Origin of the sequence: Streptomyces sp. SID5464, from assembly GCF_009862985.1 — a bacterium.
Classification (GTDB): domain Bacteria; phylum Actinomycetota; class Actinomycetes; order Streptomycetales; family Streptomycetaceae; genus Streptomyces; species Streptomyces chartreusis_D.
Genome location: NZ_WWIQ01000066.1, coordinates 74595 through 129666, shown reverse-complemented (window position 1 = coordinate 129666; position 55072 = coordinate 74595). Strand labels below are relative to the sequence as shown.

Annotated in this window: 60 protein-coding genes (1 of these 60 running past the window's edge); 25 read left to right on the top strand and 35 right to left on the bottom strand. The window is 68.4% G+C overall.

Annotated features, from left to right (window positions below; translation table 11 throughout):
• The 6 genes from GTY47_RS31930 to GTY47_RS31905 form a co-directional block, all read right to left on the bottom strand.
• On the bottom strand, positions 1–375 hold the start of the coding sequence (locus tag GTY47_RS31930; RefSeq protein WP_010045846.1) for a class I SAM-dependent methyltransferase. It extends 411 nt beyond the left edge of the window; 375 of the gene's 786 nt are visible here — the first part of the coding sequence; its start codon is at positions 373–375; its stop codon lies off the left edge, out of view.
• Positions 376–378: 3 nt separating this feature from the next.
• Complete coding sequence (locus GTY47_RS31925; protein ID WP_040904044.1) at positions 379–834, bottom strand: GNAT family N-acetyltransferase; 456 nt, start codon at positions 832–834, stop codon at positions 379–381.
• Positions 835–959: 125 nt separating this feature from the next.
• Positions 960–1718, bottom strand: coding sequence for a putative T7SS-secreted protein (locus GTY47_RS31920; RefSeq protein ID WP_010045844.1), 759 nt, complete (start codon positions 1716–1718; stop codon positions 960–962).
• Positions 1715–1993: a hypothetical protein gene (locus GTY47_RS31915; protein ID WP_010045843.1), complete on the bottom strand. Its 279-nt coding sequence runs from the start codon at positions 1991–1993 to the stop codon at positions 1715–1717. Before GTY47_RS31915 ends, GTY47_RS31920 begins: the two co-directional genes overlap by 4 nt.
• Positions 1994–2033: 40 nt before the next feature.
• Complete coding sequence (locus GTY47_RS31910; RefSeq protein WP_010045841.1) at positions 2034–2987, bottom strand: hypothetical protein; 954 nt, start codon at positions 2985–2987, stop codon at positions 2034–2036.
• A 71-nt stretch (positions 2988–3058) separates the two neighbouring features.
• Complete coding sequence (locus GTY47_RS31905) at positions 3059–3718, bottom strand: hypothetical protein (protein WP_010045840.1); 660 nt, start codon at positions 3716–3718, stop codon at positions 3059–3061.
• Positions 3719–4046: 328 nt separating this feature from the next.
• On the opposite strand from GTY47_RS31905, the gene GTY47_RS31900 reads away from it, so the two are divergent.
• The gene (locus GTY47_RS31900) at positions 4047–4415 is read left to right on the top strand and encodes a DUF192 domain-containing protein (RefSeq protein ID WP_010045839.1); all 369 of its coding nucleotides are present in this window, start codon (positions 4047–4049) and stop codon (positions 4413–4415) included.
• 284 nt (positions 4416–4699) lie between these two features.
• Here GTY47_RS31900 and GTY47_RS31895 read toward each other — a convergent pair whose 3' ends face one another.
• The 10 genes from GTY47_RS31895 to GTY47_RS31850 form a co-directional block, all read right to left on the bottom strand.
• The gene (locus tag GTY47_RS31895; protein WP_010045837.1) at positions 4700–5422 is read right to left on the bottom strand and encodes a hypothetical protein; all 723 of its coding nucleotides are present in this window, start codon (positions 5420–5422) and stop codon (positions 4700–4702) included.
• A gap of 12 nt (positions 5423–5434) precedes the next feature.
• On the bottom strand, positions 5435–5977 hold the full coding sequence (locus tag GTY47_RS31890; RefSeq protein ID WP_010045836.1) for a hypothetical protein: 543 nt from the start codon (positions 5975–5977) through the stop codon (positions 5435–5437).
• Positions 5978–6430: 453 nt separating this feature from the next.
• A complete protein-coding gene (locus GTY47_RS31885; RefSeq protein WP_010045831.1) occupies positions 6431–6874 on the bottom strand; it encodes a hypothetical protein in 444 nt (147 codons plus the stop codon).
• A gap of 111 nt (positions 6875–6985) precedes the next feature.
• Complete coding sequence (locus tag GTY47_RS31880) at positions 6986–7714, bottom strand: hypothetical protein (RefSeq protein ID WP_231911122.1); 729 nt, start codon at positions 7712–7714, stop codon at positions 6986–6988.
• An 18-nt stretch (positions 7715–7732) separates the two neighbouring features.
• On the bottom strand, positions 7733–10084 hold the full coding sequence (locus GTY47_RS31875; protein WP_010045829.1) for a Tox-REase-5 domain-containing protein: 2352 nt from the start codon (positions 10082–10084) through the stop codon (positions 7733–7735).
• A gap of 566 nt (positions 10085–10650) precedes the next feature.
• Positions 10651–11970 (bottom strand): hypothetical protein, encoded by a 1320-nt coding sequence (locus GTY47_RS31870; RefSeq protein ID WP_010045828.1) that lies wholly within the window; start codon positions 11968–11970, stop codon positions 10651–10653.
• Positions 11971–12401: 431 nt separating this feature from the next.
• Positions 12402–13232, bottom strand: a complete 831-nt coding sequence (locus GTY47_RS31865) for a hypothetical protein (RefSeq protein ID WP_010045826.1) — start codon at positions 13230–13232, stop codon at positions 12402–12404.
• On the bottom strand, positions 13229–13663 hold the full coding sequence (locus GTY47_RS31860; protein ID WP_158688456.1) for a hypothetical protein: 435 nt from the start codon (positions 13661–13663) through the stop codon (positions 13229–13231). Before GTY47_RS31860 ends, GTY47_RS31865 begins: the two co-directional genes overlap by 4 nt.
• A gap of 640 nt (positions 13664–14303) precedes the next feature.
• Positions 14304–15317, bottom strand: a complete 1014-nt coding sequence (locus GTY47_RS31855) for a hypothetical protein (protein ID WP_010045823.1) — start codon at positions 15315–15317, stop codon at positions 14304–14306.
• Entirely contained in the window at positions 15314–15880 is a 567-nt protein-coding gene (locus GTY47_RS31850) for a hypothetical protein (protein WP_010045821.1), read from the bottom strand. The genes GTY47_RS31855 and GTY47_RS31850 overlap by 4 nt, the downstream gene beginning before the upstream one ends.
• Before the next feature lie 135 nt (positions 15881–16015).
• Here GTY47_RS31850 and GTY47_RS31845 point away from each other — a divergent pair, with 135 nt between their 5' ends.
• From GTY47_RS31845 to GTY47_RS31760, 19 genes are all read left to right on the top strand, one after another.
• A complete protein-coding gene (locus GTY47_RS31845; protein WP_173937215.1) occupies positions 16016–16162 on the top strand; it encodes a hypothetical protein in 147 nt (48 codons plus the stop codon).
• Entirely contained in the window at positions 16162–18189 is a 2028-nt protein-coding gene (locus GTY47_RS31840) for a Mu transposase C-terminal domain-containing protein (RefSeq protein ID WP_010045817.1), read from the top strand. The genes GTY47_RS31845 and GTY47_RS31840 overlap by 1 nt, the downstream gene beginning before the upstream one ends.
• Positions 18186–19073 (top strand): AAA family ATPase, encoded by an 888-nt coding sequence (locus GTY47_RS31835; protein ID WP_231911123.1) that lies wholly within the window; start codon positions 18186–18188, stop codon positions 19071–19073. The genes GTY47_RS31840 and GTY47_RS31835 overlap by 4 nt, the downstream gene beginning before the upstream one ends.
• Entirely contained in the window at positions 19028–19279 is a 252-nt protein-coding gene (locus GTY47_RS41385) for a hypothetical protein (RefSeq protein WP_231911124.1), read from the top strand. Before GTY47_RS31835 ends, GTY47_RS41385 begins: the two co-directional genes overlap by 46 nt.
• A gap of 309 nt (positions 19280–19588) precedes the next feature.
• A complete protein-coding gene (locus tag GTY47_RS31830) occupies positions 19589–20416 on the top strand; it encodes a hypothetical protein (RefSeq protein ID WP_158688455.1) in 828 nt (275 codons plus the stop codon).
• A gap of 538 nt (positions 20417–20954) precedes the next feature.
• On the top strand, positions 20955–21920 hold the full coding sequence (gene tunA, locus GTY47_RS31825) for a UDP-N-acetyl-alpha-D-glucosamine 5,6-dehydratase TunA (protein ID WP_102514799.1): 966 nt from the start codon (positions 20955–20957) through the stop codon (positions 21918–21920).
• On the top strand, positions 21920–22936 hold the full coding sequence (locus tag GTY47_RS31820; RefSeq protein ID WP_010045812.1) for a radical SAM protein: 1017 nt from the start codon (positions 21920–21922) through the stop codon (positions 22934–22936). The genes tunA and GTY47_RS31820 overlap by 1 nt, the downstream gene beginning before the upstream one ends.
• Positions 22937–22939: 3 nt before the next feature.
• Positions 22940–23896, top strand: a complete 957-nt coding sequence (tunC, locus tag GTY47_RS31815) for an N-acetyl-D-glucosaminyl-tunicaminyl-uracil acyltransferase TunC (RefSeq protein WP_010045810.1) — start codon at positions 22940–22942, stop codon at positions 23894–23896.
• Complete coding sequence (locus GTY47_RS31810; RefSeq protein ID WP_010045809.1) at positions 23896–25314, top strand: glycosyltransferase family 4 protein; 1419 nt, start codon at positions 23896–23898, stop codon at positions 25312–25314. The genes tunC and GTY47_RS31810 overlap by 1 nt, the downstream gene beginning before the upstream one ends.
• Positions 25311–26015 (top strand): PIG-L deacetylase family protein, encoded by a 705-nt coding sequence (locus GTY47_RS31805; protein ID WP_010045808.1) that lies wholly within the window; start codon positions 25311–25313, stop codon positions 26013–26015. Before GTY47_RS31810 ends, GTY47_RS31805 begins: the two co-directional genes overlap by 4 nt.
• Positions 26012–26995: a UDP-glucose 4-epimerase GalE gene (gene galE / locus GTY47_RS31800; protein WP_010045806.1), complete on the top strand. Its 984-nt coding sequence runs from the start codon at positions 26012–26014 to the stop codon at positions 26993–26995. The genes GTY47_RS31805 and galE overlap by 4 nt, the downstream gene beginning before the upstream one ends.
• Before the next feature lies 1 nt (position 26996).
• A complete protein-coding gene (locus GTY47_RS31795) occupies positions 26997–27608 on the top strand; it encodes a histidine phosphatase family protein (RefSeq protein ID WP_078602943.1) in 612 nt (203 codons plus the stop codon).
• Entirely contained in the window at positions 27605–29152 is a 1548-nt protein-coding gene (locus GTY47_RS31790; protein ID WP_029181580.1) for an alkaline phosphatase family protein, read from the top strand. The genes GTY47_RS31795 and GTY47_RS31790 overlap by 4 nt, the downstream gene beginning before the upstream one ends.
• 2 nt (positions 29153–29154) lie before the next feature.
• Positions 29155–30069, top strand: a complete 915-nt coding sequence (locus GTY47_RS31785) for an ABC transporter ATP-binding protein (RefSeq protein ID WP_010045795.1) — start codon at positions 29155–29157, stop codon at positions 30067–30069.
• Positions 30053–30841 carry an ABC transporter permease gene (locus tag GTY47_RS31780; protein ID WP_010045793.1) on the top strand — a complete coding sequence of 263 codons (789 nt, stop codon included), beginning with the start codon at positions 30053–30055 and terminating at the stop codon, positions 30839–30841. The genes GTY47_RS31785 and GTY47_RS31780 overlap by 17 nt, the downstream gene beginning before the upstream one ends.
• Before the next feature lie 39 nt (positions 30842–30880).
• Positions 30881–31126, top strand: a complete 246-nt coding sequence (locus tag GTY47_RS31775; protein WP_010045791.1) for a phosphopantetheine-binding protein — start codon at positions 30881–30883, stop codon at positions 31124–31126.
• Positions 31123–31812, top strand: coding sequence for a phosphatase PAP2 family protein (locus GTY47_RS31770; RefSeq protein WP_010045787.1), 690 nt, complete (start codon positions 31123–31125; stop codon positions 31810–31812). Before GTY47_RS31775 ends, GTY47_RS31770 begins: the two co-directional genes overlap by 4 nt.
• Positions 31813–31819: 7 nt before the next feature.
• Positions 31820–32470 (top strand): UDP-N-acetyl-tunicamine-uracil synthase TunM, encoded by a 651-nt coding sequence (gene tunM, locus GTY47_RS31765; protein ID WP_010045784.1) that lies wholly within the window; start codon positions 31820–31822, stop codon positions 32468–32470.
• A 13-nt stretch (positions 32471–32483) separates the two neighbouring features.
• On the top strand, positions 32484–32942 hold the full coding sequence (locus GTY47_RS31760; RefSeq protein WP_029181579.1) for an NUDIX domain-containing protein: 459 nt from the start codon (positions 32484–32486) through the stop codon (positions 32940–32942).
• A 358-nt stretch (positions 32943–33300) separates the two neighbouring features.
• On the opposite strand, the gene GTY47_RS31755 is transcribed toward GTY47_RS31760, so the two are convergent.
• The 14 genes from GTY47_RS31755 to GTY47_RS31690 form a co-directional block, all read right to left on the bottom strand.
• Positions 33301–33942 (bottom strand): OmpA family protein, encoded by a 642-nt coding sequence (locus tag GTY47_RS31755; RefSeq protein ID WP_029181578.1) that lies wholly within the window; start codon positions 33940–33942, stop codon positions 33301–33303.
• Between the two features lie 11 nt (positions 33943–33953).
• Positions 33954–34529: a hypothetical protein gene (locus GTY47_RS31750; RefSeq protein WP_010045779.1), complete on the bottom strand. Its 576-nt coding sequence runs from the start codon at positions 34527–34529 to the stop codon at positions 33954–33956.
• Positions 34530–34560: 31 nt separating this feature from the next.
• Complete coding sequence (locus GTY47_RS31745) at positions 34561–35169, bottom strand: pilus assembly protein TadG-related protein (protein WP_010045778.1); 609 nt, start codon at positions 35167–35169, stop codon at positions 34561–34563.
• Positions 35169–35366, bottom strand: a complete 198-nt coding sequence (locus GTY47_RS31740) for a membrane protein (RefSeq protein WP_010045776.1) — start codon at positions 35364–35366, stop codon at positions 35169–35171. Before GTY47_RS31740 ends, GTY47_RS31745 begins: the two co-directional genes overlap by 1 nt.
• 214 nt (positions 35367–35580) lie before the next feature.
• Positions 35581–36558 carry a response regulator transcription factor gene (locus GTY47_RS31735; protein ID WP_010045774.1) on the bottom strand — a complete coding sequence of 326 codons (978 nt, stop codon included), beginning with the start codon at positions 36556–36558 and terminating at the stop codon, positions 35581–35583.
• Positions 36559–36610: 52 nt separating this feature from the next.
• Entirely contained in the window at positions 36611–38224 is a 1614-nt protein-coding gene (locus GTY47_RS31730; RefSeq protein ID WP_010045773.1) for an ATP-binding protein, read from the bottom strand.
• 11 nt (positions 38225–38235) lie between these two features.
• Positions 38236–39123 carry a DUF5936 domain-containing protein gene (locus tag GTY47_RS31725; RefSeq protein WP_010045770.1) on the bottom strand — a complete coding sequence of 296 codons (888 nt, stop codon included), beginning with the start codon at positions 39121–39123 and terminating at the stop codon, positions 38236–38238.
• 18 nt (positions 39124–39141) lie between these two features.
• On the bottom strand, positions 39142–40086 hold the full coding sequence (locus GTY47_RS31720) for a type II secretion system F family protein (RefSeq protein WP_010045768.1): 945 nt from the start codon (positions 40084–40086) through the stop codon (positions 39142–39144).
• Positions 40087–40095: 9 nt separating this feature from the next.
• Positions 40096–41433, bottom strand: coding sequence for a CpaF family protein (locus GTY47_RS31715; protein WP_010045766.1), 1338 nt, complete (start codon positions 41431–41433; stop codon positions 40096–40098).
• 25 nt (positions 41434–41458) lie between these two features.
• Positions 41459–41809, bottom strand: coding sequence for a TadE/TadG family type IV pilus assembly protein (locus tag GTY47_RS31710; protein ID WP_010045765.1), 351 nt, complete (start codon positions 41807–41809; stop codon positions 41459–41461).
• A 1-nt stretch (position 41810) separates the two neighbouring features.
• Positions 41811–42209: a pilus assembly protein gene (locus GTY47_RS31705; protein WP_010045764.1), complete on the bottom strand. Its 399-nt coding sequence runs from the start codon at positions 42207–42209 to the stop codon at positions 41811–41813.
• A complete protein-coding gene (locus tag GTY47_RS31700) occupies positions 42206–43456 on the bottom strand; it encodes an AAA family ATPase (protein WP_010045763.1) in 1251 nt (416 codons plus the stop codon). The genes GTY47_RS31705 and GTY47_RS31700 overlap by 4 nt, the downstream gene beginning before the upstream one ends.
• Positions 43457–43465: 9 nt before the next feature.
• Positions 43466–44173, bottom strand: coding sequence for a Flp pilus assembly protein CpaB (gene cpaB / locus GTY47_RS31695; protein ID WP_010045761.1), 708 nt, complete (start codon positions 44171–44173; stop codon positions 43466–43468).
• A 70-nt stretch (positions 44174–44243) separates the two neighbouring features.
• Complete coding sequence (locus tag GTY47_RS31690; protein WP_050810318.1) at positions 44244–45077, bottom strand: hypothetical protein; 834 nt, start codon at positions 45075–45077, stop codon at positions 44244–44246.
• 385 nt (positions 45078–45462) lie between these two features.
• On the opposite strand from GTY47_RS31690, the gene GTY47_RS31685 reads away from it, so the two are divergent.
• From GTY47_RS31685 to GTY47_RS31665, 5 genes are read left to right on the top strand one after another with little or no spacing between them, the layout of a single operon-like run.
• Positions 45463–47022, top strand: coding sequence for a hypothetical protein (locus tag GTY47_RS31685; RefSeq protein ID WP_010045756.1), 1560 nt, complete (start codon positions 45463–45465; stop codon positions 47020–47022).
• Positions 47023–47041: 19 nt separating this feature from the next.
• Positions 47042–47596 carry a hypothetical protein gene (locus tag GTY47_RS31680; protein ID WP_010045755.1) on the top strand — a complete coding sequence of 185 codons (555 nt, stop codon included), beginning with the start codon at positions 47042–47044 and terminating at the stop codon, positions 47594–47596.
• A gap of 2 nt (positions 47597–47598) precedes the next feature.
• The gene (locus GTY47_RS31675) at positions 47599–48030 is read left to right on the top strand and encodes a DUF3592 domain-containing protein (RefSeq protein WP_010045754.1); all 432 of its coding nucleotides are present in this window, start codon (positions 47599–47601) and stop codon (positions 48028–48030) included.
• Positions 48030–48419: a hypothetical protein gene (locus GTY47_RS31670; protein ID WP_010045752.1), complete on the top strand. Its 390-nt coding sequence runs from the start codon at positions 48030–48032 to the stop codon at positions 48417–48419. The genes GTY47_RS31675 and GTY47_RS31670 overlap by 1 nt, the downstream gene beginning before the upstream one ends.
• A gap of 31 nt (positions 48420–48450) precedes the next feature.
• A complete protein-coding gene (locus GTY47_RS31665) occupies positions 48451–50139 on the top strand; it encodes a glycoside hydrolase family 18 protein (RefSeq protein ID WP_010045751.1) in 1689 nt (562 codons plus the stop codon).
• Positions 50140–50186: 47 nt separating this feature from the next.
• On the opposite strand, the gene GTY47_RS31660 is transcribed toward GTY47_RS31665, so the two are convergent.
• The 5 genes from GTY47_RS31660 to GTY47_RS31640 all read right to left on the bottom strand — a co-directional run.
• On the bottom strand, positions 50187–50597 hold the full coding sequence (locus GTY47_RS31660; protein WP_010045748.1) for a hypothetical protein: 411 nt from the start codon (positions 50595–50597) through the stop codon (positions 50187–50189).
• 17 nt (positions 50598–50614) lie between these two features.
• The gene (locus GTY47_RS31655; protein WP_010045746.1) at positions 50615–51931 is read right to left on the bottom strand and encodes an Nramp family divalent metal transporter; all 1317 of its coding nucleotides are present in this window, start codon (positions 51929–51931) and stop codon (positions 50615–50617) included.
• A 157-nt stretch (positions 51932–52088) separates the two neighbouring features.
• Positions 52089–52544 (bottom strand): ATP-binding protein, encoded by a 456-nt coding sequence (locus tag GTY47_RS31650; protein WP_010045744.1) that lies wholly within the window; start codon positions 52542–52544, stop codon positions 52089–52091.
• A gap of 80 nt (positions 52545–52624) precedes the next feature.
• Positions 52625–53536, bottom strand: coding sequence for an MEDS domain-containing protein (locus tag GTY47_RS31645; RefSeq protein WP_010045741.1), 912 nt, complete (start codon positions 53534–53536; stop codon positions 52625–52627).
• Positions 53533–55072: LuxR C-terminal-related transcriptional regulator (locus GTY47_RS31640; RefSeq protein ID WP_010045739.1), on the bottom strand; the 1540-nt coding region annotated here is incomplete at its 5' end. The genes GTY47_RS31645 and GTY47_RS31640, both read right to left, overlap by 4 nt.

The following is a 55072-nucleotide window of genomic DNA, read 5'->3' as shown; positions in this document are numbered from 1 at the left end:
GGGATGCCGGCTCACGACCAGGTCGAAGGCGGCGTCGGCGAAGGGCAGCGGGGCGTCCTCGGGTGCGGCGACGACCGCGACCCCGCGCGGACGGAGCAGGGCGGTCGCCTTGGCGACGTTCGGTGGCCAGCCCTCGGTGGCGACGGTGAGCAGGGGCCGCTTCGGGGCACTGGCGAGAGCGAAGTCCAGCACTTCCCCGCCGCCGGTCTGGATGTCGAGCACGGCACTCGCCCGTCCCAGCCGCGTGGCCGTCGACGTCGCGTACCCCCAGGAGGGCCGCGCCTCGGTGGCCCTCCCCTCGAACCAGGAGAAGTCCCAGCCTTCGGTGGGGACGGAGGCGCCTTCGGCGACGAGGTCCTCGAAAGAGCGGTGCACCTGTTACGCCAGAACGAGCAGGACATGCTCGTTCTCTCCGTACTGGACGGTGCCGGCGGGACGGAAGCCGTGCTTCTCGAGGAGACGTACGGAACCGGTGTTACCGCTGAAGGGGTCGGCGTGCAGGGGCCGGTTCTTCTCCCGCTCCAGGAAGAGTTCCAGAGCCCGGCTGCCGATGCCGCGCCCCCAGTACGCGCGGCCGAGCCAGTACCCCAGGAAGCGGCGGTCCCCGTCCCACCAGGCGACGACGTTGCCGGCGACGGCACCGTCCACGGTCACGGTCTGCACGAAGTTGGTGTCGTCCCCGAGGACCCGCTCCTTCCAGTGCGTCATGAAGGCCTCCCGCGGCCGGGGCGTGAACCTCGATCGCCGGGCTGCCTCGGGATCCTGCTCGTAGGCACAGAACGCTTCGAGATCGTCTTCCACGACATCACGCAGCCGTACGTCTTCGACAGTCATGCCGATGAGTGTGGCACCGGGCACTGACAACGGCTCCGCGGAAGCCGTCGCGCCCGGGGGCCCCACGGAACGAGCGGCCGTACGTCCTCGGCGGCGAACCGCACGAGATCCTCGGGGTCGGGTCGTCACACACGCGTGATCTGTACGGATGGTCCCTTGGGCCAGTCAGGTGGAGACACGGGCTCCGGCACGGCGGGCCCGCTCCAGTGCTTCGGGAGAAACGCTGTGGCGTCGCCGATCTTGCCGGTGCGGTACCGGGCCTTCTGCTCGTGCTCCTCGGTAAGACTCTTCGCCTTGCCGAGGATCTTGTCGAGTTCGGCCTGGGCCTCTTCCACCGCGGTGTTCGCGTGGGTGAGCGCCTTCTGGGCGTTGTCGTGGCGAGCGCCCTTCTTCTCCAGGCCCGGGGCGTTCTCGGCCTTGCTCGCACGGCCCTTCGCGGCGTCCAGGACTGCTCGGGCGTCCTTCGCGTCCTTTTCCAGGCGCTGGGCGCGGCGCTGGAAGTCGTCGAGTTCGCCCTCCCAGCGATCCAACTGTCTGGCGGCCTTGCGGATGGAGTGGGCGGCGTTCTTGAGGTTGAGGGGCAGCGTCCCGCCGTCCAGTTCCTCCCGGAAGGCGACGGCCGCGTCTCCCTTCCAGTAGCTGCCGTCCATCAACTTGGTGACCGGGCCGTGGCTTTCCTCCAGGACCTTGGTGCAGTTCGCGAGCTTCTTGTGCAGCTCGCGAACCGTGTCCGTGCTGCCCGGCCCGGGATAGAAACCCAGGTGCGGGTAGTCGGGGTTCGGGATGCGCCTGCCCGACTGGAGGCCTTGCGGCTTGTCGAGGTCCGCGTTGTACCGGGGATCGGCAGCAGTGCCGGGGCGCTCGGAACCAGCGGTGTACGTCATTTCGAACCCGCCGACCCGCCCTTGCCGTTCCGGGCCTTCTTCAGCGCCTCCTCCAGCGCCTTGTCCACCTCGTTGTAGCTGTCCTTGCTCTGACCGATGATCTTGGCGAGGTCCTCGGTCTGCTCGCCGATCTGCTCGGTTCCGTACTTCCAGTCCTCCTGGAAGCTCTGGCACGCGGCGTCCAGGTCGTCCGTGCCCAGTCCGGTCACCGAGGCGTCACTCAACGCCTTGTGCAGTCCCTTCAGGGAACTGCCCGATTTCCGCAGCAACTTCATGAAGTGCGCGAGCTCATCGTCGTCAACGGCCAGCCGCTCGTCAGCGGTTGACGGCCTGGACCTCCTGCACGGCCACGTTCTGCGTGGCGCCGAAGGAGCCGTCGGGGAGGTCACCGCCCGCGCCGCCGGTGCCGGTCCACTGGATCTCCCAGGTGACGGTGGCCTGGAGCGGGAACGTGCCGTCGCCCGAGGAGCGCAGGTACTTCACTCCGCAGGGCGGGGTCTGGTCCGCCTTGCCCTTGGCGTACGGCTCGCCGATGCGGCCGTTGTTGATTTCGCAGACGCCGGAGGCCGGGTAGGTCACGGCGTCCTTGGTGCCCGGTTCGATCCTGAGCGACACCGGTTCGGCCGTCGCGGTCGCCTGGATGCCGAGCACCGGTACGGACGCGGTGACGGAGACCGGCTTGAACTCGGCGGCGTCCAGCCAGGCCCAGGTCGGCAGGTTGACCTTGGTCGCCTCGGCGGGGGCCAGGGTCACCTCGGTGCTGGGGACGCGGATCTCGGCGTAGGCGAGTTCGGCGAGGATCTCCGGGGTGACGGCGTTCTCGATGCCGGCGGGCGGCGGGTCACCGAGGTCCACCCAGAAAGGGGGCTCCTTGCAGGAATCCCACCCAGGGGGAAAGTCCTCGTCGACGTACGAGTCCCAGAAGTAGCCCTTGCCGGTCTTGTCCTTGTTGAAGTCCTTGTACGGGTGTCCCTTGACGTAGCGGTTGCGCTGCTCGGCGTCCCACTCGTAGCCGGTCGAACCGGCATCCCAGATCGGCTCCAGGGTTTTCTGCAGCTGCTCGGGGGTGTACTTGGGGGCGTACCAGCAGGGCGGAGGCGTCCAGGACGTGGCCGACGTCAGCGCGCCTGCGGAGTTGCCGCTGCCATTCTTGGAACGGTCGAAGACGACGCCGCCTGCGGTGACGGAAAGGGTGCCGTCCTTACCGGCGTTGGCCCCCTGCTCGGTGCCCTGCGTGCCGTCACCCAGCGTGTCGTCAGCGTGGGCCACGCCGGGGAAAACAAGGAGGGACCAGCACGCGCCGGCTATGACCAGCGTCGAGAGCGTCGGCGACGGACGCGTCAGGGCTGGCACTTGGGACTCCCGCTCTGCGAAACGATCTTCTGGATCGTCCAGACACCCTTGTCGTTCTTCTTGAGCGACGTGTGGTAGATGACATAGCTCTTGGCCGTGACCTTCGTCTTCTTGACCTTGTCGGTCTTGATGTACTTCACATACGCCTTGCCCTGGTCCTCGCAGTAGCTGAGGGACGCCGTTCCGTCCTTGTCGACTGCTACTTGGGGGGCGTAGAAGCGGTAGGCGCCGGTGATGGCGGCCTCGTGATCGACGTAGTTCTGAATGAACTTCTGCGTGGTGGCGGCGGCTTCGCCCTCGTAGTAGTAGAGGTACGGCTTGTCGAGCGCGTTCTGGTTGACGATCGCCAAGTCCACAGCCTTGATGGACTGCTCGCTGTCCGACAGGATCGCGTCCTTCTCCTTGTCCCCGGTCTTGGGCCAGTCGAAGGTGTAGGAAAGGTCGGACGGCGGGTCGATCTTCGGACGTTCGGCGGAGGCCGGGCCGGATGCAGTGGGAGAGGCCGAACTCTCGCTTCCCGTGTCGGCTCCCGCGATCTTGTCGCTGTCCTTGCTCTTGGAGCTGTCATCGCTCCCGCACGCGGACAGCGTCAGGGCCGCGGCGGCGGTCAGCGTGAGCGCTGCGAGGAGGGTGGGGCGGCGGTTCACGGTCGGCTCCCGGTAAGAGGCGAGGCTTCTCTTGAGCGAACCAAAGCTATACAGCGGTGTAGAGCCGCACCAGGGTGAAGGTTGTCAACGGGCGGGGTGTATGGGGAGGAATCGGCGATTCGTCGATCAGTTTCAGCCGTAACGGTTGCATAACGCGCCATTCCATCCGTCAGGGGCGCTGTCGGTGCCGGGCGTTTCAGTCATGAACCAGCAAAGGAGGCCGGGGGCATGGGCCCGTGGGCCCATGTGGGACCTACGCCTCTGCGGCTAGGTTCGGTGTTCGGACAGCCGGTGGTCAGGTGGCACGCACGGTCGGAGGTGGGCGGGCATGGGGCGGCGCTGGCGGGACGGACGCGGGGAGTTGGTCGTGCACGGGGGTGGTGAAGGGCCGTCTGCCACTGTTCCTTTGGAGATCGCCACCTCCTATCGCGCCCGGACGAAGGGTCTGTTGGGGCGGGACTCCGTCGACGGGGCGATCCTGCTCTCCCCCGCCAACAGCGTGCACACCTTCCGGATGCGGATGCCGATCGATGTCGCCTATCTCGATCGTGACCTTCGCGTCATCGCCGTACGGACCATGCGGCCGGGGCGGTTGGGTATGCCGCGACTGCGTGCCCGGCATGTGGTGGAGGCCGAGGCAGGGGCGATGGCGGGGTGGGGGGTACGGGACGGTGCGCTGGTCGAGGTCATCACGTAGCGAAGGCCCGTTCCCTTCCACGCCGGCCCGAGTCGGCTTCGCCCTCGGCGCGACGGGCCGGGCACTACCTGGTTCGTCGTCCGACGCACACAGCCGGGCGCGGACGCACGCTGCTGACGAGGTCGCCAGCCAGTAGAACGGGAACGCCCCAACGCCATGGCCAGGCGCCGAGCGAGTTCCGGCTCAGCCGGTGCCTCGTTGACCAGGGCTTCCACGGCCTCCGCCAGGGCCTCGCCCGAGCGACGTGGGCGGAACCGGCGGCCCGGCCGACAGCAGGTCGTAGCTCATCGGTAGGTCCCGTCGCTCCACCGGTCGAAGAGCATGCCCTGTGCCGCTTCCGCGTTCTCCCAACTCGCCGGACCGTCCGGCTTCCCCGACAGGCGCTCCAGTGCCGCCCTGGCCTCTGGGCCGCCCATCGCCCCCAGCAGGTCGATGGCCGAGTCGGCACCGATGTCCGCGCTCACGCAACGCTCCGCCAGTCCCACCGCCCAGTCGGCCAAGCGGCCCGGGTCAGGATCGAGAGCCAGCCAGCGGAAGACCGAGTCGGCGATGTCGTCCCGCAGTGACGGGATCATGGCCAGCATCGCCGCTTCGACATGCCGTACGACGTGCGACTGCAGCGCACAAGGCTGCGGTCGGCTCTGCCACGCGCGCACCAGCTCGTCCACACCGGACCATGTCACGTCGCTCGTGCGGGGCATGCTCTTCCCGACAGCTTGGTGGAACTCCTCCCACACGTGCCACAACAGGCCGGGCGACGGTGGCTGAGGAACGTTGGGAGCCAGTTCCGGGTCGTCCAGGACTACGGTCATCACCCGCCGGGCTTCGTCCAGTCGCTCGTCGGTGCGGGGCAGTTCCGCGATCCGGCTCCAGTCACACTCGTCCCACGGCTGGGGGAGGGACCGCAGCGCGTGGGGCAGGACGTGGTCACCCTCCGGATCGCGCCACCGCTCCACCTGCGGGTCCCACATTTCCTCGGCATTCGGTTCCCTGTCCGACTCGCTCATCCCTGTCGGTCCTCAGTCCGACACGAGCTGGAGGACAGCCGTACCGTCCTCCCCTGCCGCCGCCTGGATCACCACCGCGTCCGGCTGGGGACTCGGCCGCGCGGCGTCTCCGAGGCCACCGCACGAGTTTCCGCTGCCGTTGCTGCGGAGGACGGTGATGCAGCCCTGCCCCGGGCCGCTCACGCTGCCCTTGGACTGGCCGTTGCCCGACTTCACCGTGTACGCGACGGTGTTCGGGCCGACCTCGGTGACGGACAGGGTGGCCGGGCCGCGCGGACCCTTGAAGGGGATCTTCACCGGCTCGGAGACCGCGATCTCGCAGTTGCCGTCCGCGCAGGCGGTGATGTCATGGCCGTCCGCAACCGATACCGAGGGCTTGGGCGTGGGCTCGGGTCGTCTCGGGGGATCGGCCTTTGACGGCCGCTCACCGGGTGCGGACGACGCCTTCGCGGGCTCGTCCGAGCCGCTTCCGCAGCCGGCCGCCGCCGTCAGGACGATCAGTGCGGCGAGTACGACTCCGGTTCTGCCCAGTACGCGTGCTTCCGTCCCGGCCATGGTGTTCCCCCGTGTGCTGTGCTCCGACGTGCCTTCCTGGTCACTCCACACCGTGGAGTCTGGTCAGCCTTGCCCTATTGCGTGCCGTTCACCGATTCGGGCCATCCGCGTTGGACCCCGAGGCCTCCGAGCGCGCTCCGCTTCACTTCGGGCAACGATACGCGTGGTCTGCCAGACCCCGTCGCTGTTCTTCCCCAGCCGCGTGCGTCCACGCGGCAAGCCGTGTCCTCATCGCTACCGACCGCTCCAGACGGCATCTGACGGAGCGTCCGTCAGGCACAGCGACCCAGTAGGCGCTCGACAGGCCGGGTTCCGGCGAGTGGAGGACGGAGCTTCTCTGGTCTCCGTCCGCGTCGGCCAGGTAGCCGCCCCGGTCCGGCAGTGCCAGCACGTCCGCCAGGGCTCCTCGCAGACTCTCCGGGTCCAGCTCCGCGACGGTGAAGAGGTTCCCGATCACTGGGCGTCTTCGGGGAACCCGTCCGCGGAACCGGTTACCCCGGCGAACAGCACTACCGGCTCCTCTTTGTCCTCATGGCCGACGCTCGCAGCGACCAGCCGGTCGCCGACCCGCCAGTACAGGAGGTCGCCGAAGTATCCGCAATCGCACAGTTCCCGGAAGAAGGGCGGGAGTTCGTCGTCGTCCGGGTCCAGGAAGGCGTAGGCGTATTCCTCCATGGACATGGACGCGTGCGGACCCCACCGGGCGTCCAACGCCGCTGCCAGGTCTTTCAGCTCTCCCTCGAACTCCTCGCTGATCCGCACGAGTTCGTCCCAGTCGTCGTTCGGCGGAGCGAAGTCGCGGCTCTCGCGCAGGGTCACGAGGTGGTAGGTGTCGCCGCCGGTCAGGGGGCGGGCCAGGAGTTCGTCGATTCGGGCGATGTACTGCTGCACGCTCACTGAAGGGCACTCGATCTTTCGTCGTTCACCGCTGCCTCCTGCTCGGCGATCGGGCCGTCACTGACGACAGTCGCGATGATCATGGACACATCGCCGTCGCGCTGGTTCTCATCACAGCTTGGCGACCGTCGCCGGTACGGGCATGGGTTCCAGGGCGCCGCTCTCGGCGAGGGTCCTGTGGGCTGCGAGGACTGTTTCGGTGGCCGGAGTCTCGCCGGGGTTCGCCGCAAGGTCCAGGACGATGCCGCCGTGCTCGGTGGGCAGCCGCCGGGCCACGAAGTCGCCGGGGACGCGCGCGGCGCGGTTCTCGGAGAGGTGGACCGACCAGCCACAGCGGGGCGCGGAGGCCGGCAGGCCGTAGGTCGCCTTTACGATCTTGAACAGCTCACGATTGTAGGCAAGGCCGGTGTCCGGGTCCCAGGCCCCCGCGAGCGCGGCGAGCGTCTCGGCGACACGGCCCGCGAGCGGAGGTTCCGGTGCCCCGGGCCCAGGGAAGAGTTTCACGATCGCGAAGAACGGACTGTGCTCGTTCGTGCCGCCCGCCGAGATCCACACCTGGACGTAGCCACCGTCCTGGCGGCGTCCGACCACGTGGGCTGTCCAACCGATGATGTCGGCGTCGTCATGCGTGTTTGCCGCCTGGAGCGCCGTCGCGAACTCCCCCGAGCTCCGGGGCACCAGCGGGCCGGGGGCGTCATCGTCCACGTCCCAACGCCACTCCGTCAGCTCGCCGTCGGAGAGTTCCGTCAGTCGAGCGAGGAGATCCAGCCAGCGTTCCGCCTGCTGCTGCGGTGTCTCGGGCCTGACCCACCAGTGCACAGCAACCGTCACTGCACTCACGATCCGCACTCCTGCCTCTCACTTCTCCCACGGCGTGTGCTTGACGACCACCTCGATACCAGCTTCGTCGAAGGCTTCCTCCGCCGCCTCGGCCACCGCCTCGTTGGAGAAGTTCCACTCGACCGGCTTCCCGTTCGCCGCACTCAGTTGCCGCCGCGCCTGCTCGACGAACTTGTTCGCCTGAGCGGGTTCGAGCGTGCCGTCCGCCCGCACCTTGTCGCCGTAGCCGAACTTCGCCTCGACGTAAGTCTGCCGTGACGAGTCCCAGCCGTCGAAGTCGACATCCCTGCCGGTCTTCGGGTCCTTGACGGCGTACTCCTTGCCGCGCTTCACCTTGGAGACCTGCTCCTGGTAGCGCATCCACACCTCTGTCTTCGGCCAGTACGCCACCGCCTTCTTGGCCTTCCACTGGCCGTCGCCGCCGTCCTTGGAGCCCTTCCGCGGGTTCTTCAGGTCGTTGTACCAGGACGGCTTCTTCCACTTGGCGACCTTCTTGCGGCTTTCTTCCTTCTTGGCCTCCTTCTCGGCCTTCTGGGCCGCCTCGGCCTGCTTGCGGGCTTCCTCCGCCTGTTTCCTGGCCTCTTCGTCGCAGCCGCCTTCGGCCAGCACGACATAGGGGGAGCGGGACCCGCCGGCGGCGAGGACCGTGGTGCCGCCGCCGGCGGACCCGGTCAGACCCGGGACGTCGCCGTACGGGACACGGCGGCCGGGAGCGGAAGCAATGGTGCAGCCGGATTTCCTCGCCCTCTCCTCGGCTGCGTCCGCCGCCTCGTCGGCCTCCTTCGCCGCCTTCGCGGCGGCGTCGGCGTCACCGGCCTTGGCCGCCTTCTTGGCGTCCTCCGCCGCCTTCGCGGCGTTCTCGGTGAACTTGCCGAGTTTGCCCAGCTTGCCGAGTTTGCCAAGTTTCTGAACGATCTTGGCTTCGCCGTAGCCGGGGATGAAGAGCGAGCCGACGTTCCAGGCGACGTTGGTGACCGCACGGGTCTTCTCGCCGTTGTTCCACTGGTCGCGGACCTCGTCGCCCACGAACGTGTCGTCCAGGACCTTGACACCCGTGTTCCACGACGCGCCGCCCCAGTCGGTGAGCGCGTCGAGGTAGTCGCCGTTCTCCCACTTCTCGCCCGCGTCCTTGGCGTCCTCGGACCACTGGTCGCCCAGAGAACTGCCGTAGTCCTTCAGGCCCTCCCACGCCTCACCCGGGTTGGTGACCGTGTCCCAGATGCCGGTGACGTCACCCCAGATGCCGTCGACGAACAGGCCCTGCCCCACCTGCTTGAACTGGTCCCCCACACAGCCGAAGAAGGCCCCGACGCCGGAGGTGCAGCCGTCGTCGCCGCCTTCGTCACCGCTGTCCCCAGCGGCCTGCTCGTCCTCTTCCCATCCGGGCTCGTCCTCAGCTGCGTCGTTCTTCTCCTCGTCGGTCTCCTCGGGGTACGAGACGCTGGTGTCCTCGCGGCCCTGCGAGGCGGAGCCGTTCTCTACGCCCTCCCCGCCGACTTGGCCGCCCGAGCCGGACCCGGGGGTGTCCTGGCCTGCGGAATCGGCTCCGCCAGGCCCGTTTCCGCCGGCGCCGTCGTTCCCGGTAGCGCCGTTGTCTGTGCCGCCGCTCCCGGTGCCGCCGTCAGCGGATCCGCCGTCCTCGGCGCCTTGGCCGGCCTCGGCCTGACCGCCCTGGCCCCGACCGCTCTGGCCCTGGCCGCCCTGGCCCTGGCCGCCCTGGCCCTGGCCGGCTGCGCCGTCACCGTCGGTCCCGTCCGCGCCGTCGCCGGCCTGAACCTCCTCGCCGCCGTTTCCTGTTTCCGCCGGGCACCCCGTGCCCGTGACCTTGCACACCGCCGACTGAATGCCGGTGGATATCTGCGTCCCCAGGCCGCTGACCAGCAGAGCGACGATGATCGCCGCGACCACGGCCACCAGTCCCGTGTACTCCACCGCCGTCTGGCCCTCGTCCCGGCGCCAGCGGATCATCCGGGCCAGGGAGAAGGGGCGGCGTTCGGCCCTGGCCGACTCGGGGAGGCGGTACCAGTCGCGGCTGTCCCCGCGGGTGAGGAAGTAGAGGATCAACGCGGGGAGGAAGAGCTGGGTGTAGCCGCGCGGTGATCCGTCGGTGATGCTGGATATCGAGCCGAGGATCAGCCAGATCTGTACGGCGATCAGCCCACCCCTGATCCTGGCTCCGCCCTCCCAGGTACGCCGGGCCAACCACCAGCCGACTGCTCCTGGGGCGGCGGCGTAGGCCGTCAGGGCGAGCACGCCGCCGTCCAGGGCGTCGTACGAGGCCGCGGTGAGCAGGAGGCCGAGGCCGCCGACGACCGTGACCGCGAAGAGGGTGTGGACGAGGACCAGCGCCGTCGCGAGCGAGCGCGGCATGTCCCTCCGCCCGCCAGGCCCCGACGGCCCCCCGGCCCCGAACTCCGGCGCTCCCCCGATCGAGGCCATGTCCCCCCACCTTCGCTCTACGACACGGCCCGAGGGTAGGAAGGGGCCGGCGGGACGGGATGGGCCCGTGGCCCCAAAACGGGGCCCAAATGGCGGGACTTGTCGCTCGAGTACGCCGCCGCCGCGTGCGTAGGCCCGAGCGCCGTGGTGCGGAAGCACGGCCCACATGCGCGTCCCGCCGCCCGGCTCGCGCGCCTGGTGTCGCAGGCAGCCGCCAGGGGTGATTCGTGTGACGCGGGTGGCCGTCGTTCAGATCACGCGCAGGGCGGATTCCCCCTAGCGCAGCGACACGTAGACCTCTGCGGAGGGGGTGAAGGGCAGACCCGGACCGCGAGTTCGCCGAGCACTTGCACCGTGCCCTCGTCGGGAGCGTCTTCCGCGAACCGTGGAGGAGTCACGGTTACCGCCGGCATCACCCGGAGGAGCCGCTGAAGAGCGTTACCGATCCTTGTACGCCCCGTCGTGCACCTTCTGCGGTCAGCACCGGGTGTAGGGCGTCATGGCGCCCACTCCTGCGCGGCGTTCCTCGTAGTGACCGGCAGGCTCGGGTCGAAGGCCAGTCGCGCCAGGGCTTCACGGCTGTCCGGCACGTCATCCGTGCGGTGGAGGAACCAGATGGCCTCCTGCACCGCGTTGCCGCACCGGGCGCACCGCTCGGCGAGCTCCGCAGCCCAGAGGGCCGTCGCCGACAGAACAGCCGGTTCCTCTTCGCCTGCCGTTCCGCCGCCTTGCGGGAGGTCAGCGAGCCAGCGGAAGACGGCTGCGGTGACCCGTTCAGCGATCTTCGTACACCAGACGTTGGCGAAGGCCTCGGCGTCCATGCCGTGAAATTCGAAGCCCAACGACTGGCACTCGCGCCACGCCTCCCTCATTCGCTCGCGAGTGACCAGCCGTGGGTACGGCATCAGGGCGCGCACCACCTCGGCGATGGCACTGCAGTCCGCCAGAGCGTCACTCCACATCTGCGCGTCATCCGGCACCGGCTCGACAGTCAGACACGCCTCCAGTGCTGAACGCGCCTGCACGAGACTGTGGGAATCCGGCGCGGCCGCGCCCCAGCCGAAGTCGTTCTGCCAGGAATGGGGAAGGCCCTGCAGCCCTTCGGGCAGCAGCGGCTCCTCGTCGGGGGTGACTTCCCGGGCCCGAACCTCGTACACCGAACGGCGCAGCCCGAGAAGCCGGGAACGCACATAGGGGCGGACGTCCCGGACCTCGTCGTCGTTTACGAGCTCCCGCAGGGCCTGTTCGCCGCGCGGACGGCCCAGCGAGACAAGCATGCGCACCGCCGCCTCGACCGCCACGCCGACCCGCACGAACGCTGCTGCGAGCAGCGCGGCGTCTTCAGCCTCCGCATCGTCCGGCAATCCGGCGGTGGTTGCACGCTCGATGAAAGCGAAGGCGTCGTACGCCAGCGCCTGGCGCACCGAGGCGGCCCATTCCGCCGCCACCCTGTCGACCCGATGTTCAGTCGGTTGCTCAGGCACCGTGGGGATGCCCATGTCAGCCCAGGCTCCGACCACCTGCACCACTCGCTCCCGAGTGACCTGGGAGGTAGTCGGCATGGTTCGGGTCAGCCAGGCGTCTGCCTCGTCCAAGGTGTGGTCATCGCGGTCGTCGTAGGAGTCCCGTAGTTCCTCGTCCCAGTCGTGCACACTCTGCCGTCGGTCGGGCAGGCACGCGCGCAGCACGTACCGAGCCTGCTCACGGTCCTCCTCCGTAGGGGCAAGTTCCTCCAGAGCCTGAGACCTGCGGTATGTCAGATCGTGCCAGGGCGGTGGCAGCTCGCGCATGGCGGCGGGCAGCAGGTAGGTATCCACGAGTCGCCCTCCGTTTGCGCGCCCAGCAAGCTCGAGGGCTGAGTCTGCGAAGTGGCCGGGGTCGGGGTCAAGGACCAGCCACTAGGGCACTCAGCGGCCGCATTGGATAGAGTCGGCACTGGACACGCGCCGTGGGAGCCCTTCTCCGAACTCCGGCACCTTCATTGGGCCCGTGATTGCATGTCGTGGTCAGCCCTCTTTGACGTCCGGAGTGTGTAGCCTGTCAGAGCTCTCTTCCCTGAGCGTGGAGCCCCAGTAGATATCTCGGACGAGGAATGATCTGCACCCTCCGTCCCGCCGAAGTTGAAGAGACACCCCCACGCCTCGTCGTCCCGCCCCAATTGCAGGTCCAGAAGGTCGACTGTCATCTCCCAGTGTCCGTCGGCCGAGACCTCCAAGGACGTGCCGCGCTCCTTCTCGTCCTCGTGGGCTCACCATGGAACACTCCTTGGACGCCGACACCACCACCAGCGCTCGGTCTTCTCCTCATTCCCGGGTTCGGTGCATGCACGGAAGATGCCGTCCAATCGCGTCACAGAGGATCGCAGGCCGCCGGCGTATACGTCGTCGACCTCGCGCACGAGACGCGCCAAAGTGTCCCGGGCCTCCAGATCACGCCGGAAGAGGTCTTCCCGGTACCGGCCAGAAGGGCTCCAGTCGGACTCCAACCGGCGCACCAGCCTCTCCCACACGCGCAGGCTGTAGTGGACACGCCCTTCGACGCTCGCCGCCGTGTCCGTCGGATACGTGGCCAGGAAGGCATCGGAGAGAGGCGTCCCCATAGGCTCGTATTCGAGAGCTTCGGGGAGCCACTCCACCTTCGCGCGAGGGAGATCGGGCACCTTCTCCTCCACCGCGTCGACCCGGTATCTCGTGTCCTCGTCGGAGTCGATCGCCTCCAGTCGGCATCTCACGACTCGTCCATCCGGCACCGCGACCCAGTATGCGGAGTCCAGGTCGATGTCCATCGAGGGGTAGAGGACCGAGGTCGTCGTACGGACCGCGAGCCCTTGTGCCAAGTCCGCCTCACTGAGAGCTCCCGCCGTCTCGTCGTCGACGTAGATGTCGAGCTCCAGCGCCAGGTCACCGGGCGGCAGCACGCGGTACGTGCACAGAACAGGTGAGTCCCAGCGACGCGCTTCCTGTTCACCGTCCGTGTCAGCGACGTCGACCGCTTCGCGCGTCACGGACAGCAAATGAGCCAGCGCCCCGCGGAGCCGCGACGGCTCTGATTCCGCGACGGTGAAAAGATTCGCGATCACTTGTACGTCCCGTCATATACCGGCTTGGCCTTCGCGACCTTGTCCGGATTCTTGACGAACTTCGGATCGCGCTGCAGTTGCTGCGATTTGCTGAGATCACCCTTGTTCCGCACGATCTCCTTCAGAGCAGCGTATTCAATGCGGTCCATGTCGACCAAGGCAGGGCGGGAGACCGGAAAGACGGTTCCGGTGTCCTCTACTCGATACGTCCGTCCGTTGATCTCGTACGTGTTCTTGTCCGGCAGCAGCTTGGCACGCCCCTTCGCTATTGCCTCGATGTCCGCGCGGACCAGATCCTCGTTACCTCGGAGGATGACGGTGTTGCGTTCCTTGACCTGACCGCTGCCCGCTCCGCTACGGTGTGCCGCTTGTCGGGGAACCTCAGCTTCTTCCCAGCCGCCGGACCGGGAACATCGTCTGTGGCCTGCCACTCGGTGGCCGGCTTATTGCTGGCGTTCTTGTTCTCCGCCTCGTCGGCGGCCTTGTCGGCCTCGTCGGCCTGCTTGCGAGCGTCCTGGGCCTGCTGCTTGGCCGCGTCCGCTGCCTTGTCGAAGGATTCACCGACCTCGGCCAGCTTCTTGAACGGAGGGTGTCGGCGTCGAGCTCGAGGGCTACGCGTATCACGGGCGGCGCGAAGACCACCGTCGCGACGTCGGCCGCTTTCCGAGGTGCGGATCGTGCTGCGGTTCACCGCGGAGGAGGTGTTCCACTCCCCCGCGACGGTGATCGCCACCATCCGGCGGGCGCTGGGGGGCGAGTCGGCGCCGGGCAAGCTGAGGGCGGAGGCGGACGCTCGGAATTCCTCGCGCTTCCGGTGCCCGGCTCCTTGCCCGCCCACTTCTTGAGCCTCTCGACCTGATCGGCGAAGTCCGCCTTGCGCGTGGCCGAGCCGGCGTTCTCCGGGCGAGTTGACCCGGTCCCATACGCAGCCGACCGGGTCGCTGACGAAGTCCATGGTGAGATCGCCGCCTCCAACTCTCCGAGGAGCGCAGCTGTGCGGTCCTCCTGAGTCTCCGCGTGATCCTCGTCGTACGTCATGCCCCCCAGATAACGAGCCGCACTGTCACGACTTCAAGCGTTGCCCTGCGCCGCCTCGGACAGCAAGCGTGTCGCTTCGGCCACGGCGACGTTCCGGTCGATGTAGCGCGTGGCGAGGTCCAGGGCCCAGGGGGCGAAGTGGTCCTCTTGCCAAAGCCAGGAGAGAATTGCTTCCGCGGTCCAGGCACCGATGCGCGCGGCCCACCGGTCGCTGAACTCTTCAGGCCCTTCGTCTTGCACATCCAGCCCCAGCTGCTTGCACTCATACCAGCCCTCGGCCATGCGCTCTCGGGTGACGAGCCTGGTATCAGGCATCAGATCTCGCAGAACCATACGGATCTCCAGCCAATCGGGGCGCTCATCCTCATCCTCGTCCCAGTCCCCCTCCCACTCGGGAACGGGCTCCGGAAACGGCAGCCTCATGCTGGGCAGAAGGGCTTCGAGAACAGCGCGGGCTTGAGCGAAGCGCTCCTGCTTCGGTTCCTCCTCGATCTCCCAGCCACCATGCCAACCGAAGGTCAGGTCTCGAACCACCTCTGGCAGCAACAGCTCCTCGTCCCCGACAGGACGGCCAGCCATCGCCTGATACTTCGGCTCACGTAGACGCCTCAGCCACCAGCGGCCCCAGCGTCGATCTCCCTCGTTCACACGCGTGTCAGGCACCAGTCGTGCCAGCGCCTGCTCGCCGTACGGCACACCCAGTTGGAACAGGAGGCTGATCGCGTCGTGCGCCGCGAGTCCGGCGCGCACACACGCCTCGGCAAGAACGGCTGCCTCAGCGGTGGCCGTCACTCGGCCGCGCTCGGCGGCTTCCTTCAGAGAAGACAGCAGACCACGGATGCGGGACGAAGCCGCCCTACGGGCACGGTGGGCGATGAAGAGCCGCCGCTGCCCGTCAGTAAGCGGAAGGTCAGGCTCCCTCTCAAAACGCTCGTAGAGTCCGTGCAACTCTTCGGAGGTCCAGTAGCCCTCGGTGCTCGGCGGAGCATCGGCCATCGCTGCCGCCAGCTCCCCGAGGATCTCGGCAGCCTGCTGATCGTCGGTCATGAGACCCCCAAGTACTGCATCGCTGTCTTCGGGTCCTTCATCTTGCCGGAGTGGATGGCCTCGTACTTTTCGGTATCGCTTTTGGCGTTCCAGGCGTCGTCCATCGCCTTCAGCTGCGCGGGGGACACGTCCTGGCCGGCGATGCGCGCTCCCACGCCGTGCTTGGCCATCTCCGACGCGGGCGTACCGTCGGGGCGTACCTTCGGCTCGTTTGCGGCCTTCTGAGACTTGGTCTGCTTCTTGTACTGGAACTTGTCGAAGATCTTCTGCCAGTCCTTGGTGGTGGCGATTTCGTAGCGGGCCACACGGCCCGGCGCCGCCTTCTGCCAGTTGCCCAACCGTTCTGCCTGGGCAGGCAGAGATGCCTGAGTTGTCGCGTTTCCTCGGTTCTTGACCTCCGCGACATGGACCTTGCCGTCCTTGCCGCGGTAGGCCACGTCGGCGTCCGGGATCCCAGAGAGGTCGATCTCGCCGCCCAGGCCGTCCGGGAGCTTCGTCAGTTTGGCCTCCTCGCCGACCGACGAGTACACCGTGCTGCCGTCTGCCGCCTCGGTCTGCGCCACGCGCTTGGTGGTGTTCGCCTCGGCAAGTTCTCCGCAAGCTTGTCCTTGTCCTGGGAGTTCAGCACCTTGGCCCCCAGCTTTCCCCGGCTGAGGGGATCGATGTTCTTTTGGTCCATCAGCTCCGAAACATCCGCGATGGCGTCGGCCGCCGCCTTGCTGGTCGGAGATCCGGTCGCGGTGCTGCCGGTGTTGTTCCATCTGCTGTGGACGCACGAGCTGGTGGTGGACGTGTCCGTGCCGCTGCACGTGGAATCGGTTGTCTCGTTGGGGAGGGATCTGTGATGGCGGGACGTGATGTCTCCGTGCTGCGGCCGGGTGACTGGATCGCCTATGACGGGGGCGACCACCAGGTCGTCGCCTTGGCCGGGACGTCGGTACGGCTTCGCTCGGAAGACGGGACCGAGTCTGTGGTGCTGGCCTCGTTCCTGATGGCGGCGCCGGACTTCTCGGTCACCGGGACGGAGCCGCTGCCCGGGCTGGAGCCGCCTGGGCTGCTGGCGTCGTTGCCGGATCCGGTGCGGGATGCGGCACGCGAGTGGGAGCGCCATGTCGTGGAGGTCGAGACGGGGCTGCCGCCCGGTGCCGAGCCGGGCACGTTCCCGCGGCCCGAGTACGACCCGGCGTCGTGGTCGCTGGTGGAGCGGGCACAGGCGAAGGCGGACGAGCTGGGGATGAGCCTGCGTACGGTGCAGGGCCGGCGGGCGCGCTACGCCCAGCAGGGGTCGTGGGGGCTGGTCGACCAGCGGGCCGTGCGGATGTCGGAGGCGACGGGACGCGCGGATGCCCGTCTGGTGGCGGCGATCCGGGAGGCTCTGGACGCGGAGACGTCCGCTTCGACGGGGACGCGGCCGAGGCTGATCCGCCGGGTGGTCAAGATGGTGGAGGCCACGCACGGTGAGGGGGTGGTGCCGCTTCCGAGCAAGAACACCTTCTACAAGCTCATCGACGCGCTCTCCACTGGCCGACACACCTTCGGCTCGGCGGTCACGCGCAGGCAGACCGCGAACCGCCCGCAGGGTCCGTTCACCCCGACGTTCGCGGACAGGCCGGGCGAACAAGTACAGATCGACTCCACCTCGCTGGATGTGATGGTGGTACTCGACTCCGGGCTGACGGTCCGCGCGGATCTGACGATCGCGGTCGATGTCGCGACGCGGACGATCTGCGCGGCGGTGCTGCGACCAGTGGGCACCAAGGCGGTGGACGCCTCGCTGCTGCTGGCGCGGATGCTGGTGCCGGAGCCGATGCGGCCGGGCTGGTCGGGTTCGTTGCGGATGGCGGCGTCGCGGATGCCGCACCGGCGGCTGCTGGACGTGGATACGCGGATGGAGCAGGCCGCCGCGCGACCGGTGATCGTGCCGGACACGGTCGTCATCGACGGCGGGAAGGTGTTCATCTCCGACACGTTCATCCGGGCCTGTGACCGGCTCGGGATCTCGGTGCAGCGGGCTCGTCCGCGCACGCCGACCGACAAGGCGATCGTGGAGGCGACGTTCTCGGCGATCAACACATTGTTCGTGCAGCATCTGGCCGGCTACACGGGCCCGAACGTCTCGCGTCGCGGCGATCGGGTCGAGGAGCGGGCGGTGTGGACGATCCCTGACCTTCAGGAACTGTTGGACGAGTGGATCCTGGCCGGGTGGCAGGCCAGACCGCACGACAGTCTGCGCGATCCGTTCCGTCCGAAGAAGTCGGTGTCGCCGAACGACAAGTACGCCTCGCTGGTCGCGGCCTGCGGCTACCTGCCGCTCGTGCTGCGCGGTGAGGACTACCTGGAGTTGTTGCCGGTGGCCTGGCGGGCGGTCAACGACTACGGCATCCGGATCAGCTACCGCACCTACGACTGCGCCGAGCTGGGGCCGTACCGGCGTCAGCACTCCGGCATCACCGCCAAACGCGGGCTGTGGGAGGTGCACTACGACCCCTACGACCTGTCGCAGGTGTTCGTACGCACGCAACAGGGCTGGATCACGGTCCCCTGGGTGCACCTGCCGCTGGTGAACGGGCCGTTCGCCGACTTCACCTGGCAGCATGCCCGCCGCCTGGCCGCCGAGGCCGGACTGGACGACACCAATGAGGCCGCGGTCGCACGCGTTCTGGACGAGCTGCTCACCCGCGGCGAGCACGGCCCAGACACCCGGTCGGCCAAGGTGGCTGGACGCACCCGCGTCGCTGCCGCCGTCCGTGCGCAGGCCACGGCGCCCGAGACCGAGACGGAGCCCGAACCGGAGCCTGAGGCATTGTCTCCGGTGCCGGTGGCGGATTTCGGCGTCTTCGACGCCCATGCCGAAGCTGAAAGATGGATATGAGCAAGCGTAAGACGACCTCCCCGGCCGGTACCCAGGAGCTCGATGGTGGCGATTCGGCGCCGCCGGACAATCCGCTGATCACAAAGGAAGGGTGGGGCCGTTTCGTCGGGCACGAGCCGATCCCGCCCCGGTTGCTGACGGCGGCCGAATGGACGGCACTGACCCCGCGCGAGCGCGTGCGCGAGCAGGAGCGTCTCCGGGAGTACCACGCGGACCTGCCGATGGTGAACACCCCGACCATCCGCAAGGTCGTCGCCACCTCGCGGCTGCTGATCCAGCTCAACCGCAACCAGATCTCCGCCCGTCGCGGCGTGTTCCTCTCCGGTTCCTCCGGCACCGGTAAGACGACTGCCCTGACCCAGTTGGGCCGAGCCCATGAACTGGCCGTCCGCAAGCGGTATCCCCGCGACGTGAACCGGCTGCCGGTCGTCTACGTCACCGTTCCGCCCGCAGCGACCCCGAAGATGCTGGCGATGGAGTTCGCCCGGTTCTTCGGGCTGGCCTTCCCCAGCCGGGCGAATGTCACCGATATTGTGGACGCAGTCTGCGCGACCGCCGCCCATGTCCACGTCGACCTGGTTCTCGTCGACGAGCTGCACAACCTCAACCTGGCCACCCGGTCCGGCGCCGAAGCCTCCGACCAGCTGAAGTACTTCGCCGAACGCCTGCCGCCACGTTCGCCTACGCGGGCATCGACATCGAATCGGCGGGGCTGTTCGCCGGCACCCGGGGGCGTCAGATCGCAGGACGGTTCGTCGTCGTCCCGGCCACGCCGTTCTCCCATGCGACCGCGATGGAGCAGGAGGAGTGGCGAGCGCTGGTGGGCACCCTGGAGTCCATGCTCCGGCTGCGCGAGCACCGCCCGGGAACGCTCACCGGGCTGAGCGAGTTCCTCTTCCACCGCACCGGCAGCATGATCGGCAGCCTGTCCCAGCTCATCCGCGGCGCGGCGGTCCTCGCCATCGAGGACGGCAGTGAACGCATCACCGAAGAACTCCTCACGCTCGTGCCGGTCGACTACGCCGCCGAACAGTCCGAGAAACGCACCACCCCTGCCAAGCGCACCACCCGTCGGAGGCACGCGGCCTGATGCTCCTGCGCCGTCTTCCCGATCCCGTGCCTCCCGCCCGGCACGAAATCCCCGTTCCTACATCAGACGTCTCGCCAACCTTCATGGCCTGGACGTCAGCGACCTCTGGGTCCAGGTCACCCAACGGGAGAAGTCCCACGGTATGCGCCGCGTGGTCGTCTCCAAGCGGCTCGCCACCCTCACCGGCCGCAGTGTTCACGCACTCGCCGGAGCCATGCCTGAGCTGCGCGATCCGCAGCGGACTGGCGGATGTTCCGCCACACCCCGCAGACCGGCTGCCGCCTCTGCGACGCCCGGCACCCCGGCGGCGTGGTGCTCCGGCTCCTGCCCCACCACCGCTACGTCTGCCTGCGTCACCGCACCTGGATCGGCCCTCCGGACGCGGACTGGCCCGCGGCCGACCTGAGCGAACTGCCCGACATCGTCCACGCCCAGCGCCGGCACCTTCGCCTCCTGCACCGCCGTGGTGTGCCGTTGACGTTCGACGCGGTGCTGACCGCCTTCAGCTTCTGCGGACACATCTGGAACTCCGCCGACGACCACCCCAAGCAACGCGGCCCCGACCACATCTGGCACACCTGGGACGCCCGCACGCGGGTCTTGATACCGGAGGACGACGAGGCCCTCATGTACGGCTCGTACAGCACATCCAAGCTGTTCGCCGCCGTCCACCCCGAGGCCGTGAGCCTGGCCGTCATCATCGCTTCACCCTACTGGCGCCGCGTCGCGGACGCGCGATCACCACGGGAGCGGGAGCGCTTCCTCCAGGAGATCAGCACCCACATCACCTACCCCTACGACGACGCCTCCGTATTCGGCGACGCCATAGGGCACTGGAGCAACACCGACTCCTGGCGCCCACCCTCCCAGCCCCTACGGACCTACTCACCCGCGAGAGCGACGGGCTCTCCCCCACCACTCCACAGGGCCCAGTCCCGACGGGACGAGAAAAGCGCCGCAAACGCAGGGTCGGGGCCACCCTGCTCGGCCACAAGCACATCAGACCCGTCATCACGCGCGAGTGGCGACCGGACTACGAACGGATCGACGGCGCCATCTGGCACAGCACACGCGTCGACGAAGACATCCAGGCAGAAACAGCCCGTGAGAGAGCCGAACTGGGCGACTACCTCCTGAAAATCCGCGCCGCACAAGCCAAGGCACAAGCCGACGCAGCAGGCATCCGCGGCCGATAACCGATGCGGGCACGTGACTGCGGACCTTGGGGACAAGTATCCAGAGCTCCGGGGCGCCTGAGTGTTGCACCAGAGCAGGATCGGATGACCGACCTGAGCAACCTGGCCGGCCAAAAGCCCCGTATACGCTTCAAAATTACTCGCCGGTATGCCATGAAAAGGATGCCACCCCATCGAAGGCAGCAAGCCATTCGACAGCAGGTTCGAGACAGAACGATCAGGCGCCGCAGTGCCCACATATCCGGAACGAAGCATTCCCGATCTCGGTTCCACCTGGGGCTTCCCAGACTGAATGAGACCATCGAGCCGACCAAACGTGAATCGAGTCACACGCGACGGGTCACGCACACGGCTTAGGGTGGCGATATCGATCACGGGCCACGGGGTTCCCCTCCCACCTCAATGTGGGCGTGTGCGATGTTCCAACCGATAGGCCCATTTTCGAGTAAACCCACTAACGGGGATGCCGAGGTGTTGGCGTGCAAAGAAACACTTTGAAACACCGGATTCTCATCACCGGAGGCGCCGGATTCATCGGTGGCCACCTTGCCCGCGCACTGGTGGCGTCCGGGGAAGAAGTAACAGTCCTGGACGACCTGCGTGTGCCGCCGATGATCCCGCCGGAAGGCACCGGAAAGTTCTTAGAAAAACCCGTCTTAGAGTTAGAGGAAAGGGATCTCTCTGACGTACGCCTCGTCTACCACCTGGCGTCGCACAAGAGTGTTCCTCGCTCCTTCAAACAGCCGCTCGACTATCTCGACAACGTGGACTCGGGCCGCCACCTGCTGGCTCTCTGCACGAGCGTTGGCGTGCCGAAGGTGGTCGTCGGGAGTACGTGCGAGGTCTACGGCCAGGCCGACACACTACCGACACCCGAAGATAGCCCTCTATCCCCGCGCTCGCCCTACGCCGCGAGCAAGGTCGGGCTGGAGATGGTGGCCGGGGCCCACCAGCGCGCCTCAGTCGCTCCCGAGGTGGGCATCGTTCGCTTCTTCAACGTCTACGGCCCCGGCGAGCGGCCCGACGCCCTCGTACCCCGGCTCTGCGCCAACCTCCTGACCAGGAACGAACTGCCTGTCGAGGGCGACGGTGAGCAGCGTCGCGACTTCACCTACATCACGGATGTCGTGGACAAACTCGTCGCGCTGGCGAACCGACCACTGCCCTCAGTTGTCAACTTCGGTTCCGGCCAGTCCCTCTCCGTGAACGACGTCATCCGGATCCTGCAGGCGACCTCTCCGGCGGCCGAGGTCGCCCGGAAGCAGCCTCGGCCGAACGAAATCACGGAGTTCCGGGCGGACACCGCCTTGCAGACGCGGCAGATCGGAGAGAGGTCCGGCGGGATCGGAATCGAGGAAGGCATTCGCCTCACTCTCGAATGGTGGCAGTCGCGGGACCTTGACGACATACGCCAGCGTATCTTCCAAGAGGAGGGGGCCGACTGATGACCGGCTACACCGCACCTGTACGCGCCAGTCTGGATGTCACTTACGCATGCGACCTGCGCTGCATCCACTGCCGCACGAACACCGGGGAGATCCCCGTCCACATCCGCCGCAAGATGCTGTCCATCGAGCAGTTGCAGGACATCATGCTCCAACTGGACCGGATGGGGACATTCGAGATCACCCTCACCGGTGGGGAGCCGACGATCCGCAAGGGCTTCTGGCAGCTCCTGGACGTCGTTCCGAAGCTGCGCCATTCGACCGTCACTCTCATCACGAACGCGGCAGCGCACACGCGGGAACAGCTCGACCGCATCGTGGACAGCGGCATTTCGTCCATCCGGGTCAGCATGGACGGCACGCGGGAGACGTTCGCCGCCGTACGGCTCATGGACGTGTTCGACACCGTCGTGGAGAACTCGATCTACCTCCGCGACCGTGTGCGCAGTTTCAAGGTGCTGACCACGGTCATGAAGACCAACCAGCACAACGTGTTCGACCTCGCGCACTACCTGCGAGCCCACGGCTTCCGGCGCCAGGACCTCATCCTGGTCCGGGCGCACGGCCGCGGTGGCCGCAACCGTCTGCTCCTGACAGAGGAGGAGACCATGGCGGTCCACCGCAAGGTGACCGAGTTCAAGCGGGACGTGCCGGCCACGGACTTCGACCTGAACCTCAACGCGCCCTACCTGGTCCCGGGCGAGAAGCTGCGCCCCTTCCAGGACGTCGTCATGTTCCCCTACCTGGTGCGCGACAGCAGCATCGCGATCTCCGCCACAGGCGACGTGACCATGAGCCGCCTCTACAGTGCCGCGCCCTTGGGGAACACCAAGGATGCTCCCGTGCAAGAGATCTGGACGCAGGGGCAGCAGCAGCTCGTCCAAGAGCAGGAGGAGTTCACCGAGGAGCGTCTGCGCGAGATCTTCTGGGACTTCGCGACCAGTGACGGACCGGACGGTCCCCCGCTCACCTCGCTGCTGGACCGGCAGATCTTCGAAGGCGCGGAGGTGAGGTAGGCCTTGTCCAGGGAGGCCCTCATACGCCTGTACGACCTCACGCCGTCCCAGCCTCTGCTCGACGCTCTGAGCCCTGCCACCGCATCGCGGGATATCGCTCCTGTCGTTCCCCGGTTCAAAGGGGCCGCTGGGCCACGAGCCCAGTCCTTCGTCGAACTGCACCGGGAAGGGACGCTTCTGGGCCGGTGTGGCATCAACGTCAAGGGCCCGGGCACAGTCGGCGCCTGCGAGGTGGCGGCCGTGGTCGCCCCGGCGGAGCGGGCGGGCATGCACTGGCTTCTCGTCCATGTCGCACTCGAGCGGCTTCAGTGGCTGGGGTATGCCTACGCGATGACGGAAGTCAGCGAATACGCGGACCACTTCCCGTCGGTGCTGCGGCAGGCGGCGTGGTGGATTCCCGATTCCAGCGAACGCAAGAGCGCGGCGGCGCGGGACGACAAGAGCCTGGAATGGGCGGATCTCTTCATCGACTTCCGGACCTGGACGCCAAGTTCTACTCCCACGTCTCTTACGGTCAACGGCCGAGACCTGTGGGTGCGTCGTCCCGAAGCGAGTGAGGAACTGCTGATTGTCGACTGGCTCAGAGAGACCTTCGGCGGAGGCTGGGCGAGCGAGATCCACCGGTCGTTCTCACGGGATCCGATCTCGTCTGTGATCGTGGTCGACCGGAACAAGGAACTGCCGCCCAAGGACCGCTTGCTCGGCTTCCTTGCCTACGACACTGCGCGGCTCGGGATGCTGTCTGCGATTGCGCTCGTGCCCGAGACACGCGGTCGCGATCTGTCCTTGGCGACAGCGCTCATCGAGGAGTGCCTGCGCGAAGCGCGAGCCAGCGGCATGACCTATGCCGTGCTGGGAGGCGTAGGCAACGCCCGCTTGGCGGCTCTTCGCACATTCAGCGCTCTATGGACCATCCCTGGCTCGTGCCCGGGAATCTTCGGGAGGGGTGTTCGGAACTAATGGAGATCATCTTCACTGTCTCCGATCAGGTATGGGGCGGCAAACACCGCTACATGCACGACATGGCGCTCGGGCTGGCGCAGGCAGGCCATACGGTCACCGTCCTCGCGGAGGAGGGTGGAGCCATGCTTCAGCAGTGCCGTGCCGCCGGGGTAACGACCGTGAGTGTGCCGGCGTTCGCCAGCGACGACGCGGCCGAGGCGGTTCGCAAGGCGCTGCGGCATCGTCGTCCTCATATCGTGTGTGTCTCCGGCCGCGCGGACGCCGCCGCAGTCCACCACGCCCAGTCGCAGGGCGTGACTGATGCCGCCGTGTGCCTGTTCCGGCACTCGGCGTTCCCTCTGGGAACCACCGACGAGGTGCGCGACCTATTCACCGGCGTGAACCTGGTCTTCACCACGTCACTGGAACAGCGGCAACGCCAGTTCGAGCCGCTGATCAACGCCGGTGTCTTGAAGGACGAACAGGTCGAGATACTCACCAGTGGCGTCGGGGAGCCTCTGCTCGCGGCTCTGGACGCCGCCGACCGCGGCGCCGCTCGAAAGGAACTCCGAGCCGAATCGGACCAGTTCGTCTTCCTCGTGCTGGCCCGCCTGGCCTGGGAGAAGGGCATCGACCAGGTGATCGACGCCTTCGCTGACCTGGAGCTGCCGCCGGACGCCGCGCCCCCGCTGCTGGTGGTCGCGGGTGAGGGGCCGCTGGAGGCAGAACTACGAGGCCAGACCATCGAACGGGGTGTAGCCGAACGGGTCCAATTCCTCGGCCACCAGGACCACGTCGCCCCGGTGATCAAGGCCAGTGACGCCGTGGTCCTCACCAGCACGGTTCCCGAGACCGGCCCGCTCGCGCTCAAGGAGGCCATGGCCGCCGGCCGCCCCGTCATCGCCTCTGTCCAGGGCGGCATCCCGGAGTTCGTCGAGGACGAGCGGCACGGTCTGCTGGTCATCGACGACGAGGACCTGCGGCAGGCGATGCAGCGGCTCCTGAGCGACCGCGAAGCCGCCGAGACCATGGGAGCCGCCGGATCCGAGTCGGTTCGCGGCGGACATCGTGCAGTACGACGCGTGGAGTACCTCGCCCACCGTCTCGATCTCCTGGCCCTGGAACAGCTCGCCCCGGACACGGTCCTTCACGAAGTGGTGTGGGACGACGTACGGCTGCGTGAAGAGACACAAGGCGGCTTCGTCTTCGTGCCGCGTACATCGCACATCATGGAACTGGACAGCGCTACGTACGCTGTCGTGCGCACCGCGGTCGAAGCCGGTGACCCACTCCAGTTGATCAAGCTCCCCGAAGAGACGCTCGGTGTGATTGCACACCGGCTCTACGCCATGGGCGCGCTGGTCCGGCAGGATGGTCAGGCGACGCCTGCGGCCCGCACCGCGGACGGCGAACGACCGGTTACGGAGCCCGCGTGAAGGTCCTGGTCATCGCCGCACACCCGGATGACGAGGTTCTCGGTGCCGGGGCCACGGTGTCGGCATTGAGCCAGCAGGGCGCAGTGGTCCAGATCCACATCCTCGCCGAGGGTATCTCGCTGCGGCATTCGGGCGTGAAGATCGAGGAGGCGCGGGAACGCTGCCAGGTGGCGGCCAAGGATCTCGGTGCGGCCGAGGTGTCGTTCGGCGGTCTGGCGGCCGACGGACGCCTCCTGGCCGACCTCCCTCAGCGACAGGTCGTCGATGCGGTTAGCCACGCCCTGCGTGAGGCAGAGCCCGAAGTGGTCTTCACTCACCACCCTGGCGACATCCACGCGGACCACCGCAGCGTCGCCCATGCAGTGGGGTACGGCACCCGCATCCTCGGCTCCGGCTCCGTTCGGCAGGTGCTGCACTTCGAGGTCCTGTCTTCCACGGAACAGCAAACGGGCCTGGTGGCGCCGTTCACCCCCAACCTGTTCTACGACGTCACCGGGCACGTCGAAGCCAAGTGCCGGGCACTTGCCGCCTACCCGTACGAGCTGTACGACCCGCCCCACCCTCGCTCCCTGGCGGCCGTTCGGACGCTGGCCTCATACCGGGGGACGCAGGTGGGGGTGGAAGCGGCTGAGGCATTCATGATCGGACGAGAACTACGCGGCCCCATGGCAGCGGTTCCCAGTGGAGTTGATGTGCGATGAGAGTGCTCGTGACTGGGGGTGCCGGGTATGTGGGCTCCTTCACCGTACGGCGCCTCCTTGCGGCCGGCCACGAGGTCGTGGTTGTCGACAACCTCAGCACGGGCCGCCGCGAAGCAGTCCGTGGCTGCCGCCTACACGTGGTGGACATCCTCGATATCGCCAGCATGGGCACGGTCTTCGAGGAGTTCCACCCTGAGGCCGTGATCCACTTCGCGGCCCTGAAATCCTCTGAAGAGTCGCTGCGTGACATCAACACGTACTTCTCCGTCAACCTGACGGGGACGCAGAACGTGCTCGCCCTGTGCGCACGCACCGGGGTGGAGCGCTTTGTCTTCTCCTCCTCGTGCGCCGTGTATGGCACCCCGCAAATCTGCCCGGTGGATGAGACCGCGCCCGTACGGCCCGAAAGTCCGTACGGAGAGACGAAGTACCTGTGCGAGCGCGTGATCGCCTCCTACGCGCAGGCCACAGGGATGCGCTACGCCAACCTGCGGTACTTCAACGCGGCAGGTGCGGCCGACGACGCTTCCCTGGGAGAGTACGCGGGCCCGGCATCAACCCAACTCCTACCGGTGGCCATACGCTCAACCCTGGGCCTGGCGCCCACCCTGCGGATCTTCGGCAACGACTACCCGACGACCGACGGGACGGCTCTGCGCGACTACATCCACGTCGAGGATCTCGCCCAGGCCCACGTGCGGGTCCTGGAGGGTCTGCAAAAAGGCAGTCAGTGCGGGCCGGTGAACCTGGGCCGCGGCCAGCCCGTCAGCGTGCGCGAGCTGATCGATGTCTTGCACGACGTCTCCGGGAAGGAGACCCCGGTTGCCATGGCGCCCCGCCGTCCAGGGGACCCAGGTCTGTCCTGGGCCGATCCGAGTCTGGCGCTGAGCCGATTCGGCTGGCGAGCAGAACGCGACCTTGACCACATCGTTCGTACGGCGTGGAACTGGCACACCAGTACCCCCGCGTCGCTGGAGTGACATGCACCTCTACCTACTGCGCCACGCCGAGGACCGTTCCGGAAAGTTCGACCCGCACCAGGATCGCCTGACCGAGCGAGGACGCCGACAGGCGCAGGAAGCGGCTCATTGGCTGGCTGAGCGGCGTCCCACAGAGCTTCGCACCAGTGTGCTTCCCCGCGCCCAGCAGACAGCCGACATCGTCGCGGCGCACACCGGCCTTGCCGCACGGGAGGATCCGCGCCTCAATGAGATCGTCTGGTCTCCGGTCGCGGGTGAGTTCCTGCCGAACCCGCGGGAGGACCGGCTCCATCCGCCGCCACCGGGGGCGGAATCATGGAATGTGTTCATGACGCGGGTCGCCACATGCATGAGCGAGCTGTGTCATCAGGCGTCGGAGGACCAGCGGATTGTGTTGGTCACCCACAGTGGCTTCTTCGACGCTGTCAATGAACTGCTGTGTGGCGGGACCGGCAGGGTGGAGCTGCTGGTTGCGCACGCTGGGATCACACACTGGCAGTACCGTCCCGGAGACTCGGGTGGCGCCTGGCTTCTGCACCAACACAATGTCACCTTCGCCCCACAGACCCTGATGGATCACGGATCCCTGAGCACAGCGGAGTTGAGCGCATGAGCGGGCGGCGCAGGCGTATGGTCGTCATCTGTGTCGACGGCGGGCTTCCCGGGATCATCCGCGAGCACGACTTCTTCAATCTGAGCCGGGCCCTGCCGACACTTCCCGGCACTGCCGTGCACGAGCTGCGCAGCATCTACCCCTCGTCAACAGCGCCCTCCCACGCGTCCTTTCTTACCGGGACGTACCCGAGCGGGCACGGGATCGTGGGGAACCGCTTCTGGGAGCGGGAGAGTGTTGAGGAGATCCGCCGACGCTCGGACGATCCGCTTTCATCTTTTCACCCCTACGAGGAAAGCTCGCTCACCGCACCGAGCCTGCTCGACTGGTTTGCCCGGCAAGGGGCGTCGGCCGCCGCCGTCCATTTCCCGCAGACCTTCTCCCGCAACGCCCAGCTCGCGATCCCCAGCTGCTACTGCTTGTACGCCCCAGCCCGGAACCTCGTCGTCCCGCTCGGACCGACCGTTGACGGGGCGGCCGAGGGCGTGGTGCAGCTCTCCTACCTGGGACACGAGGTGGCCTTGTATCTCCGGGTCGATCAGCAGACGAACGTGATCACGGTGGGAAGCCACCGAGAGACCGCTGTCGTGGCCGACAGCCTCCGGCCCACGCGGCTGGACATCCCCGTTTCTTCGGGTTCCGTGTCCGTGGCGGTCTCCTGCCGCAGGCTCGACGAAGGCCAGATCGAGGTGCGTCTGGGAACCGCCGTTATCACCCTGGGATTCGGCGGGCTCGATATGCCGGACCGCGCCGGTGACGGGCCCGCGTCCCTGTACGTCGAATACACCGCCAATCCAGGCCACACGTTCCACGAATCGCCTCGGGCCGAGTGGGTGGAACAGACCGCCCTCGACGTCCTGAAGCAGCATGACCCAGATGTCCTGTTCGTGCGCTTCAACCAGGCCGACCATGCTCAGGAGTTCCTCTACTGGCATGCGGTCCGAGGCAGCTCCGGTGAACGAAGTCGCGCATGGCAGCAGATCCTTGACGTCTACGCCCGGATCGACGCCTGCGTGATGCGGCTCGCCCAGGCCGCCGGTGAGCACGCGGAGTTCCTGTTCTTCTCCGACCACGGCATCGACTACGTCGAGACCCACCTGCGCCCGAACCACGTGCTGGCGGACCTCGGGCTCGCCGACCGCATGGTTTTCCAGGGTGACAGCAACTGCGCCTACCTGTACGCCGACGCACCTGTGCCACCAGCGGAGAAAAAGCGCCTCGACCAGGCCCTGCACGCACTCGATCCTTCCATCGGCGTGCTCACTCCAGCCGAGCAGGACCGGTTGAAGTTGCCGGTAGGGAGCCCGAGGCTGGGCCGTCTCACGGTGACCTGCGGCCCGCACACCGAATTCCAGTACAGCGACGCGACACCGAGGGAGAGCGTGGCCTCCGCATCACACGGTTACCTGCCCAGCGACTCGGCCATGAGCGGCTTCTTCCGCTGCTTCGGCCAGGCAGCAGCGCGGCCGGCTCCCCCCAAGGACATCACGGGGGCCGCAACCGCGGTCCGCAGCATCTGGCGCCAAGCGGCGCGGGAGATGTGAGCATGCCAGAAAACCCTCCTTACGCATATGAGGTCGAGGGCCTGCACAAGCAGTTCGACGGAGTCCCCAGGCCGGCCAATGGCGAGATCTCCTTTCACATAAAGCAGGGCGAATTCTTCGGACTTCTGGGCAGCAATGGTGCGGGAAAGACAACCCTGATCAAGCAGATGATCGGTCTGGTGCGACCGGATGGGGGGACGGTGAGGCTACTGGGGCGCGATGTCTTTGCCCACCCTCGCTTCACGGCGGCCACGGTTGGTTACATGCCGCAGACCGCCTTCGCCCTCAACAGCCTGACCGTCAAAGAGGCCGTCTACTTCAGTGCGCACCTACGCGGTGTCGCCGCCAAGGCGGCCCGCCGGGAGCGTGACGCCCTGTTGGAGCTGCTTGGTCTGACCCACCTGGCCGGCAAGGTCGCCCGGCAGCTCTCCGGCGGAGAACGCCGACTGTTGCAGATCGCGGTGACGCTGATCGGATCACCGCCTGTGCTGATCCTGGACGAGCCCACCAACGAGCTGGACCCGTCGCGTCGCCGCCAGATATGGCAGCTTCTCAGGGAGCTGAACCAACGCGACGGCCACACGATCATCCTCATCACCCACAACGCCATCGAAGCGGAACAGGTGATCGAGCGCGTCGGAATCCTCAAGGAGGGGCGGCTCGTCGCGCTGGGCGCTCCCGCCGAGCTGAAGTCTTCCCTCCGCTCCCAGGTACGCCTGTCGATCACGGTAGGCGATACACAAATGCATGGTTTGCCTGACTATGTCCGCGTGCAGTCCGACCACCGCGGCAAGGTCGTGGCCCTCGTCGACTCTGCCGACCTGCCCCATCTGACCAAGGACGTAGATCTCACCCAGTTCCCCGAGTTCACGATGCACACCGCGACCCTGGAAGACGTGTATGTCAGCTACGCGTGACAAGAAGCTCGGACTGAGCTTCCTTGGGCAGGTCTGGGACCTGTTCAGGATTCAGCTCACCAACTGGCGGTGGTCCTGGCCTCAGATGGTGCTCACTGGTGTGCTTGCCCCTTTGGTCAGCATCGCCGCCTTGGGGCTCTTCGCCCGGAACTCTGGCCACGCCGCGACCGAATATGTCCTGACCGGCAGTGTCACCATGGCGATCCTGTTCGAGACTCAAAACAAAATCGCCAGCAACTTCGCGTTCATGCGCGGAAACGGCGCCTTCGAGTACTACGCCGCACTGCCTGTCCGTCGCGAGGCTCTCATCTTTGCCACACTCGCAGCCTTCTCCATCCTGTCGCTGCCTGCCATCGCGGTGACCCTGCTGCTCGGCTCGGCCCTACTCGACGTCCCGCTCACGTTCTCGCCACTCGCCCCGCTGTGCCTCCTGCTTGCCCTGCTTCCTTCAGCCGGACTGGGGGCCTTCATCGGCAGCAGATCCGGAACCATCGAACAGGCGTCCTCTCTCAGCCTGGCCACCACGCTCCTCATGATGGCCGCAGGCCCGGTGGCAGTCCCACCAGAACTGCTGCCCGACGCACTGATCTGGATCGGCAACCTCAACCCGGCGGTCTACGCGGCCGACAGCCTGCGTCACTCCCTAACGGCACCCGACGCCTCCCGGGCCCTTTCTGACTTGGCGATCCTTGCCATCTTTGCCGGCGCGGTGTGGGGCCTGACCAGCACACGTATGCACTGGCGTGCCCGCTACGGGCGCCGCGCCTCGTGACGCAACCATCGATCACTCATCACGAAGGGAAACACATCCATGACCGAGCAACAGTTCCTCGCAGTCCTCGCACCCCTGATCGAGGAAATCACCGGGAACGCCTTCTCCCAGGAACAACTGGACGTCACCTTCGGCGATCTGGACATCGACTCCCTCAATCAGATCGAGATCATCAGCCGTATCGAGGACGAGTTCGACTGCCACATAGAGGACAGCACCCTGCGGACGATCCGTACGCCCCGCGGACTGCTGGACCACATTTCGAAGTCCACCAGCCCCGCATGATCCGAAACCACTCCGGCGACCGGCCCCGGTCACTGGCATGGTTCGCGTGGTGGGCAGCGGTCCACGCCGGTCTGCTACTCGTCCTCGTCACCTTCCGGTGGGACGAACGGCTGAGCGAGACGCTCTGCGCCTGGACGAGCAGCAGCGCGTCCAGTGCCCGGCTTCTCGAGACACTGACCTCGTGGGGCAACCCGTGGCCTGTGACCATCATTGCCGCCGGATCCGCGTGCTTCGCGCTGATCCGGCGGAACGTCACAGCTGCCGCAGTCCTCCTGGTCATTCCGTACGCCGCCACAGTGAGCTGCAACCTGCTCAAGGGATGGGCTGAACGACAGCGTCCGGCCTTGGATTGTGCCTCGATTCAAGCCGACGGCTTCAGTTTTCCCAGCGGACACGCGGTCGGTGTGACGACCGGATTCATGCTGGCCGCGCTCTACTTCAGTTCCCAGATGCCACGGGCCGTCTCCGCACTGATGCTGTTCCTTGCTGGGCTGAGCGCCGAACTCGTCGCGTGGAGCAGGGTCCTTCTCGGTGCGCACTTCAGCGTCGATGTGCTCGCTGGGCAACTCTTGGGCGCCGGCTGGCTGGCCGTCGCCGCCCTCGTGCTGCACCGCCAGTCAGTCCGCCGCTTGCAACGCGAGGCCCGTCAAGCGGGGTCGAACTCCCTGGACGAGCCCGTGTCATGATGACGCCGTGCCGTTCAACCACAACGATCATTACCATGACCTGTTACTTCGTGAACTTCCCGAATCATGCCGAAGGGCCCTTGAGGTGGGCTGCGGCACAGGGAGGTTTGCACAGAAACTAGCGCTTCGAGGAATCGAAGTAGATGCGATTGACGTAGATAATGACGTCGTCACCGCCGCACGAGAGATGAATTCTACTCTCGATCTCCCCAGGCAGATCCGCTTCGAGCGGGCAGATATCACACACCTAACCTTGACACCTGACACATACGACTACATCGCGTGCTTGGCCAGCATCCACCACGTCCCCTTTGAGACAGTGCAGAAGCTGCGCGCATCGCTCACCACGAACGGCGTCTTGGTGATCCTCGGATGCTACCGAGAAGCAACGATATGGGACCACGCCATAAGCCTTCTGGCCGTCCCTGTGAACGCTATTTGGCGTGCTGCGGTGTTCTTCCGAGAGAGCTGGTCAGGAAGCCGTCCCGATCGGGGCACGCAGTCTCCTTCAGCACCTGTGGCGCCCCCTTCGATGTCGCTCGCGGAGATCCGAGAAGACAGTGCTGAATATCTTCCAGGCAGGCGGATTCGGCGCCTCCTCTTCTGGAGATATCTTCTGGTCTTTCACAACATGAAGGCAGGGCTGGGAAGTGATTAGCAGCCGGACACACATGATCTCTCAGCCACCGAGAAGATATGCCCTGGGGGCCACCTGCGTTACGTTCAACGACGTGGGACGTGTCCTTATTGCGCGCCGCCGCTCCCCGGAACGCTGGGAGCTGCCCGGTGGCTTGGTGGACCCGGGCGAGGCATTCCATGATGCCGCCACTCGCGAGACCTACGAGGAGACCGGGGTCCACGTCAAAGTCCACGGCTTGGTGGGTGTCTACCAGCATCCGAGCCGGGGCATCCTCGCAGGCATCTTCATCGCGACAGCCTTGTCGGGGGAACCTCGCCCAACAGCGGAATCCATCGCCGCCGAGTGGGCGGACGTGGAGGATGCTCTCACGCGACTGCACCCCCTCTATCGACCGCGCCTTGAAGACGCCCTCACAGCCAGGGCTTCCGTGACGCTCCGCGTCCATGAAGGAACGGAGGTCCTCTCACTCTTCGAGGCCACACACGTCTGAAGGAACCGCGCGCCGCCGGGCTGCGATATCGAGAATCGCCTCCGTCTCCTCGGCGGACCTCGCGAGGCCAGGGGTCGGCCGCCAGCCGTTCGACGCAACGCTCTCTGGCCATCGATGGAGTCCACATCAGACTGAAATGACAACTAACCCGAAAATGCAAAGTCAACCTGCGCAGATCCGGGCCGCACGGACCAACACGTTTCTTCATCCCCCAGCTCAGAGCCGGGTCCCGATGCAGCAACAATCGGGACGGGACACTCAATGCCCGCCCTGGCACCTGAGAGGCACGCGGGAACGGGCGGCGCCCGTCCTCGCCGGCAGTGACACGGGGACGGGCGCCGATTGGGTCGGTGGTGGCTCAGCTCTCCGTGCGCGGGAAGGAGACCTCGACACGGCGGTTCTTCTTGCGGCCCGCTTCCGTGGAGTTGTCCGCGATCGGGTACTGCTCACCGTAGCCGCGCACCTCGTACGTGATGCCCGAGTCCGCGAGCTCGTCATCCAGGACACCGTGTACGGCCGACGCGCGCTGGCGGGACAGCACGTCACCGTGGGCCGACGAACCCAGGTTGTCCGTGAAGCCGAAGACGCGGACCTTCTTCGCGTTCTGCGCCTTGATCTCTTCGGCGATGTCGGCGATGCGCGCCTTGGCCTGACCGCTGAGCTTCGCGCTGTCCTTGCCGAACAGCACCTCCGCCTGCAGCGCGAACTTCACGTCCGAGTTGGTGTCCTCGCGACGCTCCTCGCCGCCCTGGTCCTCTATGACGGACTTGATGTCGAGGATCTTGGGCTCCGCGAGAGTCGCGCCGTCGACCAGCTTCAGATCGGGGTCGTTCGCGTCGATTTTGACCGGCGCGCTTGCCTTCGGCTCGGTGCCCGGTGGATAACTCGGGCCGTCGGCCGCGTGAGCGGAAACGGCACCGAAAAGGTTCGTGACGACCATAACTGAGGCTGCAGTGAGGACGACCGTCAGGCGTGGGGCTCGGTTCCGGGTGTGGGTCATGGTGGTCTGCCTCAGCCAGAGATCTTGATGGTGGCGGCGGCAAACTGCGGCAGCTGGAACGACGCTTCGGTCGAGCTCTCGGGCGGCGCCGGGAACTGCATGAAGACAGGGATGGACTCACCGGCCTTCATGGAAGGGAAGTTGGTCGTGGTGAGCGGGCGGCCTTCGGTGTCACGGAGCACGTAGTACCGCTTCTTTCCCTTGGAGTCCACCAAGGTGGCACCCCCGAGCGACCGGCCGTTCCTGATGATCTCGGTCTCGTTTCCACTGAGTTGGGGAGGCACGTTGACTGTCTCGCTGCCGTCGTTCTTCAAGTTCCCACCGAGCGTGAGGAACCCGCCTGAGTCCCGCTCAGCCGAAGTGATCTGCAGAAGCAGACCGTCCGGACCCTTCAACTCAGCGAGCGGCTCCTCCGCCGGGCCCTCCTGAGCACTCGGATTCGAGCCAGAGTCCTTGGAAGCGGACGCTGACGTGTCACCGCTCTTGTCGTCGCCGCTGCTGCAGCCGGCCACACCGAGGGCCAGGCTGACTGCAACTGCCGCTGCGGCCATCCCCCTGCGGGCCGTCGTGGTGAACCGAATGCTCATGAGTTCCGCTTCCTTTGTTCGTCGTTCTTTGTCAGTCGGCCAGATGGACGTCGAAGAGGTCATCGGGACCGGGCAGATCCGAGAGATCGTCTGCGTCGAGGTCCCAGTTCTGGCCTCCGCAGTTGAGCTGCGGCAGGTCCTCGTCGTTGTCGTTGCCCTCCTCGGGCGGTTGCAAGGAACAGCGCGGCTCGATCACGGCCCTGGCTTCTGCCGTGGCGTACGTCGTTTCCGTGCCGGGGACGATGCTGTCGCCGACGGGATCGTTCGTCTTGACCTCGACCGTGTAGCCCAGCGGGTCCCACTCGGGCTCGCAGCCGCCTCCCACGACGTGTGCGTCGTTGGCGTCGGCGAGTTGCTGCGCCCGCCAGCATGAGGGGTCGAGCCCCTCAACCTTCCCGTGGAAGATGTCCTGCCAGAGGTCCGGATTGAGCAGGTTGTCCATCCACCTGCCCACGAGCTGGTTCCGCCGATCCTGCGCAGCCCCGAGGGCGGCGGCGTCCGCCGCCGTCTGCGCACCGTTCCGTGTCGCCGCGGCCTGGCCGACCGCAAGGTACGCGAACGCAAGGAAGAGCAGGCCCGCCACCACCGTGATGTAGATGGGGAAGGCCTGCCCTGCGTCGCCGTACTTACGGGGGCTCATCAGCCGCCGGTGACCTCGGTGATCTTGTCGGTGATCGCCTCGAAGATGGACTGGCCGATGTCCGTACCCGTGATCGCCAGAACGATCGCCACGACCACCGCGATGATCCCCAGGTACTCGACCGCGGTCTGTCCCTTGTCGTTGCGAGCGGCGCGGGCCTGCAGGTACGAGACGGTGATGTTGATCCAGTTGCTCATGGTGGTGTTCCCCTCCGGTACCGGCCGGCCGCCTACCGGCCGACGTACAAGTCTCTTGGGCACGAATGGCGTTACCGGCTTCCTCCTTGCCGGTGCCGCCTTCGACACGAGAAACGTACGGCGGAACACGCCGTCCGCCAGAGGGTCCCAGGGCCCAATCCAGGGCCCAATCGCGCGGGCCCAACGAACTCTCCCCCCATACCGTCACCGAAGGTCACCCCCGTCCTCGGTGTGAGTCCGGTGCCGTGCCGAGCCACTTCGCCGCGGCCTCAGAGCGGCTGGTGCTATGGAGCTTGGCGAAGATGCGGTTGATGTGGTTCTTGACCGTCTTCTCGCTGATGAAGCAGGTGGCGGCGATCTGCTGGTTGTTCATGCCGGACGCGATGAGGTCCATGATCTCCGCCTCCCTCGTGCTCAGTTGGAACCGCGACCTGTAGGGAGCAGCCGGACGGCCACTCGTCCACTCAGACGGAGACTGTCCCACATCTGGTTGCACTTGCGAAAGGTTTTCCGGGGAAGTAGGTGAGGTCGGGACGTACGGAAGGCTCATATTGGCTGGTTGAGCCGTTAGTTGGGTTTGATTATGCGGCCATGCGGAAGCGGAATTTCCGTATGCATTCGCATTCGCCTGTCCCAGTCCATCCGGTAGGGCCGGGGCTCCCGGGCCCCGGCTCGAGCCCTGGCCCTGGCCCTGCCGGAGCTGGGCCAGCAGCGCTCCCGCCGCCGTGGGGGTGAAGTGGGCCCGGCCCTGCGTGATGTCTCTGACCGCGTCGACCAGCTGACCGGCCGTGAACTCGCCGTGGACCAGGTAGCCGCCCGCTCCTCTGCGGAGGGCCTCCTGGACGATCTCCGACTCCCTGCTGTAGGTCAGCATGACGACCGGGGCGATCCGCACCAGGTACGGGAGCGCCGAGATGCCGTCCACGCCGGGCATGCGCACGTCGAGGAGGACGACGTCCGGGCGGTGCTGTTGGGCGGCCTCGTAGGCCTCACGGCCGTCGGCCGCCTCCGCCACGACCGTGATGTCCTCGCGGCCGGAGAGCAGGGCGGTCAGGCCGGCGCGGACCACCGGGTTGTCGTCGGCCACGACGACCCTGAGGCAGCTCGGCTGCGCCGGCTGCGGGAAGTCGAACGGGTTCTGTGGCGGTGGCGGCTGTGAGGCGCCGGGGTGAGGAGTCGTCTGGTCCGGCATCGGCTGCCTCCTCTCATGTCGTGGGGGACGTGTGCGGCGTGGTCATGGGCGGTCAGCCGTGGGGTGCGGTCAGAGCCGCCAGCGGTAGCTCCAGGCGGACTTCCGTTCCCTTGGGGTGGCCGCCCCGGCCGATGCGGATGCGGGCGCCCACCGAGGCCGCCCGTTCGACCATGCCGACCAGGCCGAAATGGCCCGCTCGGCGCAGTTGTTCGAGGGTGGTTCCGGGCGGGAGGCCGCAGCCGTCGTCGTAGACGCTGATGCGGAGCAGGTCGCCGTGGACGCCCGCGCGGACGTCGACCCGGGTCGGGCCCGCGTGGCGGTGGGCGTTCTCCATGGCCTCCGAGGCGATGGTGAGGAGCTGACGGGCCACGGCGGGCGGCACCGGGGGTACGGAGTGGTCGCCGGTGGGGCGGTAGACCGCCGGGAGGCCCGTGCGGGCGCTGAAGTCCCTGGTACGCGCGGCCAGCTCGACCAGTACGTCCGTCCCCTGGCCGGGGTCCGATTCGCGGCGCAGATCCGCCAGGAGTTCGCGGGATTCGGCGGCGGCTCGGCGGGCTGACCGGGCGACCAGGTCGGCCTGCTGCTTCACCAGGGCCACGTCCATGTGGGCGGCGCCCGCCGAGCCCGCCAGACCGTCCGCGGCCAAGGCCACGCCGTGCAGGGTCTTGGCGACCGAGTCGTGCATCTCGCGTGCCAGTCGCGCCCGTTCGGCGCCAACCGCCTCCGTGACGGCCAGGCGGGCCTGGACCGTCGTCAGGGCCTGGGTGGCCGCGCCGAAGCGGAGCATGAGGTTGCGGAGACTGGAGCCGACGGCTCCGGCGATGACACAGAGGCCGGGGAGGAGGGACGACTCGGCGATGCCGGGCTGGGGGTCCTGCATCGCCGCCTGGATCAGGAGGAGCAGCAGCGCCTGCAGGGAGGCGAACACGGCTGCTCCGCGCCAGCCGTAGACCAGGCCGGCGAGGAGAGGGGTGCAGACACTGACGTAGGCGAGGGTGCTGCCCGGGCCCGCCGAGATGAGCAGGAGGGCGCCGAAGAGGGTGTCCGCGGCCAGGAGAGTGGGATGGCGCAGCAGGAGGGGGCCGAAGCGTTCCCAGTCCCTGAACAGGACATAGGAGCTCATGAAGGTGACGACCACGGCCGCGCCCACCAGGCGGGTGGGGAGGCCCTCGTTGGCGTTGATGAGGGCGGTGGGGGTGGCCAGGGCGATCATGGCCAGCCGAAAGCCGAAGACCTGTCGGCACATGGCCTGCAGCGCGTTGATCTGGATGGGTATCGCCGGGTGTTCGGGGGCGGGTTTCGCCCGGCCTCCGGCCCGGACCGACTTCCCGGCCGCACCACCCGTACCGACACCACCCGGAGCGCCACCCCCCGTACCGCCCCTGCGGCTTTCGTCGACGGGTGTGGGTGACCCCTGTGGGGGCTGAGCACCGTCGGCGGCCGGGCCACCGTTCGCGGGTACCGGCATGGCCGTGTGCGCCCCACCCACCGGCGCGTCCACCCGCTCCCACCCCGGCGGCAGCGCCGGTGTCGCCGTCGTCACCGGGATGTCGGGGGCGCCTGTGCGGACGTGGGCCGGCAGGACGGTGCCTGCCGGTGGGGTGGTGATCTCCGGTGTTCTCGGGCGGCGGCGCAGCCGCCCGGTGCGTTCGCCCGTCATCGACATGGTGTCGCCCCCTACTCGCCCGTGACAACGCCGAAGTCGGTGCCCGAGCCCAGGATCAGTCCGGCGCCCAGGAGGAGCATCGTGGCCGGGACCATGAAGGTCGTGATCATCATCGTGGCCTTGGGAACGGCGCGCGCGGCCTTGCGGCGGGCGTTCTGGGCGTCCGTACGGCGCATGTCCTTGGCGAGGGCCACCAGCGTGTCGACGATCGGGGCGCCCAGTTCCTCGCCCTGCTGCAAGGCAGTGACGAACATCGCGACCTGCTCGGAGTCGTTGCGGCGGCGCAGTTCCGCGAAGGCCTGGCGGCGGCTCATGCCCAGGTCCATCTGGCGGAGCGTGATGCGGAGTTCGTCGGCCCAAGGGCCCTCGTACTTGGACGCGACCCGGTCCAGCGCCTGGCGGAAGCCGAGGCCCGCGCTGACCACGACCGCCAGGACGTCCAGGAAGTCCGGCAGGGTCCGTTCGATGACGTCCTTGCGGATGCGGATGGCCGACCAGATGCCGACCTCCGTCCAGAACGCGCCGAAGGCGAGCAGCAGGAGGGCGACCAGGAGCTGGCCCCGCATCAGGAAGACCAGGAAGCCCACCCCGCCCAGAGCCCCGTACACCGCCCGCCGGGCCGCGTAGCGGTCGATCGTCAGGCCGCCGGGGTTACCCGCCAGGTCGATCTTGCGGCGGTACTTGGCCACCTGCTTGGGGCCCATCAGGCGCAGCACCGCGGGGGCGTAGCGCATGCCCAGGCGGTCGATGAGCGAGTCCACCGCGCCGGTGCGGGTGGAGCCGACCTCCAGGGCGAGCGCGAGGTCGCCGGGGAGTTTGGCCTCGGCCCGGTACATGCGGATGCCGGCGAAGGCGCCCCAGACGCTGAGGCCCATGACCAGTGCGAGAAGAAGTCCCATGATTCTGCTCCGGCCTTCTCAGACGTCGATGCGGGACAGGCGGCGGATGAGGACGAAGCCGACGGCGTAGAGGGAGAAGGCGATGATGACCGCCGCCTGGCCGAAGGGGGAGCCCGTCATGCGGTCCAGGGCGCCGTCCTTCACCCCGTTCATCAGGAAGAGCGAGCCGACGCCCAGGACGGGGACCGCGTACGACGTCATGTTGACCTGGGAGAGCTGCGTGCGGACCTCACGCCTCGTCTCCTTGCGTTCCTCCAGCGTCTCCGTCAGGTTGCGCAGGGCGCTGACCACCTGGCCGCCCGCCCGGTTCGACAGGACGAGCGTGGTGACCAGGACGACCAGTTCGCGGGAGGGGAGACGGTCCGCCAGTTCGCTCAGGGCGTCGTCCATCGACGCGCCGACGGCCAACTGGGCGGATACCTTGCCGAGTTCCTCTCCCGCGGGGGCCTCCATCTCCTCCGCGGCCATGCCGATCGCGGTGCGCAGGGCGAGGCCCGCCTGGGTCGCGTTGGCGAGGATCCGGGCCATCTCGGGGAGCTGGTTGATGAACTTCTCGATGCGTTTCTGGCGCTGCCAGTTGAGGAACTGGACCGCCACCCCGATGCCCAGCAGGCCCGCCAGCGGGCCGAAGAACGGGGCCAGTGCCGCCTGGCCGATCAGCCACAGGCCGGCGACCGTGGCGAGCATGTAGACGAAGAACTCGCCCGGGGTGATGTCCAGACCGGTGGCCGCCAGGCGGAGTTCCAGTTTCTTGCCGAGCTTCGTGCGCCGCAGGCGGCGGTCGATCCCCCGGAAGTTCCGGCGCCGGCCGCCGACCGGCACCTGGCCGGTGGCGGACAGGCGGTCGACGAGTGCCTGCCGCTGTGCCTTGCCCGTGGCGTAGGAGTGCAGGCCGGCCACCGTGAGGACGCAGGTCAGCAGGGTGATGCCGGTGGTGAGCGTGATGAGCGTGTGCAGTTCCATCGGTCGGTCCTACCTGGCTTCTCGGGTGGCTAGCTGCTCCGCGGACCGGGCGATGCCGAAGGCCTGCGGGATGGGCTGGTTCGCCATGTAGAGGCGGTCGGCGGTGCGGCGTGGGAGCGGGAAGTACTCGAAGGCGCCGTGGATACGGCCGTCGGGTGTCATCGGCTGCGCGTGGAAGCGGGCGACCGTGACCAGTCGGTACGGGTCGCTGCCGTGGCTCTCCAGCAGCGCGATCTCGGTGATGCGGCGGGCGCCGTCCGCGAACCGGGTCAGCTGCACGATGACGTCCACCGCGCTGTTGATCTGGTCGTGCAGGGCGACAAAGGGGATCTCCACGTCCGACATGGAGGCAAGGGTCTGGAGCCGCATCAGCGCGTCCTCGGCGCTGTTGGCGTGGACGGTGGCCAGGGAGCCGTCGTGGCCCGTCGACATGGCCTGGAGCATGTCCAGCGACTCGCCGCCACGGACCTCACCGACCACGATCCGGTCGGGGCGCATACGGAGGGAGTTGCGGACCAGGTCGCGGATGGTGACCTGACCCTTGCCCTCGACGTTCGGCGGGCGCGACTCCAGGCGGATCACGTGGGGCTGCTGGAGCTGGAGTTCGGCGGAGTCCTCGATGGTGATGATGCGCTCGCCCTCGGGGATGAGCCCGGACAGCGCGTTCAGCAGGGTCGTCTTTCCCGTGCCCGTCGCGCCCGAGACGATGACGTTGAACTTCGCCTGCACCAGGCCCGCCAGCAGGTACAGCATGTGCTCGTCCAGCGAGCCCAGGCCGATCAGCTCCTGGAGCGTGAAGGAGCGCGGGAAGCGGCGGATCGTGAGCGTGGCGCCCGTCAGGGACAGGGGCGGGATGATGACGTTGACGCGCTCGCCGGAGGGGAGGCGGGCGTCGACCATCGGGTTGGACTCGTCGACGCGGCGGTTGACCGTGGAGACGATCCGCTCGATCGTCTGCATCAGCTGGTCGTTCGAGGCGAACCGCAGGGGCAGTTGCTCGACCCGGCCGCCGCGCTCGACGAAGATCGCGTCCGGGCCGTTCACCATGATCTCGGTGATGGACGCGTCCTCCAGCAGCGGCTCCAGGATGCCCAGGCCGAGTGCCTCGTCGACCACCCTGCGGATCAGCTGCGAGCGCTCCACCGTCGACAGGACCGGGCCCTCGCGGCTGATGATGTGCCCGAGCACCCGCTCCAGCCGTGCCCGGCGCTCGGCGGCGGCCAGCGAACTCATCTCCGCGAGGTCGATCTCCTCCAGGAGCTTGGCCCGGTAGGAGGCGACCATGTGGCCGTCCTCGCCCCGGTTTCCGTTCTCCTCCGGGGAGTTGATGCGTGCTCGCAGGCTCATGGGTCCGGTGCTCCTTGCTCGGTGCTCAGTGGTCGAGCGGCATCGTGGCGGTCTTGACGGCCGGGTCGAAGTTCCAGCCCGGCACGAGGGACGGGATCTGCACGGTGGCCGTCACCGTGACCTCGTCCCCGCCGTACGACGCCGGGCAACTGGTCCCGTCGGCCAGCCAGTCGCTCACCGCGGCCCGGCAGTCCTGCTCGTGAGGCCCCTCCAGCGACGCGCTGCGCGCCCCCGCCCGGGCCGCCGTGCCCGCCTGCTGGGCCGTGTAGGCGATCAGGCCGAGCTGTACGGCCGCCAGGGCGACGAGCAGCAGGATCGGCAGGAAGCCGATGTACTCGATGGCGACCTGGCCGCGGTCTCTGCGTCCGTGCGGCATCTCAGTCCGCCTCCTCGACCGCGCCGGCGTGGCCACTCACCGGGATCGGGACGGAGAGCGTGCCCGGGAAGAGGATCGGGACCTCCAGGCGCACGTCCGCCGTGACGTAGCCGGAGCCGCCGCAGGTCACCTCGGCACTCCCCCGCCACGCCTCCGACAGATGCTTCAGCCCCGCCGCCTCGCACGCGGCCTGCCGCGCGCCCGGTTCCGTCGCCGTCGCCTTCCGTACCGCCTCGTCCGCGGCGTTCCCCGCGAGGATGAAGGTGTAGCCGACGAGGACGACCTGCCACAGCGCGATCAGCGTCACGATGATCGTCGGGGTCATGCCGAGAAACTCGATGGTGACCTGGCCCCGGTCCCGTAAGGGCGGGGCCGCGAAGGCCGGACGCCGCACGCTCATCCCTCCTTCCTCCGCCGAAAGCTCACCGCTCCCCGGTCGACGCCCCGCAACCGCCCCGCCTTCTGCGCGCCCTCGGGGACCTTGACCAGCCCCAGTTCACCGGCCAGGCCCCACAGGGCCTGCTTCACCGAGCTCTTGTTCTCCAGTTCGTGGATGCGGCCCGCGTCCACGACGCTCTGGAGTTCCTTGAAGTTGGCGGGGATCGCGGTGGCCGCGACCGCCGTGCCGGTGATCCGCTGGATCAGGGGCGGCTGGATCTCCGTGGCGCGGGAGTGCCGGTTGACGACGACGGTGGTCTCCTCGGCCTTTCGGATCTGCAGCCGGTCCCACATCCGTACCGCCCGCTTGGCACCCCGTACGGCGACCACGTCCGGCGTGGTGACGAGCAGGGCCCGGTCCGCCATCTCCACGGCCGCCGCTCCGGCGCCGCCGAGCTGGGCGCCGCAGTCGATGACGACGACCTCGTAGCGGGAGCGCAGGGCGCTGACGATCTGGCGGGCGGCGCGGTCGGTGACGTCCTCGCCGCGTTCCCCCTCGGCCGGGGCGAGGAGCAGGGCGAGTCCGGTGTCGTGGCGGAAGACGGCGTCGGCCAGGACGCGCGGGGAGATGTCCGTGATGGCGGCCAGGTCGACGACGGAGCGGCGGAACTGGACGTCCAGGTAGGAGGCGATGTCGCCGGTCTGGAGGTCCATGTCGACCAGGGCCGTGCTGCGGCCGGAGGCCTGGGCGGCCAGGGCCAGCTGGATCGCGGTCAGGGTGGCTCCGGTGCCGCCCTTCGCGCCGCTGACGGTGACGACGGTGCCGCCGACGCCGGTGAAGACGTCGCCGCCGGCGCCCAGGTGCCGTCGTACGCCGACGGACCACTGGGCGACCGCCTGGACGCGGCTGGCGAGTTCCTCGTAGCTGAGCGGCAGGGCGACCAGGCCGCGGGCGCCGTAGTCCATGGCGGCCTGGAAGAGGCCGGGGCTCGCGTCGGAGGTGACGAGGATGACGCCGACGGCCGGGAAGCGCAGGGCGACTTCGCGGATCAGTTCCAGCGCGGGGACCGGGCCGATCCGCTCGTGCACCACCACGACCTCGGGCAGCTCGTCGACGGACTCGGCGGCCAGCCGTGCGAGGGTGTCGATGAGCTGGGTGGAGTCGACCACCGGGGCCACCGGCTCGGCGTCCGGGAGCTGGCTGAGCAGCGTCGTGATCGACCGGACCGCGTCCGCGTCACCGACTGCCGGGAGGATCCTCGTGGGCATGCGAGCCTCTCACTTGTCCTTCGCGAGTTCGTACGTCCGGTCCTGCTCCGGGACGGTGGTGTCGCTGCCGGGCGCGACCAGGGCGAGCCGGACCCGCTGGGCGAACGACTCGGCGTAGGTGATGCGCTGGGCGTCCAGGGCGGACAGCGCGAAGGTGATGGGGACGGCGTCGGTGGCCTGCTGGGTGCGGTTGTTCTCGTCCGGTTTCAGCGCGGTGAGTTCGCCGACGTCGATGACCTTGGCGTTGGTCACGATGATCTTCGACTGGTCGGGGTCGCCCTCGCGCTTGCCCTCGAAGGTGGCGTAGACGTTGACGGAGGAGCCGGGCGTGATCTTGCCGGCCACGCCGGTCGCCGCGTCGATCATGATGGCGACCTCCTGCTGGCCGGGCTGGAGGGCCGGCTGGCGGACGATCATGTCGGACTGGAGCAGGGAGCCGGCGCGCAGCGTGGTCACGGCGATCTTGCCCTGGATCTCGCGCAGGTCGGTGACCGCGTTGTCCGACAGCCACCGTTCGGGCATCTTGATCTTCTCGAACTGGCCCGTGCTGAGGGTGGTGTAGGGCGGGACGTCGGACTTGAGCCGGTAGGCGGTGACCTCGGGGCCGACCTTGGACTTCACGTCACTGATGACGGACAGCACGCCGGCGAAGGCGCCGAGGGCGCAGACGACCGACAGTAGCAGGAGAATCACGCCGCGGCGCTGACGGGAATTCATGAACCGTACAACCTCGTTGGGGATATCGGTCGAGCGGGATCGGAGCAGTGCTGACGAGCGGTGTCAGGGCTCACCCGACGGCCGTTCGGTTCTCGAGCTGGTTGAGGGGTGGGCCGTCGTGGACGGGGGGCGTGGCCGAGCAGAAGACGCAGCGGTCGCCGATGACGTCGATGCCGCACCAGTGGCAGCGGGTCCTCCGTACGGAGGTGACCAGTTGGTAGAGGACCGACAGGTCGGGCAGGTAGCTGCAGAACTCGATCAGCTTGCCGGTGCCCCACCAGCCCGGTGATTCGGCCGGGAGCGGGGTCTCGCGCAGGCCCTGCACCTTCCAGGAGGGGGCGAGGGTGCCGGTGACCCAGTCGGACTGGAGCTGCCCCTTGGCGACCAGCATCCAGGTGCCGAACTCGGGACCGGGCAGCTCGGCTTCGGGAGTGATCCGCACCAGCTGCGGCTCGGGGTGGGCGAGGACGCCGAACTGGCTGCCGGGCACCCAGGACTTGGCGTGCGACTTCAGGCCGACGGGGACCCGGTCGAGCCGGGCGACGGAGTTGAGCAGCGCCCCGGCGTGGATGTAGTGGACGAGCAGCCGCCCGGCCGAGGCCAGCACGCCGGGGCTGATGTCACAGGACGCGAGCTGTCTTAACTGGCGGGCCAGGACGGCGAGTCCGAGCGGGGGCAGATCGGGCTGGAAGAGGGCGATCCGGTCGGTTTCCATGAGGGAGCGCAGGGTGTACAGCCGTCGCCGCACGGCGTTTGGCGCGGCCTGTGAGCACACCACGATCACATGCCCGTGGTGTTCGACCAGGGTCTGCATGTCGGCGAGCGCCTGCTCCAGCGGGCGCCGGTCGACGTCCCGCAGCACGACGGCGGGCAGGGTGCGTTCGTCCTGTGGCGGCAGCGCCATGTCGGCACTGGTCACGGCGATGGCAGTTGGCACGCGCAGCTCCCCGTTTCCCCATGCCCCCGTCGGCGCGCCGCGTGTGGTTCCGGCACACCGTGGTGACTTCACTGCGTGACTACCTCAGCACTGTATCCACGCCTCTGTGACCGGAGAACAGCGTTTGTGTAGCTGAGGAGCAACTGCCGTTGCACAAGATGCGTCAAAACGGGGCAGGTTGAGCATCTTGCCGGTCGCGGGCGGGGGTTCGGGGGGTCTCAGGCGATGGTCCCGGAGGGCCCAGTGTTGACGGTGGGCCTCCGTTTGGGCCCTGGGACCCACGCCACCCGCCGGGGCGCGTACCTACTCTCGCCGTCCACAGGCACGTGGTTCGGGCAAGGAGGGGTGCCGTATGGCTCGCGGGGGTGGCATACGGACGTACGGACACAGACCGGTCTTCGACGATCGCGGCGCGACCGGCACCGAGTACCTCGGCATGGTCGTGGTCAGCGCCGCGATCGTCCTCGCCGTCTCGGCCACGGGCGTCGGGCAGCTGATCTACGACAGGATCGCCGCGCAGGTGTGCCGGGTGGCGGGCGAGGGGAACTGCGGGGCCGGCGGGACGGGCCGGGACAGGCCGCTGACCGACGCCGACTTCGAGCCGGCGCTGTGCCAGGTCTCCTCCGTCACCGACAAGGCGGGCTCCAAGGCGAAGGTCTTCTTCTGGGAGATCGGCAAGGAGTACGGCTTCCAGGAGCAGCACATCAAGGCGAACACGGACGTCAACGGCGACGGCACGGTCGACGACAGGGACCAGCTCGTCTACCTGACCTTCACGGACGCCGCGTCCGTCGCCGCGAAGAAGGACTTCAAGCCCGGCATGAAGGTGGGCCGGTTCGGCGCCGACAAGGTGGAGCTGGGGCTCGGCATCAAGGTCACGAACGGCGACACCTGGGTCTTCGAGAGCCCCGAGGAGGCCCAGCGGTTCCGGGACGACGTGGAGAAGCTGCAGATGTACGAGATGCGGCGGACCATGCCGGGCGGCGCGGAGGCGAGCCTCGGCGACAGCATCGCCTATCTCTTCGGGACGGGCCCGCTCAAGGACGAGGAGGACACCCGGAACCGGATCGAGGAGCACCTCGGCGACAACCGGAAGATCACCTACGGCAAGGTGGGCCTGGAGGCCTCGGCATCGGCGGGCCTGAAGGTCTCGGCGGGCGACGAGCAGAAGCTGAGCGCCGCGCTCGGCGGCACGTTCAAGTACTCCCCCGACGTCACCTGGACGGACAACTCCTACAAGAACACCAAGTCGTACACGTACTCCTCGTCCATCGAGTACGGCTCCAAGGTGGGCTACGAGGCGGGCCCGCTCAGCGGCGAGTACACGGCGAACACGACGCAGACCGGCACCATCACCGTCACCTACGACAAGAAGACCGGCAAGCTGGTCCGCGTCGACATGACCCGGACCGTCGAGCAGGGCGGCCAGAAGGACGGCGCCAAAGCGGGCGGTGACAACGGCGAGAAGGACGGTGACAAGCGGGGCGGGAACGCCGGCGTCAAGGGCACGGACTCGCAGACCGGCATCGAGATCGTCACCAACACCCTCACCTTCGACCCCGGCCCGGCCGGGGACCGGGACCGGGCCGTCGCCGAGCGCTGGCTGGACAGCGGCAACGAGCAGATCGCCACGCCCTTCCAGTACATGTTCGACGACCACGCCCCGACGTCCCGCCCGGGCGCCGACGACCCCTTCGGGCAGCTGATGTTCGACAAGGGCAGGTCGAGCCGGATGACGTACACGGGCGAGGTCAACGCGGCCGAGTACGGCTTCGAGTTGAATCTCGGGCTCAGTCTGGGCATGACGATCAGCACGGAGAAGAAGTCGGAGACGCTGACCGACGCCCGGTTCCTGGGTGCGCCCCGCGGGAACGGTCGCTCCTATCTTCCCTACAGCTACTGTGCGAACTGACGAGACGGAGTCCAAGCCGATGAAGACCCGCCGTGCCTCCCTGGCCGCCGCCCTGCTGACGGCCTCCCTGGCCCTGACCGGCTGCGGGAGCTCCGACGCGGGCTCGGTGCCCGACGGTTGGGGCACCCTGAAGACCAAGGGAGTCGACGTCTCGTACCCGAAGGGGTACGAGGAGCAGAGCGCGAGCGAACGCGGCGAGCACAACGCGGCAGCGGCGGTGCGCACGGAGGACGGCAGAAGGGTCTCGGTCATCACCGTGCAGCTCGGCTTCACCGAGGCGAACTCCGCCGAACAGGCCGCGATCGCCGCCGAGGCGGGCATCCAGATGGGCGCGGCCGTCAAGGGCCAGAAGGATGTGGAGCTGGCCGGCGCGGACGGGGCGAAGCGGATCGACTTCACCTTCAAGGCGACCGGCGAGGACGGCGGCCCGCCCAAGGGCACCCCGGTCGAGGGCGTGATCCTGGCCGGTCTCGACTCGACCGACTCGGCCTTCGCCGTCCGGGTCGACGCGCAGCAGGGGTCCCTGTCCGACGGTGACCTGGACCGGATCATCGACTCCGTGGAGGTGCACTAGCCATGGAGGTGCCGGGCGCCGGCTACGTCGTCCTCACGCTGCTCGTGGGGCTCTTCGGCGCGCTGTCGTGGAAGTACGCGCGGCGGCTGGTGACGGTGACGCGGGTGCTGCGGCGCGGTGTCCGGGCGGAGGGCGAATGCGTCCGGGTGGAGACGGAGCCGTACCACCGCTCGGACGCCCGGCGGCACTTCTTCGCCTTCCGTGCGGCCGACGGCACGCCGGTCGAGTTCGAGGACCTGGCGGGCTGGTCGACGACGGAGGGCACCCGGGTCACCGTCACCTACGACCCGCGTGATCCGCAGGGCACGGCGACGGTGGCGGGCCGGGGCAGCTGGTCGCCGGTGCTGCAGTCGCTCGCCCTGGTCGCGGGCTGCGGCATGGCCGCTCTGGGCTTCGCGGTCCTTCTCTACGTCGAGATCTTCGGGAGCGGTTGATGGCGCTCGTCCGCTGCTGGGCCGTCGGCATCGTCGTCCTCGTCGTCAGCGAGTACGCCCAGATGACGCTGGTGTACGGCCCGTTGGTCGGCCCGCGGGGCGTCGGCTCGTTCGGTGCCGCGCTGGCGCTGGTGCATCTGCCGAACCTGGTGTGCGTCGTGCTCGCCACCTGGGCGGCGGCGCGGGTGCATCCGGAGCCGTGGCGCCGGGTGCCGGTGCGGCATCTGGCGGCGGCGTGCTCGGCTCCGGTGGCGGCGCAGGTGCTGCTGCTGGCGCTGCGGCCGGGTGTGCTGGACCCGGCGGGGCCGGCGCTGTGGATGTCGACGGGCGTGCTGCTGGCGGGGTGTGCGGTGGGGCTGCTGCTCGACAGGTTGGTCTGGACCTCTTGACAGTGTCGTTGGTCTGGACCATTTTCTTGTCATGTCCAGACACAGACGATCACTGCGGCTGTGGTCGGGCGCCCTCACGGCGGCCCTGGCCCTCACTGTCACGACCGTCGGCCAGGCATCCGCCGCCGACGTCAACAACGCCAGGAACGCCGGCTTCGAGGCGGGCCTGAGCGACTGGACCTGCTCGGCGGGCAGCGGTACGACCGTCTCCTCCCCGGTGCACGCCGGCACGGCAGCGCTGAAGGCGACCCCGGCGGGGCAGGACAACGCCCGGTGCGCCCAGACGGTACGGGTGAAGCCCGGATCGACGTACTCCTTGTCCGCCTGGGTCCGGGGCGGATACGCCTACCTCGGTGTTTCCGGTACGGGCACGACGGACGTGTCCACCTGGACGCCGGACTCCGCCTCCTGGAAGCAGCTGTCGACGACCTTCACGACGGGATCGTCGACGACGTCGGTGACGGTGTACACGCACGGCTGGTACGGGCAGGCGGCCTATTACGCGGACGACGTGTCGGTGTTCGGCCCCGACGGGGGCGGCGGCACGGACCCGGGCCCGACGGTCCCGGCCGCGCCGAGCGGCCTGAACGTCTCGGGTACGACGTCCTCGTCGGTGTCCCTGGCCTGGAACGCGGTGGCGGGGGCGACGGGTTACACCGTCTACCGCGACGGCGCGAAGGTCACGGCGGTCTCCGGAACGTCCGCCACGGTGACCGGCCTCGCGGCCGCGACGTCGTACTCCTTCCAGGTCACGGCGACGAACGCGGCGGGCGAGTCGCCGAAGTCGGCGGCGGTGACGGGGACCACGAACAAGCCGAACGGCCCGGGCCCCGCGCTCCCCGAGCACGCGGTGACCGGTTACTGGCAGAACTTCAACAACGGCGCCACGGTCCAGAGGCTGGCCGACGTCCCGTCCCAGTACGACATCATCGCCGTCGCCTTCGCGGACGCGACCTCGACGCCGGGCGCGGTGACCTTCACCCTGGACTCGGCCGGGCTGAACGGTTACACGGTCGACCAGTTCAAGGCGGACATCAGGGCGAAGCAGACGGCCGGCAAGAAGGTCGTCGTCTCGGTCGGCGGTGAGCGCGGCACGGTCACCGTCAACGACGCGGCGTCGGCGGCGAACTTCGCGAACTCCGTGTACTCCCTGATGCAGACCTACGGCTTCGACGGCGTCGACATCGACCTGGAGAACGGCCTGAACGCGACGTACATGACGCAGGCGCTGCGGTCGCTCTCGGCGAAGGCGGGCTCGTCGCTGATCATCACGATGGCCCCGCAGACCATCGACATGCAGTCGACGTCGAACTCCTACTTCCGGACCGCCCTGAACATCAAGGACATCCTCACGGTCGTCAACATGCAGTACTACAACAGCGGTTCCATGCTCGGCTGCGACGGCAAGGTCTACAGCCAGGGCTCGGTCGACTTCCTGACGGCCCTGGCCTGCATCCAGCTGGAGGGCGGCCTCGCCCCGTCCCAGGTCGGTCTGGGCCTGCCGGCCTCGACCCGGGCGGCGGGCAGCGGGTACGTGTCACCGTCCGTGGTGAACAGCGCCCTGGACTGCCTGACCAGGGGCTCGGGCTGCGGCTCCTTCAAGCCGCCCCGGACGTATCCGGACCTCCGGGGCGCGATGACCTGGTCGACCAACTGGGACGCGACGGCCGGCAACGCGTGGTCCGCCGCGGTGGGCCCGCACGTGCACGGGCTGCCCTAGTGCCCTAGTCACCGCTGGCATCACCGGTGGGGTGAGGGGCGGCTCCTTCACCCCACCGGCCGGTAGTGCCCGAGCACCCACGCCAGCTGCGGGAACCACTCCTGAAGTCGCGACCTCGGCTTGGCCTCCACCACGCACTCGAAGAACCTGCCGTCCATGTGGATCACGGCGACCATCAGCGCCTTGCCGTTGGGGCTCGCCTGGTAGTGGACGCTGCGGATCTCGGGCCAGCGGAACTCGATCGAGAGCCCGGACGACTCGAAGGCGACGCCGGACGCGTCGACGACGACCGCGTTGCGTTTGTCGACGGCCAGGAAGTCCGGGCCGGCCGGCGCCGGCTGGGGCGGAGCCGGGGCATACGGCGCTTGTGGGGGCGCATACGGGAGTGGCCCGGGCGCGTACTGCGGTGGCGGCGGGCCGAAGCCTGGGCCGGGAGGTGGAGGTGGCTGCTCGTTCATCCGTCGATTCTCCCCGCCTAGAAGAACTCCCCCCACGGCTGGTCCCAGATCTGCTTCACGCACAGGACCAGGAACAGCAGGCCCGCGACGGCGAGCATCGCGTTGCTGACCGGGCCGTTGCGCCACTCCCTGGGGGTGCGGGGGGAGTTCAGGAGCCAGATCAGCGTGCCGGCGAGGAAGGGCAGGAAGGCCGCGCCGAGGACTCCGTAGATGATGATCAGGCGGAAGGGCTGGCCCTCGAAGAGGAGGATCATGGGCGGGAAGGTCAGCCAGAGCAGGTAGGCGCGGAAGGGCCAGGAGCGTTCGCGTGTCCCCGAGGCGACCTCCTCGCCCTTCGCCTGGCCCCGGCCCGACAGGCGGGCCACGAAGTCGGCGAACATCAGGCTCACGCCGTGCCAGACGCCGATCAGCGAGGTGAAGGACGTCGCGAAGAAGCCGATCAGGAAGAACTTGGCCGTCGCCGAGCCGTACTCCTCCTCCAGGATGTCGCCCAGCTGGATCAGGCCCTTGTCACCGCTCGCGATCGCGACGTTCGCCGAGTGGAGCAGCTCCGCGCCGACGAAGAGCATGGCGATCACGAAGATGCCGGTCGTGGCGTAGGCGACGCGGTTGTCCAGGCGCATGACCTTCATCCAGCCGGTGTCGGTCCAGCCCTTGGCGTTGACCCAGTAGCCGTAGGCCGCGAGCGTGATCGTGCCGCCGACACCGCCGATGAGGCCCAGGGTGTTGAGGACCGAGTCCTTCTCGTCGGGCAGCACCGGGAGGAGACCCGCGAACGCGTCGGGGATGTTCGGGGTGACGCGGATCGCCAGGTACACCGTCACGAGGAACATGACCCCCACCAGGACCGTCATGACCTTCTCGAACACCGCGTACTTGTTGAACCAGACGAAGACCAGACCGACCAGGCCGCAGGCGATGCCCCACCACTTCAGGTCCATCACGCCGGGGAACAGCGCCTGGAGCGGCAGCGCGCTCGACGACATCGCCGCGGCGCCGTAGACGAAGCCCCAGACCACGACGTAGACGGCGAAGAACCATGTCGTCCAGCGGCCGAGGCCGGCCCAGCCGTCGAACAGGGTGCGGCCCGTGGCCAGATGCCAGCGGCCCGCCGCCTCGGCCAGGGAGATCTTCACCAGGCAGCCGATGATCGCGGCCCACAGGAGGGTGTAGCCGAAGTTGCTGCCCGCGATCAGCGTGGCGACCAGGTCGCCGGCCCCGACACCGGTCGCCGCGACGACGATGCCCGGGCCGATGTACTTCCAACTCGCCTTGCGCATCGCAGGGGGCTCGTGGGCCGCGTTCTCCGTGGTGTTTCCCGTGGTGTCCGCCATGAGGGTCAAGAAACCGCAAACAGGCCGGGCCGACAAGAGGGTGTGTATCGGAATCACCCAAGGGCGCGGGGAACTGCGCGAACGGCCACAACGCACCCGCAGACCGGGAACGGGCCTCGGCGGCTGGGCATACCGCCAAGGCCCGACCAGCGGAGCGTCACGGCTGTCGCCGACCACAGCCGTCCGATCCGCACGTGCCGAGCTCGAACCACACGGTCTTGCCCGGCCCGTCCCGGTGGCAGCCCCAGCGCTGGGCCAGCGCGTCCACGAGGAACATCCCGCGGCCGTTCTCCCCGGTGCCGGCGTCCAGCACCCGGGGCACGCGGCGCTCGGTGTCGGCCACCTCGCAGCGCAGTACGCCGTGCGCGGCGAAGAGGGTGAGCCGGAAGCGGCTCTCGGCGTGCACCAGCGCGTTGGTGGCCAGTTCGCCGACGAGCAGTTCCGCCACGTCCGCCACCTCACCGCGCTCCGCAAGCCCCCATCCCTCCAACTGCCTGCGCACCTCGGCGCGTGCCTCGCGGACGGCGGAGGGCTCGGGGGCGTACTCGACGCTCAGGTGACCCGCTCCCAGGGGTGGTTGCGGGAACGGGCTGCGCCCGGAGAGTTGCAGCATGGCTCCAGGGTGTCCCGGGGACGGGTCCGGCGCAGGGGGAGGACTACCCGATCCCCTACCTGCTTGCGCAGGTGGGCGGGTTACGCGTACTGGAGGCGGACCGTGGCTCCCCCGGCGTCGTCGCGGATGTCCACGTACGCGCAGACCTGCCGCGCGTACCACAGCCCCGGGCCGGGCTCCGGCCCGGCGGGCGGTGGCGGGACGAAGCCGGCGAGCGGATCGCGGACGGGACGGGCCGAGCGCAGTTCGCAGACACAGGCGGGCGCCTCGCCCCACAGCAGGGCGGTGCCGTCGAGGGGCGCCAGGGCCGCCGCCGTCTCCGCGACGGCCGTGGCGAACAACTCGGCGTCGGCGGCGGGAAGCCCCCGGGCTTCCGCCCAGACCTGCACGGCGGCGGCGTGCGGCTCCGCCAGGGGCCGCGCACCGGCCGGGGGCAGCGGCAGCGGTACGGCGTCGAGTTCGGCCGCGAGCCGCACCGGGTCCTCGTACACGTCCGTGTCGGGGTGGGCGCGACGGGCCGCGGCGACGACGGCGGGGCCGGCGGTGCGGGTGTCGTACGCGCACAGGGCGGTCGTGGCCATGGGCGCGAAGAGGAGGTTGGCGAGGGCCTCGTAGCGGATCCACTCGGTGGTCTCGCGGGCCGAGCGGCCGGCCCGGCCGCTCCAGACGGGTTCCATGAGGAGGTGGATCCGGCCGCCGGGGCCGGCGTGGGCGGTGAGGTAGGAGGCCGCCCGGGCGACGGCGTTGGCGGCGGAGCCGGTGTACCAGTCGGTGTGCGGGATGCAGGTGACGTCCTTGGCGTCGCTGCCGAGGGCGTCCCGCAGGAGGTCCAGGTTGCGGGGGTCGGCGATGGCCACGGGGGGTGGTTCGCCGGGGGCGGCGAGGCCTTCGCCGAGGAAGGGCAGGGCGGCGGCCACGAAGTCGTCGTCGGTGCCGAAGACGGCCATGCGGTGGCCGAACGCGGCGGGCGTGGGCGGCTGTCGGGTGGTCATGGGTTCCCCTCGGGGGTCGCGGTACGGACGGGTCGGCGCTGGGCCGTCACCCAGGCGGCGATCTGGCTGCGGTTGCTGAAGCCGAGCTTGCTGAGGATGCGTTCCACATGGCCTTCGGCGGTGCGGCGGGCGATCACCAGACGGTCGGCGATCTGCTGGTTGGCGAGCCCTTCGGCGACGAGGCGGGCGACCTCGGTCTCGCGGCGGGTGAGACGGACCGGGGTGTCGTCGTGTGGGACCCGGGGCTCGCGGGGGTGCGGGCGGGCCGGTTCCTGGAGCGCCTGGCCGACGAGCTCGGCGAGGCCGAGGCCGGCGCCGCGCCGGTGGGCCCGTTCGAACGCGTCCCGGCCCAGGGCCCGGCAGGCCCGCTCCTCGCTGTCCCGGCGTGCGGAGTTGAGGGTGCGCGCGCCCCAGCGGGCGGCGTCGATGTCGGCCCAGACGCGGTCGGCGCCGCCGAGCAGCACGGCCGCGTGCCGGTGGGCGCCGCGTTCGGTGGCGATCGACGCGAGCAGGTCGAGGGTGAGCGCGATGCCGATGACGTCGTGGACGGCGAGCTTCAGGCGCAGGGCCTCGCGGGCGTGCCGCTCGGCCCGGGCCCAGTCGCGGCGCACGGTGTGCGCGAGGGCGAGCATGCGCAGCACGTACGACCGTACCCACTGCTCGCCGTGCCGCTCGCACAGTCCGAGGGCCCGCTCGCACACCTCCACGGCCCGGTCGGCCTCGCCCAGGAATCCCAGCGCGCAGGCGAGTTCGACCTGGTCGAGGCCGACGATGCTGAGGTGCTGGCCGGGCACGGGGCCGCGGGCGACGGTGGTCTCGAAGTGCCGTAGCGCGCCGGGCAGATCGTCGCCGAACAGCCGGAGGACGCCGATGACGTACTCGGCGTGGGCGGCCTCGGCGGCATCGCCCAGGACCCGGGCGAGGGCGAGGGCGTCCCCGGCGTGCCGGCGGCCGCGGGGGAAGTCCTGGGTGGCGGCGGCGAGCAGCCCGGCGACCCAGAGGCCCCGGACCCGTTCCGGGGTCGGCTCGGGGTTGGCGGCCAGGGCCCGGTCGAGCCAGTACAGGCCCTCGCGCGGGGCGCCGCAGGCGTGCCAGTAGAACCAGAGGGTGCCGGCGAGCCGCAGCCCGGCACGCGCCTCGCCCGGGGTGGAGAGGCTGAAGTCGAGGGCGGCGCGCAGGTTGTCCTGGTCGGCGCGCAGCCGGGCGACGGTCTCCGGCTGCCCGGGCCCGAACCAGCCGCGCTCGCACTCCTCGGCCGACCGCAGCATCCAGTCCCGCTGCCGCCGCCGGGCAGCGCCCTCCTCCCCGACGGTCCGCCGCAACTGCTCCAGCCCGTACTGCCGCAGCGTGTCGAGCATCCGGTACCGCACCCCGCCGGGTCCCGGCTCCCGGCACAAAACGGACTTGTCCACGAGCCCGGCGACGGCGTCGAGCACATCGTCGGCACGGAGGGCGGCGCCCGGGCGGACGGTCCAGGCGGCCGGGGCGCCGGCGGTCGGCGGGGGCGCGGCAGGGCCACCCGGGTGGGGCGGGGGC

Bases quoted from the DNA above. Each gene is read 5' to 3' on its own strand.
- GTY47_RS31925 (WP_040904044.1), bottom strand. From the start codon at position 834: ATGACTGTCGAAGACGTACGGCTGCGTGATGTCGTGGAAGACGATCTC.
- GTY47_RS31920 (WP_010045844.1), bottom strand. From the start codon at position 1,718: ATGACGTACACCGCTGGTTCCGAGCGCCCCGGCACTGCTGCCGATCCC.
- GTY47_RS31915 (WP_010045843.1), bottom strand. From the start codon at position 1,993: ATGAAGTTGCTGCGGAAATCGGGCAGTTCCCTGAAGGGACTGCACAAG.
- GTY47_RS31900 (WP_010045839.1), top strand. From the start codon at position 4,047: ATGGGGCGGCGCTGGCGGGACGGACGCGGGGAGTTGGTCGTGCACGGG.
- GTY47_RS31895 (WP_010045837.1), bottom strand. From the start codon at position 5,422: ATGAGCGAGTCGGACAGGGAACCGAATGCCGAGGAAATGTGGGACCCG.
- GTY47_RS31890 (WP_010045836.1), bottom strand. From the start codon at position 5,977: ATGGCCGGGACGGAAGCACGCGTACTGGGCAGAACCGGAGTCGTACTC.
- GTY47_RS31875 (WP_010045829.1), bottom strand. From the start codon at position 10,084: ATGCCGCGCTCGCTCGCGACGGCGCTGGTCCTCGTCCACACCCTCTTC.
- GTY47_RS31855 (WP_010045823.1), bottom strand. From the start codon at position 15,317: ATGACCGACGATCAGCAGGCTGCCGAGATCCTCGGGGAGCTGGCGGCA.
- GTY47_RS31845 (WP_173937215.1), top strand. From the start codon at position 16,016: ATGGCGTCGGCCGCCGCCTTGCTGGTCGGAGATCCGGTCGCGGTGCTG.
- GTY47_RS31840 (WP_010045817.1), top strand. From the start codon at position 16,162: ATGGCGGGACGTGATGTCTCCGTGCTGCGGCCGGGTGACTGGATCGCC.
- GTY47_RS31835 (WP_231911123.1), top strand. From the start codon at position 18,186: ATGAGCAAGCGTAAGACGACCTCCCCGGCCGGTACCCAGGAGCTCGAT.
- GTY47_RS41385 (WP_231911124.1), top strand. From the start codon at position 19,028: ATGCTCCGGCTGCGCGAGCACCGCCCGGGAACGCTCACCGGGCTGAGC.
- GTY47_RS31820 (WP_010045812.1), top strand. From the start codon at position 21,920: ATGACCGGCTACACCGCACCTGTACGCGCCAGTCTGGATGTCACTTAC.
- GTY47_RS31810 (WP_010045809.1), top strand. From the start codon at position 23,896: ATGGAGATCATCTTCACTGTCTCCGATCAGGTATGGGGCGGCAAACAC.
- galE (WP_010045806.1), top strand. From the start codon at position 26,012: ATGAGAGTGCTCGTGACTGGGGGTGCCGGGTATGTGGGCTCCTTCACC.
- GTY47_RS31795 (WP_078602943.1), top strand. From the start codon at position 26,997: ATGCACCTCTACCTACTGCGCCACGCCGAGGACCGTTCCGGAAAGTTC.
- GTY47_RS31790 (WP_029181580.1), top strand. From the start codon at position 27,605: ATGAGCGGGCGGCGCAGGCGTATGGTCGTCATCTGTGTCGACGGCGGG.
- GTY47_RS31785 (WP_010045795.1), top strand. From the start codon at position 29,155: ATGCCAGAAAACCCTCCTTACGCATATGAGGTCGAGGGCCTGCACAAG.
- GTY47_RS31780 (WP_010045793.1), top strand. From the start codon at position 30,053: ATGTCAGCTACGCGTGACAAGAAGCTCGGACTGAGCTTCCTTGGGCAG.
- GTY47_RS31775 (WP_010045791.1), top strand. From the start codon at position 30,881: ATGACCGAGCAACAGTTCCTCGCAGTCCTCGCACCCCTGATCGAGGAA.
- GTY47_RS31770 (WP_010045787.1), top strand. From the start codon at position 31,123: ATGATCCGAAACCACTCCGGCGACCGGCCCCGGTCACTGGCATGGTTC.
- GTY47_RS31760 (WP_029181579.1), top strand. From the start codon at position 32,484: ATGATCTCTCAGCCACCGAGAAGATATGCCCTGGGGGCCACCTGCGTT.
- GTY47_RS31755 (WP_029181578.1), bottom strand. From the start codon at position 33,942: ATGACCCACACCCGGAACCGAGCCCCACGCCTGACGGTCGTCCTCACT.
- GTY47_RS31750 (WP_010045779.1), bottom strand. From the start codon at position 34,529: ATGAGCATTCGGTTCACCACGACGGCCCGCAGGGGGATGGCCGCAGCG.
- GTY47_RS31745 (WP_010045778.1), bottom strand. From the start codon at position 35,169: ATGAGCCCCCGTAAGTACGGCGACGCAGGGCAGGCCTTCCCCATCTAC.
- GTY47_RS31740 (WP_010045776.1), bottom strand. From the start codon at position 35,366: ATGAGCAACTGGATCAACATCACCGTCTCGTACCTGCAGGCCCGCGCC.
- GTY47_RS31735 (WP_010045774.1), bottom strand. From the start codon at position 36,558: ATGCCGGACCAGACGACTCCTCACCCCGGCGCCTCACAGCCGCCACCG.
- GTY47_RS31730 (WP_010045773.1), bottom strand. From the start codon at position 38,224: ATGTCGATGACGGGCGAACGCACCGGGCGGCTGCGCCGCCGCCCGAGA.
- GTY47_RS31725 (WP_010045770.1), bottom strand. From the start codon at position 39,123: ATGGGACTTCTTCTCGCACTGGTCATGGGCCTCAGCGTCTGGGGCGCC.
- GTY47_RS31720 (WP_010045768.1), bottom strand. From the start codon at position 40,086: ATGGAACTGCACACGCTCATCACGCTCACCACCGGCATCACCCTGCTG.
- GTY47_RS31715 (WP_010045766.1), bottom strand. From the start codon at position 41,433: ATGAGCCTGCGAGCACGCATCAACTCCCCGGAGGAGAACGGAAACCGG.
- GTY47_RS31710 (WP_010045765.1), bottom strand. From the start codon at position 41,809: ATGCCGCACGGACGCAGAGACCGCGGCCAGGTCGCCATCGAGTACATC.
- GTY47_RS31705 (WP_010045764.1), bottom strand. From the start codon at position 42,209: ATGAGCGTGCGGCGTCCGGCCTTCGCGGCCCCGCCCTTACGGGACCGG.
- GTY47_RS31700 (WP_010045763.1), bottom strand. From the start codon at position 43,456: ATGCCCACGAGGATCCTCCCGGCAGTCGGTGACGCGGACGCGGTCCGG.
- cpaB (WP_010045761.1), bottom strand. From the start codon at position 44,173: ATGAATTCCCGTCAGCGCCGCGGCGTGATTCTCCTGCTACTGTCGGTC.
- GTY47_RS31690 (WP_050810318.1), bottom strand. From the start codon at position 45,077: ATGGCGCTGCCGCCACAGGACGAACGCACCCTGCCCGCCGTCGTGCTG.
- GTY47_RS31685 (WP_010045756.1), top strand. From the start codon at position 45,463: ATGGCTCGCGGGGGTGGCATACGGACGTACGGACACAGACCGGTCTTC.
- GTY47_RS31680 (WP_010045755.1), top strand. From the start codon at position 47,042: ATGAAGACCCGCCGTGCCTCCCTGGCCGCCGCCCTGCTGACGGCCTCC.
- GTY47_RS31675 (WP_010045754.1), top strand. From the start codon at position 47,599: ATGGAGGTGCCGGGCGCCGGCTACGTCGTCCTCACGCTGCTCGTGGGG.
- GTY47_RS31670 (WP_010045752.1), top strand. From the start codon at position 48,030: ATGGCGCTCGTCCGCTGCTGGGCCGTCGGCATCGTCGTCCTCGTCGTC.
- GTY47_RS31665 (WP_010045751.1), top strand. From the start codon at position 48,451: ATGTCCAGACACAGACGATCACTGCGGCTGTGGTCGGGCGCCCTCACG.
- GTY47_RS31660 (WP_010045748.1), bottom strand. From the start codon at position 50,597: ATGAACGAGCAGCCACCTCCACCTCCCGGCCCAGGCTTCGGCCCGCCG.
- GTY47_RS31655 (WP_010045746.1), bottom strand. From the start codon at position 51,931: ATGGCGGACACCACGGGAAACACCACGGAGAACGCGGCCCACGAGCCC.
- GTY47_RS31650 (WP_010045744.1), bottom strand. From the start codon at position 52,544: ATGCTGCAACTCTCCGGGCGCAGCCCGTTCCCGCAACCACCCCTGGGA.
- GTY47_RS31645 (WP_010045741.1), bottom strand. From the start codon at position 53,536: ATGACCACCCGACAGCCGCCCACGCCCGCCGCGTTCGGCCACCGCATG.